Origin of the sequence: Chitinophaga eiseniae (assembly GCF_012641265.1) — a bacterium.
In the GTDB taxonomy this organism is placed as follows: domain Bacteria; phylum Bacteroidota; class Bacteroidia; order Chitinophagales; family Chitinophagaceae; genus Chitinophaga; species Chitinophaga eiseniae_A.
This window is the reverse complement of sequence record NZ_JABAHZ010000001.1, coordinates 634388-692058: the sequence shown is the minus strand read 5'-3', so window position 1 is coordinate 692058 and position 57671 is coordinate 634388. Positions and strand designations below refer to the sequence as shown.

The 57671-nt window shown below is 48.4% G+C and carries 52 protein-coding genes (2 of these 52 running past the window's edge); 26 read left to right on the top strand and 26 right to left on the bottom strand.

Features of this window, described 5'->3' with window-relative positions; translation table 11 throughout:
• Window positions 1–168: the 3' end of a hypothetical protein gene (locus HGH91_RS02700; RefSeq protein ID WP_168736911.1), read on the top strand. It extends 249 nt beyond the left edge of the window; the window shows 168 of its 417 coding nt (coding positions 250–417); the start codon falls outside the window, past its left edge; its stop codon occupies window positions 166–168.
• Here HGH91_RS02700 and HGH91_RS02695 read toward each other — a convergent pair whose 3' ends face one another.
• The 3 genes from HGH91_RS02695 to HGH91_RS02685 are packed head-to-tail and all read right to left on the bottom strand — an operon-like array spanning window position 169 to window position 6840.
• Window positions 169–2058 (bottom strand): CocE/NonD family hydrolase, encoded by a 1890-nt coding sequence (locus HGH91_RS02695; protein ID WP_168736910.1) that lies wholly within the window; start codon window positions 2056–2058, stop codon window positions 169–171. It lies immediately after the preceding gene.
• Between the two features lie 30 nt (window positions 2059–2088).
• On the bottom strand, window positions 2089–3561 hold the full coding sequence (locus HGH91_RS02690; protein ID WP_168736909.1) for a RagB/SusD family nutrient uptake outer membrane protein: 1473 nt from the start codon (window positions 3559–3561) through the stop codon (window positions 2089–2091).
• A 12-nt stretch (window positions 3562–3573) separates the two neighbouring features.
• On the bottom strand, window positions 3574–6840 hold the full coding sequence (locus HGH91_RS02685; protein WP_168736908.1) for a SusC/RagA family TonB-linked outer membrane protein: 3267 nt from the start codon (window positions 6838–6840) through the stop codon (window positions 3574–3576).
• A gap of 416 nt (window positions 6841–7256) precedes the next feature.
• Here HGH91_RS02685 and HGH91_RS02680 point away from each other — a divergent pair, with 416 nt between their 5' ends.
• Window positions 7257–9656 carry an FtsX-like permease family protein gene (locus HGH91_RS02680; RefSeq protein WP_168736907.1) on the top strand — a complete coding sequence of 800 codons (2400 nt, stop codon included), beginning with the start codon at window positions 7257–7259 and terminating at the stop codon, window positions 9654–9656.
• A gap of 59 nt (window positions 9657–9715) precedes the next feature.
• On the opposite strand, the gene HGH91_RS02675 is transcribed toward HGH91_RS02680, so the two are convergent.
• Complete coding sequence (locus tag HGH91_RS02675; RefSeq protein WP_168736906.1) at window positions 9716–10018, bottom strand: hypothetical protein; 303 nt, start codon at window positions 10016–10018, stop codon at window positions 9716–9718.
• A 33-nt stretch (window positions 10019–10051) separates the two neighbouring features.
• Window positions 10052–10828, bottom strand: coding sequence for a GDSL-type esterase/lipase family protein (locus HGH91_RS02670; RefSeq protein ID WP_168736905.1), 777 nt, complete (start codon window positions 10826–10828; stop codon window positions 10052–10054).
• A 145-nt stretch (window positions 10829–10973) separates the two neighbouring features.
• Between HGH91_RS02670 and HGH91_RS02665 the strand changes: the two genes are divergently transcribed.
• Both HGH91_RS02665 and HGH91_RS02660 read left to right on the top strand, forming a co-directional pair.
• Window positions 10974–11303, top strand: coding sequence for an ArsR/SmtB family transcription factor (locus HGH91_RS02665; RefSeq protein WP_168736904.1), 330 nt, complete (start codon window positions 10974–10976; stop codon window positions 11301–11303).
• A gap of 34 nt (window positions 11304–11337) precedes the next feature.
• Window positions 11338–11781 carry an SRPBCC domain-containing protein gene (locus tag HGH91_RS02660; protein ID WP_168736903.1) on the top strand — a complete coding sequence of 148 codons (444 nt, stop codon included), beginning with the start codon at window positions 11338–11340 and terminating at the stop codon, window positions 11779–11781.
• Between the two features lie 89 nt (window positions 11782–11870).
• Here the strand turns inward: HGH91_RS02660 and HGH91_RS02655 are convergent, their stop codons facing one another.
• Entirely contained in the window at window positions 11871–12503 is a 633-nt protein-coding gene (locus tag HGH91_RS02655; protein WP_168736902.1) for a YiiX family permuted papain-like enzyme, read from the bottom strand.
• 49 nt (window positions 12504–12552) lie between these two features.
• Between HGH91_RS02655 and HGH91_RS02650 the strand changes: the two genes are divergently transcribed.
• Entirely contained in the window at window positions 12553–13083 is a 531-nt protein-coding gene (locus tag HGH91_RS02650) for a GNAT family N-acetyltransferase (protein ID WP_168736901.1), read from the top strand.
• 10 nt (window positions 13084–13093) lie between these two features.
• Here HGH91_RS02650 and HGH91_RS02645 read toward each other — a convergent pair whose 3' ends face one another.
• From HGH91_RS02645 to HGH91_RS02630, 4 genes are all read right to left on the bottom strand, one after another.
• Window positions 13094–13735: a murein L,D-transpeptidase catalytic domain-containing protein gene (locus HGH91_RS02645; protein WP_168736900.1), complete on the bottom strand. Its 642-nt coding sequence runs from the start codon at window positions 13733–13735 to the stop codon at window positions 13094–13096.
• A gap of 45 nt (window positions 13736–13780) precedes the next feature.
• A complete protein-coding gene (locus HGH91_RS02640) occupies window positions 13781–14143 on the bottom strand; it encodes a hypothetical protein (protein ID WP_168736899.1) in 363 nt (120 codons plus the stop codon).
• Window positions 14144–14200: 57 nt separating this feature from the next.
• A complete protein-coding gene (locus HGH91_RS02635; protein WP_168736898.1) occupies window positions 14201–15106 on the bottom strand; it encodes an SMP-30/gluconolactonase/LRE family protein in 906 nt (301 codons plus the stop codon).
• 588 nt (window positions 15107–15694) lie between these two features.
• The gene (locus tag HGH91_RS02630) at window positions 15695–16522 is read right to left on the bottom strand and encodes an AraC family transcriptional regulator (protein WP_168736897.1); all 828 of its coding nucleotides are present in this window, start codon (window positions 16520–16522) and stop codon (window positions 15695–15697) included.
• Between the two features lie 112 nt (window positions 16523–16634).
• On the opposite strand from HGH91_RS02630, the gene HGH91_RS02625 reads away from it, so the two are divergent.
• The 6 genes from HGH91_RS02625 (at window position 16635) to HGH91_RS02600 (ending at window position 25682) form a co-directional block, all read left to right on the top strand.
• Entirely contained in the window at window positions 16635–17612 is a 978-nt protein-coding gene (locus HGH91_RS02625) for an NAD-dependent epimerase/dehydratase family protein (protein ID WP_168736896.1), read from the top strand.
• Window positions 17609–18376: a DUF1295 domain-containing protein gene (locus tag HGH91_RS02620; RefSeq protein WP_168736895.1), complete on the top strand. Its 768-nt coding sequence runs from the start codon at window positions 17609–17611 to the stop codon at window positions 18374–18376. Before HGH91_RS02625 ends, HGH91_RS02620 begins: the two co-directional genes overlap by 4 nt.
• Window positions 18377–18384: 8 nt before the next feature.
• A complete protein-coding gene (locus tag HGH91_RS02615) occupies window positions 18385–19491 on the top strand; it encodes an ABC transporter permease (protein ID WP_168736894.1) in 1107 nt (368 codons plus the stop codon).
• A 457-nt stretch (window positions 19492–19948) separates the two neighbouring features.
• Entirely contained in the window at window positions 19949–21088 is a 1140-nt protein-coding gene (locus tag HGH91_RS02610) for an efflux RND transporter periplasmic adaptor subunit (protein WP_168736893.1), read from the top strand.
• Window positions 21089–21118: 30 nt separating this feature from the next.
• Window positions 21119–24250, top strand: coding sequence for an efflux RND transporter permease subunit (locus HGH91_RS02605; protein ID WP_168736892.1), 3132 nt, complete (start codon window positions 21119–21121; stop codon window positions 24248–24250).
• Window positions 24251–24296: 46 nt separating this feature from the next.
• Window positions 24297–25682: an efflux transporter outer membrane subunit gene (locus HGH91_RS02600; RefSeq protein WP_168736891.1), complete on the top strand. Its 1386-nt coding sequence runs from the start codon at window positions 24297–24299 to the stop codon at window positions 25680–25682.
• Here the strand turns inward: HGH91_RS02600 and HGH91_RS02595 are convergent, their stop codons facing one another.
• Entirely contained in the window at window positions 25683–26054 is a 372-nt protein-coding gene (locus tag HGH91_RS02595; protein WP_168736890.1) for a VOC family protein, read from the bottom strand.
• A gap of 542 nt (window positions 26055–26596) precedes the next feature.
• Here HGH91_RS02595 and HGH91_RS02590 point away from each other — a divergent pair.
• Window positions 26597–28216 carry an ABC-F family ATP-binding cassette domain-containing protein gene (locus tag HGH91_RS02590; RefSeq protein WP_168736889.1) on the top strand — a complete coding sequence of 540 codons (1620 nt, stop codon included), beginning with the start codon at window positions 26597–26599 and terminating at the stop codon, window positions 28214–28216.
• A 1-nt stretch (window position 28217) separates the two neighbouring features.
• On the opposite strand, the gene HGH91_RS31375 is transcribed toward HGH91_RS02590, so the two are convergent.
• From HGH91_RS31375 to HGH91_RS02575, 4 genes are read right to left on the bottom strand one after another with little or no spacing between them, the layout of a single operon-like run.
• Complete coding sequence (locus HGH91_RS31375; protein WP_262888285.1) at window positions 28218–28349, bottom strand: hypothetical protein; 132 nt, start codon at window positions 28347–28349, stop codon at window positions 28218–28220.
• Between the two features lie 34 nt (window positions 28350–28383).
• Window positions 28384–30639 carry a WG repeat-containing protein gene (locus HGH91_RS02585; protein WP_168736888.1) on the bottom strand — a complete coding sequence of 752 codons (2256 nt, stop codon included), beginning with the start codon at window positions 30637–30639 and terminating at the stop codon, window positions 28384–28386.
• A 1-nt stretch (window position 30640) separates the two neighbouring features.
• Window positions 30641–32935 carry a WG repeat-containing protein gene (locus tag HGH91_RS02580; protein WP_168736887.1) on the bottom strand — a complete coding sequence of 765 codons (2295 nt, stop codon included), beginning with the start codon at window positions 32933–32935 and terminating at the stop codon, window positions 30641–30643.
• Window positions 32932–34152 (bottom strand): WG repeat-containing protein, encoded by a 1221-nt coding sequence (locus HGH91_RS02575; RefSeq protein WP_168736886.1) that lies wholly within the window; start codon window positions 34150–34152, stop codon window positions 32932–32934. The genes HGH91_RS02580 and HGH91_RS02575 overlap by 4 nt, the downstream gene beginning before the upstream one ends.
• A 276-nt stretch (window positions 34153–34428) precedes the next feature.
• Here HGH91_RS02575 and pafA point away from each other — a divergent pair, with 276 nt between their 5' ends.
• Entirely contained in the window at window positions 34429–36069 is a 1641-nt protein-coding gene (gene pafA / locus HGH91_RS02570) for an alkaline phosphatase PafA (RefSeq protein WP_247651638.1), read from the top strand.
• A 75-nt stretch (window positions 36070–36144) separates the two neighbouring features.
• Here the strand turns inward: pafA and HGH91_RS02565 are convergent, their stop codons facing one another.
• The 8 genes from HGH91_RS02565 to HGH91_RS02530 all read right to left on the bottom strand — a co-directional run bounded on the left by HGH91_RS02565 (window position 36145) and on the right by HGH91_RS02530 (window position 43302).
• Window positions 36145–36993, bottom strand: a complete 849-nt coding sequence (locus HGH91_RS02565) for a helix-turn-helix domain-containing protein (protein WP_168736885.1) — start codon at window positions 36991–36993, stop codon at window positions 36145–36147.
• 2 nt (window positions 36994–36995) lie between these two features.
• Window positions 36996–37922, bottom strand: coding sequence for a transporter (locus tag HGH91_RS02560; RefSeq protein ID WP_168736884.1), 927 nt, complete (start codon window positions 37920–37922; stop codon window positions 36996–36998).
• An 11-nt stretch (window positions 37923–37933) separates the two neighbouring features.
• On the bottom strand, window positions 37934–38974 hold the full coding sequence (locus HGH91_RS02555) for a cytochrome-c peroxidase (protein ID WP_168736883.1): 1041 nt from the start codon (window positions 38972–38974) through the stop codon (window positions 37934–37936).
• Between the two features lie 5 nt (window positions 38975–38979).
• Window positions 38980–39798, bottom strand: coding sequence for an MbnP family protein (locus HGH91_RS02550; protein ID WP_168736882.1), 819 nt, complete (start codon window positions 39796–39798; stop codon window positions 38980–38982).
• A gap of 146 nt (window positions 39799–39944) precedes the next feature.
• A complete protein-coding gene (locus HGH91_RS02545; RefSeq protein WP_168736881.1) occupies window positions 39945–40319 on the bottom strand; it encodes a hypothetical protein in 375 nt (124 codons plus the stop codon).
• A 116-nt stretch (window positions 40320–40435) separates the two neighbouring features.
• Complete coding sequence (locus tag HGH91_RS02540; RefSeq protein WP_168736880.1) at window positions 40436–41149, bottom strand: DUF2071 domain-containing protein; 714 nt, start codon at window positions 41147–41149, stop codon at window positions 40436–40438.
• 340 nt (window positions 41150–41489) lie between these two features.
• Window positions 41490–42296 (bottom strand): helix-turn-helix domain-containing protein, encoded by an 807-nt coding sequence (locus tag HGH91_RS02535; RefSeq protein ID WP_168736879.1) that lies wholly within the window; start codon window positions 42294–42296, stop codon window positions 41490–41492.
• Window positions 42297–42336: 40 nt separating this feature from the next.
• On the bottom strand, window positions 42337–43302 hold the full coding sequence (locus tag HGH91_RS02530; protein WP_247651637.1) for an aldo/keto reductase: 966 nt from the start codon (window positions 43300–43302) through the stop codon (window positions 42337–42339).
• Window positions 43303–43464: 162 nt separating this feature from the next.
• Here HGH91_RS02530 and HGH91_RS02525 point away from each other — a divergent pair, with 162 nt between their 5' ends.
• From HGH91_RS02525 to HGH91_RS02465, 13 genes are all read left to right on the top strand, one after another.
• The gene (locus tag HGH91_RS02525; protein WP_168736878.1) at window positions 43465–44085 is read left to right on the top strand and encodes a TetR/AcrR family transcriptional regulator; all 621 of its coding nucleotides are present in this window, start codon (window positions 43465–43467) and stop codon (window positions 44083–44085) included.
• Window positions 44086–44146: 61 nt separating this feature from the next.
• Window positions 44147–45424, top strand: a complete 1278-nt coding sequence (locus HGH91_RS02520) for a TolC family protein (RefSeq protein WP_247651636.1) — start codon at window positions 44147–44149, stop codon at window positions 45422–45424.
• Window positions 45425–45438: 14 nt separating this feature from the next.
• Entirely contained in the window at window positions 45439–46389 is a 951-nt protein-coding gene (locus HGH91_RS02515) for an HlyD family secretion protein (RefSeq protein ID WP_168736877.1), read from the top strand.
• Window positions 46386–47330, top strand: coding sequence for an ABC transporter ATP-binding protein (locus tag HGH91_RS02510; protein WP_168736876.1), 945 nt, complete (start codon window positions 46386–46388; stop codon window positions 47328–47330). The genes HGH91_RS02515 and HGH91_RS02510 overlap by 4 nt, the downstream gene beginning before the upstream one ends.
• A complete protein-coding gene (locus tag HGH91_RS02505; protein WP_168736875.1) occupies window positions 47315–48058 on the top strand; it encodes an ABC transporter ATP-binding protein in 744 nt (247 codons plus the stop codon). The genes HGH91_RS02510 and HGH91_RS02505 overlap by 16 nt, the downstream gene beginning before the upstream one ends.
• A 10-nt stretch (window positions 48059–48068) precedes the next feature.
• A complete protein-coding gene (locus HGH91_RS02500; protein ID WP_168736874.1) occupies window positions 48069–49175 on the top strand; it encodes an ABC transporter permease in 1107 nt (368 codons plus the stop codon).
• Window positions 49172–50287: an ABC transporter permease gene (locus HGH91_RS02495; RefSeq protein ID WP_168736873.1), complete on the top strand. Its 1116-nt coding sequence runs from the start codon at window positions 49172–49174 to the stop codon at window positions 50285–50287. Before HGH91_RS02500 ends, HGH91_RS02495 begins: the two co-directional genes overlap by 4 nt.
• A 140-nt stretch (window positions 50288–50427) precedes the next feature.
• Window positions 50428–50901: a hypothetical protein gene (locus HGH91_RS02490; RefSeq protein WP_168736872.1), complete on the top strand. Its 474-nt coding sequence runs from the start codon at window positions 50428–50430 to the stop codon at window positions 50899–50901.
• A gap of 303 nt (window positions 50902–51204) precedes the next feature.
• A complete protein-coding gene (leuC, locus tag HGH91_RS02485; RefSeq protein ID WP_168736871.1) occupies window positions 51205–52608 on the top strand; it encodes a 3-isopropylmalate dehydratase large subunit in 1404 nt (467 codons plus the stop codon).
• A gap of 48 nt (window positions 52609–52656) precedes the next feature.
• Window positions 52657–53253, top strand: a complete 597-nt coding sequence (gene leuD / locus HGH91_RS02480; protein ID WP_168736870.1) for a 3-isopropylmalate dehydratase small subunit — start codon at window positions 52657–52659, stop codon at window positions 53251–53253.
• A 14-nt stretch (window positions 53254–53267) separates the two neighbouring features.
• Window positions 53268–54794 (top strand): alpha-isopropylmalate synthase regulatory domain-containing protein, encoded by a 1527-nt coding sequence (locus HGH91_RS02475; protein ID WP_247651635.1) that lies wholly within the window; start codon window positions 53268–53270, stop codon window positions 54792–54794.
• 18 nt (window positions 54795–54812) lie between these two features.
• The gene (gene leuB, locus HGH91_RS02470; RefSeq protein WP_168736869.1) at window positions 54813–55886 is read left to right on the top strand and encodes a 3-isopropylmalate dehydrogenase; all 1074 of its coding nucleotides are present in this window, start codon (window positions 54813–54815) and stop codon (window positions 55884–55886) included.
• A gap of 232 nt (window positions 55887–56118) precedes the next feature.
• Window positions 56119–56688, top strand: a complete 570-nt coding sequence (locus HGH91_RS02465) for a dihydrofolate reductase family protein (protein WP_168736868.1) — start codon at window positions 56119–56121, stop codon at window positions 56686–56688.
• Window positions 56689–56719: 31 nt separating this feature from the next.
• Here the strand turns inward: HGH91_RS02465 and HGH91_RS02460 are convergent, their stop codons facing one another.
• From HGH91_RS02460 to HGH91_RS02450, 3 genes are all read right to left on the bottom strand, one after another.
• Window positions 56720–57052 (bottom strand): hypothetical protein, encoded by a 333-nt coding sequence (locus HGH91_RS02460; protein WP_168736867.1) that lies wholly within the window; start codon window positions 57050–57052, stop codon window positions 56720–56722.
• A 211-nt stretch (window positions 57053–57263) separates the two neighbouring features.
• Window positions 57264–57461, bottom strand: a complete 198-nt coding sequence (locus HGH91_RS02455) for a hypothetical protein (RefSeq protein WP_168736866.1) — start codon at window positions 57459–57461, stop codon at window positions 57264–57266.
• 32 nt (window positions 57462–57493) lie between these two features.
• Window positions 57494–57671: the end of a DUF6934 family protein gene (locus tag HGH91_RS02450; protein ID WP_168736865.1), read on the bottom strand. Its footprint extends 362 nt past the window's final position; 178 of the gene's 540 nt are visible here — the last part of the coding sequence; its start codon lies beyond the right edge, outside the window; the stop codon is at window positions 57494–57496.

Here is a 57671-nt window from a genome sequence, read left to right as displayed (position 1 = left end):
TATCCCGACTCAAAAGAATTAACCTTGCTGGAACCTACCGGTGATGCGGTCACTTTTAAAGTTCATACCCTCAATCCCAAACAACTGATCCTGGTGCGGGAAGATGACGAAGACTATCGTAACAACCGCCGGCATATGCGGCTGGAAATCCATTTTAAAAGGCTCTGATCATTTCAGCACAGGCAATACAATACCGGAAGGATGCGTGGGATCATGATAAATACGAACAGTAGCCTTGATAAAGTCTTTTTCATCGGCTTCATAAATATTCACGAACTGCTGGGGGTTGCGATCCGCCAGGGGAAACCAGCTGCTCTGCACCTGTACCATGAGCCGATGCCCTTTCTTAAAAGTATGGGCTACATCGGGTAGGTGAAAGGTCACCTGTTCAATTTTACCGGGAACAAAGGCTGCCGGCCGCTCAAAGCTATGGCGGAAGCGGCCCCGGAAAATATCGCCCCTTACCAGCATCTGGTAACCACCCAACGGATAAGGACCACCCGCATCGCGGGTTTTGTTGGGCGGCGGCGTATTCGGGTACCGGAAGTCGTCCGGGAAAACATCGACCACCTTTACCACAAAATCGGCATCGCTGCCGGTTACGCTTACATGCAGATCGGCTGTAATAGTACCGCCTATGGTCAGATCTTCCTGCAGTAGCGCTGTTTCAAAAGTCAACACATCCGCCCGCCGGGCTGCAAAACGCTGGTCATCGGTCATATAATCCCTCGTACGGATGTAGTGCACATCCCCGGTATAAGGCACCGGGTGTGCCGGATCACTTACATATTCGCTGAAGCCCGTCGCTGTTGGCTGCCACAGCAGTAGCCCATTTTCCGCCAGGAAAATTTCCTTTTCCTGCGCTGCGGGTGGCCAGGCGGCATATTGGCGCCACTTATTTTCCCCGGTAAAAAATACATTAGCTTCTGCAATGGCGGACAGGTCCCCTTTTCCCTGGAGATAATAATTGAAAAAAGGGACTTCTATATGTTCCTGGTACCAGGCGGCTGTATTATCGCCGAACCAGATATTACCCAGGTGCGTCCCGTCGTTGGATGCCCATTGACCATGATACCAGGGCCCCATTACCAGGCGGTTGAAATGCGTGGCCGGGTTGCTCTTTTCTATGGCTTTATATAAGTTCCATGCGCCATAACAATCTTCCGCGTCAAAGAGGCCCCCTACTACCAGCACCGCCGGTTGCAGGTTACTTACATGATAACGCGGATCCCGTGCTTTCCACCAATCGTCGTACTGCGGATGGGCAATGATCTCCCTCCAGAAAGCGAGACTGTCGCCCGTTAGCCGGGTAAAATTTTTAATCGTACCAATTTGCAGGAAGGTCTGATAGTTATCGTTACAGGGCAATTGTAACGCCTGCACCGGCGCTACCGACACCGGCCCGGGATGCAGATAGCCAAAGCCTTTGGTATAAAATCCAAAACAATCCATCAGGAAAAAAGCGCCGTTGTGGTGGAAGTCGTCCCCATGAAACCAGTCTGTTACCGGCGCCTGCGGACTTACAGCCTTCAACGCCGGATGTCCGCTCAAAGCAGCCATGGTGGTATAAAACCCTGGATATGAAATACCGAAAACGCCTACATGTCCGTTGTTGCCGGGAATATTTTTCACTAACCAGTCTATCGTATCATAAGTATCGCTGGCTTCATCGATCTCCTTTCCTTTCTTCTGTGGATTGAAAGGGCGTATATCCATAAACGTTCCTTCGCTCATCCAGCGGCCCCGCACATCCTGTACCACGATGATATAATGTTCGCGTGCATACCGGTTCCAGTAAGTATTCCAGAGGTTGGGCGATAGTTGTCCTGCACCGTAGGGTGCAGCGGAATAGGGCGTGCGGGTCAATAATACCGGGTGTTGGGCACTGCTGTTCCTGGGCAGATACACGGTAGTAAATAAACTAACGCCATCGCGCATACGAATCCGTTGCTCCTGCTTATAATAATTTTCGTGTACCCATATCGAATCCAGGGCATGCTGCGCCCGTGCCGGGAGCATGTACCATGCTGCCAGCAATAAAAAAACCAATCGTTTCATACTGCACGCTTTATATCAAACCACCTGCCGTCAAGGATTCTGCGGGAAATTGGTGGGATCGTTGTGAATATCTATTTCGCTTTGAGGAATATAAAATAATAAGCGGGAAGGCGTGAGCACCGGCGCAGTGAGATTGTACTCATTTTTCAGGTGCGCCTGCATAATGGCCAGTCCCTTGCTATACCTGATAAGGTCGAACCAGCGGTTGTTTTCAAAAGCCAGTTCTATCCTTCTTTCTGCAAATACAGCATCACGGAAACTGGCCTGGTCGGGCAGGTCAGCAGCCGTTCTGGCTTTGAGCCCGGCTCTTTGCCGTACCTGGTTGAGGTAACCGAAAGCGGTACCTGCACCGGTGGCCGCACTATACGCCTGCTCGTTCAGCGCCTCGGCCTGCAGCAACAGGATGTCGGCGTAACGTAATACCGGGAAACTGCTGCCGCCGTCGCCGGTAGCGCCGGGCGGATCCAGGAACTTCTTCACATAGTTGCCCGACTGTTTGGTGGTAGCATTGCTATAAGACACCGTATCGAGGGAAGCCGCAAAACGCAGATCACCCGGCTCATACGCCGCTACGATATCGTGTGTGGGACGGTTGTTATTAGATCCTCCGTAAGCCACGCCGTTATAAAAGAAGGAAAAAGGCACCATGTCGGAAAAGAATGTATTCCCTTCGGACGGACTTAATCCCTTTTTAAAACGGATGGTAAACAATACTTCGCTGTTCACCGCATTGGCAGGTGTAAACAATGCCGCATAATCGTTCAGTAACGTATAACCATTTACGTTTTTTAAGACATTTGCAGCTGCCGGCCACTTCTTTTCTGTAACATATACCTTACCCAGCAAGCCATTAGCGCTGCCGGCCGTTGCCCGGCCATAATCGTTGGGGTTGGTATACACGGCAGGCAGCAAGGTGGCGGCCTGTTGCAGGTCTTTTTCTATCTGCGCATATACTTCCGTTACGTCATTCCGCTTATCATTCTGCGCTTCTGAAGTGGTTTCTGTTTTGATCACCAGGGGTACTTTGCCATACAACCTCACCAGGTCGAAATATACAAATGCCCGCAGGAACAAGGCTTCTCCCTTGAATTGTTTTTTAGATGAATCGGGTATGGCGGCAGCATCTACCTGGTCCAGCACGGAGTTGGCCCGGGAAATCACGATATACGAGCCGGCATATACATCTGTGAGAAAAGGATTGGTAGTGGTTTCTCCAAAAAGATCGATCTGGGAGGCCACTCCCGCCAATGCGCCACGGTCCAGGATATCGGTATTGTCGCTTCGTACTTCCATCAGGTAATAGCTGGATTTACCATAGGTGCGCGTACTCTGTAACCCATCGTAAATACCATTTACCCCCTGCTGAAAATCACTGGCCGTTTTGAAAAAGGTAGCGGTAGTTTGATTGGATACCGGGGGCCGGTTAATAAAATCTTTGCTGCAGGAAGATATAATCGTTACCAGCGACAAGCCTGCTATTGCTATAGTGATATTTAACTTCATATACTCCTGTTTTTAAAATAAAAGATTGATACCTGCGGTGAATGTTTTCGGCAAAGGATAGGTACCATAGTCCTCTCCCTGCGACAATGGGTTGTCGGGCCGGGCGTTCACTTCCGGGTTGTAGCCGGTGTATTTGGTCCAGGTATAGATATTCTGCCCGGAGAGATATACCCGCAGCTGCTGTACTTTGTTATGCAACAGGCGTTGATTAAAACTGTAGCCAATGGTTACATTACGTAAACGCACATACGAACCGTCTTCTACGAAAAAGGAACTGGGCTGTGTGCTATTCCCGGTAGCTACGCGGTTAGGACGCATGGTGTTGCCATCGCCCGGATCGGCAGCTGATTTCCAATACCCCAGCTCTTCTACCATCTGGTTGGCATTGCCTTCGCTGTTGTAAAGGAAGCGGCGTTGCAGGTTCATAATTTTGTTGCCGTGTACCGCCTGCAGGGCGATGTTCAGGTCAAATCCCTTATAACGGAATTCATTGCTGAGGCCCCAGATAAACTTGGGAAAGTAGCTGCCTATATCGGTTCTGTCGCTCGCATCAATTTTCTTATCGTTATTAAAATCTATAAACTTACGATCTCCCGGCTTTGTACTGCTGTAATGAGGATAGGCATCAATTTCCGCCTGGTTTTTAAATACGCCACCGTTGATATAACCATAATAGCTACCTATTGGCGATCCTACTTTGGTGATGTATAACTGGGAGATGGTGCCGTTGCCGCCATCAGAAATGATGGGGGCATTGTTGGCGCCCAGTTGCAATACTTCATTTTTATTGGAGGCAATATTAAAGCTGGTATTCCATATGAAGGCGCCGGTGAGATTGCGGGTATTCAGTCCAAATTCCACCCCGCTGTTACGCACCTTGCCAATATTTTTCAAGGCGGTACCGAATCCTGAACTCAGGGCTACCGGTACATTCAATAGCAGGTTGGAAGTGGTAGCGCGATAGTAGTCGGCACTGAGGTAAATCCTGTTGGTAAACAGGCCTATATCCAGACCTGCATTCAGTTGCAGCGTTTTTTCCCAGGTCAGGTCCGGGTTAGCAGGCTGTGATAATCCCGCGCCATTCGCGGCGTTACCTGTACCTGGCCCCAGCACATATCCGTTGGATGACAACAGGTCATAAGCTGCATAGTTGGCAATCTGGAAGTTACCGGAAGTACCGTAGCTCACCCTTGCTTTTAACTCAGAAACCGGTTTTACTTTAAAGAAGGATTCATTGCTGATCAGCCAGCCGCCGGAAACGGCCGGGAAATAGCCCCATTTGTTGTTGGCCCCGAAGCGGGAGGATCCATCACTACGAATGCTGGCCGACACAAAGTATTTATCGTCGTAGTTATAGTTGACCCTGCCCAGGTAAGAGATCAGCGACCATTGCGATTCCGTGGAAGTACCGCTGGTAATGGTAGCGGCATTCAGCGTTTGTACGGCATCGTTAGGAAAGCCGGTACCATCGGTTTCGCTGGCTTTGGTCACATTCTTCTGAGAGGTATAACCAGCCAGGACATCGAGCTTATGTTTATCGTGTATGTTAAACTGGTAGGTCAGTGTATTTTCCCAGAGCCAGTTGGTAGACAAAGCCGTTTGCGCAGATCCTTTGGGAATCGTGGGTGCACCTTGTTGTATAGGCTTATAGGTACCCAACGTGGAAGGCCGGAAATAGTTGCGGCTGAAATGGTTAATATCTGCGCCAAAGAAGGTTTTAAACTTCAATCCCCTGATAATTTCATATTCTCCCCACGCGCTTCCCAGGTTGCGGATATGATCCATTTTATCCTTGATCTGGGTGGCCAGTGCGACGGGGTTTTCTCCTCCTGAATAGCCAAACGCCCATATATTCTGGCGATTGGTGGCCAGCGAGCCATCCGCATTATACACCGGGAAAATGGGAGAAGCCTTCAGGGCATTACTCAGTACCCCGTCAAATGTCCAGGGTCCCTCGCTGTTGATCAGGTCGTAGTGATCAAATGTAGGGTTGAGGCTAACGCCTACCCTTAAACGTGAGGTGAGGTCGGCAGTGAGATTAGCCCGCACACCATATCTTTTATACCCTGATCCCAGGATGATACCTGTTTGATCAAGATAATTACCGGAGATATAGTACTGGAATTTGTCACTGCCGCCGGAAGCGGACAAGGTATGGTTTTGAATCGGCGCTGTTCTGAACAGGGCATTCTGCCAGTCGGTATTCACCAGCCCCTGCTGCCCTGCCAGGTAAGGCAGTGTTTCCGGTGCTATCTGGTAGTTGGAGCTGCCCCGGGTAGCGTTGTCGTCGGTGATTTTACCGGAGGGCCTGAAATCGAGATAAGCGTTGTTTTTAGCATCGTAGCTATATTTGGCCCACTCGTAGGCATCCATCAGTTTTATTTTCCTGCTTACCTGCTGAAAGCCTGCATACATGCTGTAGCCGAATACAGGCGGGCCTGCCGGCTTTCCTTTCCTGGTGGTAATCAATACCACGCCGTTAGATGCCCGGGAGCCATAGATAGCTGCGGAAGATGCATCTTTCAGTATATCGATGGAGGCAATATCATCGCTGTTCAAGGTGCTGAGCGGGTCTGGCGATTTCTGGAAAGAGGCCTGCCCGGCAATGTTTACAACATCAGTGGAGCCCTGCAGGTTTTTAAGATCGTTGGAAAGCGGGATACCATCTACTACATAGAGTGGGTCGATGCCGGCTGAGATGGAGTTGAGCCCGCGGATACGCACGCTCATGCTGCCTCCGGGCGCGCCGGTATTCTGCAACACCTGTACACCGGCTACCTTGCCGGCAATGGCTTGCTCGAAGGTGGTTACCGGTTGATCTTTCAGATCGGCTGACCGTACAGAAGCTACGGCGCCTGTGATTTCTTTGCGGCGTTGTACCCCATACCCCACTACTACGACCTGGTTGAGCGAGGAGGTGGACTCTTTCAGCACAATCGTCAGTTGCCGGGTGGCCCCTTCTGTTAATGTAATGCCACTTTGCAGCGTAGGCTCGTAGCCGATAGAACTGAATTGCACGGTGTAAGGACCGCCAGCAGCCAGGATTGGAAAGCTAAATACGCCACTGGCATTGGTTTGCGTAGATGCAATGCCGCCATTGACTGCATTTTTTATCGTCACAGATACGCCGGGAATAGCTTCCTGCCGTTCATTGCGGACAATACCGGTAACGCCTGTACGTTTTTCCTGCGCCAGCAGGAACAAGGGAGCCAATAAAATAACGAGCAATAGTAAGCTCCTCCATCTCCCTGGGAAAGACTGATAGTAAAAAGAGTCCATAGGTAACATTTTGGGCCCCCTGCAGGCTGTTGCCGTAGCCGCAGCTGGTAAAGCGTTTGCTCACCAATGTTTAAGGCCAATTTTTAAAAAAACTGTTTATATTGATTCGGGTTGCGTTAAGCGATCTTTAGATTTTTATCAAGGTTAAAAGTACCAACAAGTTTTTAGTCTACCAAATCAATAGACTAATACGAAGAAAATTTTTGTGGTAGATAAATTTACTTTTCTGTTTATAAACAGTTGGTATCAATTACATAACCGGTAAAAAGAACTGGGTGCCTGATATGTTCAGAAATGAACATCCTGTCATAAAAACGGACAACCTGAGAGATATATACGGTATATTACCTATTGATAATCAATTCATACAAGCCTGGCACTTCCTTCGCCTTCCTGTTTTCACAAGTTGTACTGCCATGATCAGAAGTCAATTAAAAATTGCGTTCAGAAATTTTCGCAAAAACATTACCCATAGCTTATTAAATCTCGTTGGTTTAACGCTTGGGTTGACCGCCTGTTTTTTCATTGCCATTTATGTGCGGGATGAATATAGTTACGACCGCTGGATACCGCAAGAGGAGCAGGTATACAGGATAGGGATGGATGTGAAAACCCAAACGAACGATAATATCCGGTTTGCCGCTACCTCCGGCAACCTCGCTAAGGCGCTGATGGAATACCCACAGGTAAACAATACGGTACGGATATTTAATTATGGCAACAACGGGGTAATAAGTACTTCTCTCCAAAAACAAATACCAGAACAAGGCATTTTTTTTGCCGACAGTTCTTTCTTCGAAGTACTCCCCTACCCGCTCCTGGCTGGTGACAGCCGCACCGCGCTAAACGACGCAGACGGTATTTTACTGACGGCAGAAAAAGCCACCAAATATTTCGGACATCAAAGCAATGCCAGCAACTGGCTAAATCAATCGCTCAACATCAATGGTACCCATTACAGGGTAACGGGCGTGTTGAAAGATATCCCGTTTAACACGTACTTCCGGCCCGACTTCATTATCTCTACCGTTTCGGTAGAGCACCAACAGTGGTTCCAACAGAATACCGATAACTGGCACGGCACGATGGTGCAGACTTTCGTCCGGTTGAAGCCCAATGTATCTGTGGCTGCTTTTGAACCACAGATCCGGTTTATCGCCTACAAGTATGTAGGTGATGAAATCAAAGCTAACGGGCAGGTATATACGCATTTCATGCAACCACTGGCTTCGATTCATCTTCATTCCAATTTGCGCTATGAGCTCAGTAAAAACAGGGATGCGCTTTACATACGCATTCTTTCTTTCATTGCCTTGTTTATCCTGTTAATAGCCGGGATCAACTTTGTGAACCTCGCTACCGCAAGGGCTACTACCCGGGCTAAAGAAGTGGGTGTACGGAAGGTAATTGGAGCACAGCGTGCGCAACTGATCTTCCAATTTATGCTGGAATCCTGCATGATGAGCAGCCTGGCGTTCATCGCCTCCCTGTTCCTGATGCTATTATTGTTACCCGCCTTCAATCATGTTGCTGACAAAAATTTTACGTTTGCTACCCTACTGGCACCGGGTATTATTAGTGCCGGGCTGGGTATTAGCCTGTTAATCGGCTTATTATCGGGCATCTATCCTGCCATTGTACTTTCAGGGTTCAGTCCATCGCGGATTATACAACGCTATGCCTGGCAGCGAAAAACCAATGTACTTAGGAACTCGCTGGTGGTCACCCAGTTTTCCATATCCATACTGCTGATCATTGCCACCATTGTGGTGTATAAACAGTTGCAGTTTATGAAACACCAGGATCTCGGCTTTAACCAGTCGCAGGTATTGGTAATCCCTACTGCCGGAAATGAAGCCAGGAAACAATTACCGCTGTTGGCAGAAAAACTGCGGGGACAGGCGGATGTATTATCGGTAAGTGCCTCCAGCAGTATTCCCGGCCGGGATTTTGGCAACAACCTGTTGCAATTGAAAAACGACCACACTAAAAAAACAGATGCCCGTTTGCTGACTGCCGATGACCAATTTTTCCGTACTTATGATATTAAATTATTGGCGGGACGCCTATGTAACATGGTGGTAGATACCACCGGTCATCCGGATATTATGATCAATGAATCCGCGCTTCCCTTCTTCGGATGGAAGAAGCCAGAAGAGGCACTGGGGCAGGAGTTTGACTGGGGTTGGGGAAGGATATGCGGGGTATACAAAGATTTTCATTTTAGCTCGTTGCAGCAGGGTGTAACGCCCATGGCTATATTTTACAGGCCCTGGTCGCTGGCCTATATCAGCGTAAAAATGAATACGGGCAATGCAGCCACTACCATCGCGGGCATTGAAAAGACCTGGCATACTTTGATACCAGGCGCTATGTTCAGTTACTTCTTCCTGGATGAAGATTATAACAAGCAATACCTGGCGGAACAGCGGCTGGGCGAGTTGTTTATGATATTTTCTATTCTGGCCATCGTAATTGCCTCGCTGGGATTGTTTGGATTGGCCTCTTTTACCATAGAACAGCGTACCAAGGAAATCGGTATCCGGAAAGTGCTGGGCGCCAGTATCAGTGGTATTGTGCGGTTGATGTCGACCGACTTCCTGCGGCTTGTCATCATTGCCGCGGCGATAGCGTTCCCGCTGGCCTGGTGGGCCATGAAAAGCTGGCTACAGGATTTTGCCTACCGCGTGCCGCTCAATGCCTGGATCTTTATTATAGCCGGCACCGGCGCCTTGCTGATAGCTGCGGTGATTGTTAGTGCCCAGGCAGTTAAAGCAGCTTTAGATAACCCTGTGAATAGTTTACGCGCTGAATAAACAGCGAAACGCCCATCGTAGATCCACTACGATGGGCGTTTATATCTTCTCCCCATTTATTATTTTGTAAACAGGGTAATATCTTCTCCTCCGGGCTCACAGTCTGCTAACTCCTCTTCCCAATTGGATGATAGCTTGAAAATATTATGCAAACCTCCTACCAGTTCCAGCCAGCCACTCATTTCGTCCGACACCTCCAGGATTTCGCCATCCGATGTTTCGAAGGCCAGGAAGGTCAGCTCTCCCGGGTATGCATATACTTTGTAACCTGATATGCGTATCACATCCTCCCAGGCCAGGGTATCATCAATGTCTTCATCATATTTTACAGCCAGCGACTGTTCATCAAATGCTATATCCATGACGCAAAGATATTTGATTTTGGCTTATCGGGTTTACAGTTTACCAGACAATACCCGCTTGATGGCCTTTGCCCACAAAATGCCCAGCTCTTCTGCTCCTTTTTCATTGGGATGCAGCTGAAAGGTGCCGGCTTTACCATGTTCCTGAACATACCATTCGGGATGTTTTTTAAAATAGTCAAAACCACTGGTATTGCCGATGAATACCTGCTTAGGATGAGTAATATGGTATTCGGCGGCAATAGTATTTAACACCGGGAAATAAGATTGCAGCCTGGCGAGTCCTGCTGCCAGGTAGCGGGAACTATTCTGGGTAGTGGGGCTATACCAGATCGGATGATGGAGGATAACGATACAACCGGGATAGTCGGCCAGGAGCCGGTCTACAATTGTTTTCACATTGGCTTTATAGTTAGCCGGCGATACCGGAGAGCCATTGGGGCCTTCTTCTGCGCTGTCGTTTGTGCCCAATACCATGGAAAATACCAGGGTAGCATCCTTATCCGCCTTAAAAGCATCGGCAACCTTTACCACGTTATTGAATAAACGATTAGTGGCGGGCAGGAAATCAACTGTCGTAGAACCACTAACGCCCTGGTTGCTGATATGCACTGCGGCGGCAGGCATTATTTTCTGCAGCCACTCCAGGGCTTTTACGGGCGGAGCTTCTTTATCGGCATGCGGTAACCCGGCGCCCTGGGTAATGCTGTTACCAATAAAAACGATGTTCACTTTTTTAGATTGCGCGATGGCCGAAAAGCCCAGCAGCAGCGCCAGGAGGCAAAGAAGCGTGGAATGTTTGTATAGCATGTCATTTACTGTTGAATGGCGTAAAATAATACCTTCCCCTGATAATCCGGTATTTTTCATCTACTGCTTCTCTAAAAAAATTTTTATGTAACCATTCGGTTCCCTATATTTGTAACCGAATGGTTACACAATAAAAACAGATTCCTTGAGACGAGATGTATTTCAGGCAATAGCAGATCCAACCCGTAGGCAGATCATTGGCTTGCTGGCCAACACTACGTTGAATCTGAATGCCATCGCCGACAACTTTGATATCAGCCGGCCTGCAATTTCCAAACATATCCGGATCTTAACAGAATGCGGGTTGGTTACTATCCGCCAGGATGGCCGGGAGCGTTATTGCAGCGCCGATTTGCGGCAATTGAAAGCGGTGGCGGACTGGACGGCGCAATACCACGCTTTCTGGACACAAAAACTGGATGCCCTGGAAAACTTCCTGGCGGCCACGGAAAAGCCTTCCCGTAAGAAAAAGTAACTACCTCATTTTTCATCTATTTAAACAAGTCACCATGAGTAACACACCTTTAGTCATTGAGCGTATCCTGGATGCACCTGTAAATGCTGTATGGGAAGCCATTACAGACAAAGACAAAATGAAACAATGGTATTTCGATCTCTCCGCTTTCAGTCCCACCGTAGGCTTTGAATTCAGCTTCAGCGGCGGCAGCGAAACGAAACAATACCTGCATCATTGTAAAATCACGGAGGTAATACCTGGTAAGAAACTCAGTTATACCTGGAGGTATGAAGGGTACCCTGGCAATTCAGAAGTTACCTGGGAACTGACGGCAGAAGGAAAAAAAACAAAGCTCACTTTGACGCATACTGGTTTACATACTTTCCCTTCCGGAGAGGATTCCAACTTCGGGGTGGCCAGTTTCACGCAAGGCTGGACTTATATTATCGGTACCAGTTTGCCGGAATACCTGGCAAAACAAGCCGTTGCACAATAGGGTGCACGCAAAGACACAAAGGAGCAAAGCAGCAAAGATTTTTACACTTTCTTATGCTGCTTTGCTCCTTTGTGTCTTTGCGTGATATCTTATTTGCTGGCCACTGTGATTAACAGTGGTGAATTGAACATACTGACGGGAGAGATAATTTTTTCATCCAGGGGAATATGTCCCCGGTAAATTTGTTCCATCTGCTGTTTTACCGCAGTACTGTGCAGATCAAAATCCTTTAAGGCCTGTAATGTTCCTATCTCCAGCCCGGTAGCGCCTTTATAGATTTTCCAGACAAGTTCGGAACAATACATTCTTTCATCCGACCAGGCAAAATAGATGTCATAATCCTTTCCATCATACTGCGATCCTATTGCTTTCATTTTACCGACTACGCCGGGAGTCAGCAGTGTGGCGGCATCTTTGAGGCGTTTTTGAACAAAGTGTTTTCCTTTCCCCCTGGCGATCCATTCCTGTAATGGCGTATATCTCACTGGTTGTAAAGCTTCGTACACATACCAGGCATCTCCTCTTTTAAAAATTATCCCGCAATGACTATATTTGGAATGTGTAGCCAACTGGATAGCCGTACTCAGATCTGATTGGGATACCTGGAAAATAATATCCCCTTCCTGTATATCTGTGTTAACAGGTGCTACTTTTTGAGCCAGTGTGCCGGTAGCGAGTACCAGTATCAATATCGTTGTAAATGCTTTTCGTATCATTGCCATAAGTCACAAATTAACCAACAATATATTCTATTATTATAACCCAGCAAAAATGAAAGAAATCCTTATTGTACCTGCTATCACCGCGGAGGTGGAATTATTGCAACAGGTAGCCCGGCAAACGTTCCTGGAAAGTTTTGCCGATGTAAATACGGCTGAAAATATGGCGCAGTATCTCCGGGAAAACATGAACCTCCCCAAACTAACGACTGAAATGAGCCACCCTGATTCCGAATTTTATTTTGCTATGCTGAACAATAACCCACTCGGCTATATGAAAATTAACTACCGGACGGCGCAATCTGAATTATTTAACAGCCGCGCGGTGGAACTAGAACGGATATACGTACTTAAGTCGCATCAGGGCCAGCGGATTGGCCAGCTGTTACTGAACCGTGCCCTGGAACTGGCAGACGCAGTAAAAGCCCCTTTTCTCTGGCTGGGCGTTTGGGAGCATAATACCAATGCTATCGGTTTCTACGACAAACACGGATTTGCGCCGTTCGACAAACACAAATTTATGCTGGGCAGCGAGGAACAAACTGATATCCTCATGCGGCTCGATTTGCCTGTACGCCGCTAACATTGGTTTGTCATCGGTAAATCCATAGCAGGATACGACGATTGGCCCGATCGATGTAAGGCCCGAGCGACGCTAAATAGGCAGGATTTAACATGGGGCAGCCGTCGCTGCGACAAATGCCCTGCTCCTGCTCTACTGCGGGCACAGCGCGGTAACTGTGCAATACCACAAACCTGTTGAATGCATTACTGTTTGTACTGTCCAGTCCATGGAGCTTATATGCCGTACCAAATTGCCCACTATACCTGGCGCCTATACGATATTTACCCAAAGAAGAACAGCGACTTCCCGGCACATTGGAAAACACCACTTTCTCTGCCCGGAAGTCAGGACCCTGTCCATGGGATACCAGCGCGGAACTGAGTACCCGCTGGTGTTCCAGGTCGTAGCAAATAAATCGTTTGCTGCCGGAGAAAACACTGAAATCGACCAGGAAAGCCAGTTTCGTATTATAGCCGTGGGTTTGCGCGTATTGCCGCAGCAACCGGGCCTGCTTCCGTAGCTTAACAGTATCGGGCGACAGTAAATAGGGCGGTGGAGATAATGTAATGACACCGCCTTTAGATGAGGTATGCTTTTCTTTACAAGCTGCTATGCCTATTATCAGCCATAGCAGCAACAGATGGTGTATATGTGGATATTTACGGGGCATGTGGTAGAGATGCAACACCGGGAAATTTCCATAAGCATACCCGGCTTATTCCCAGATATCTTTAATATGGATCAGGATAGAATAGCGTCCGTTGGGTGGGTATTGGTCAATATTGAGACGGGCTTCGTCAAAAGGCTGGGGCAATTTATCAGCATATTGCAGGTATAGCTCCTGTACTACTGCAATCGCCTCCGCCTTGCTTTCCACCACCCAGGATTTGGCGGTGCGGTTATTGTCGAAGAGTTGATTGAATGCTTTCCTGGCATCGGTAGTCTGCTCAAAGGGCACCACTTTCAGTGTCCATACTTCTCCTATCTTTTCCGGTTGTTCCGGCTTATCGAGGTTGATTTTAAACCGTTCCAATCCCGCGGGGTCCAATGCTCGCATAATGTCCATCGCCACTGACATAAATAGTAATTTTAGTTTCAGCCGCAATATTACAATTTCCGGGAGAATAAACCCCGACTATTCCCCTCCTATCACTTTCATGCGTAATTTATAAAATCCGGCACCGGCGGTAATAAATAGTACATTTTTATTTTTTCCACCGAAACAGGCGTTGGCTGTCCAGTCTTCCGGCACGGTAATCACCCCTATTTCCTTTCCTTCTTTGTCTATTACGGTGATGCCGTTTCCGCACATGTATACATTTCCATGGGCATCTATTGCAAATCCATCGACAGTTTTACCGGATACCAGTGTTTGATTAGACAGGCTCCCGTTTTTTTCAATATGGTAACGATACACCTTACTGGCACCAATATCGGCGATATATAAAGTTTTGCCGTCGTGGGTGCCGATCACGCCATTGGGCTTTGTAACATTGGTCTGCAACGCCACCGGCTTTTTAGCGCCGGGCGCCAGGTAGTATACCCTTTCCTCCTTTATATCCGGTTGGGTGCGGGTCCAGTAGTCGCGCTGATAATAGGGATCTGTAAAGTAAATCCCGCCATTAGGCGCTATCCAAACGTCGTTGGGGCCATTGAGCCGATGTCCTTCAAAATCGCTGACCAATACCGTTACTTTTCCCTGGGGAGAAATGGACCAGAGTTGGTTTTTCTCGTCGGCGCAGGTAACCAGGTTGCCCTGCCGGTCGAAATACATGCCATTGGAACGCCCGCAGGGGCCCATAAAAATGGATAGGTTGCCGGCAGTATCATATTTCCATATTGTATTATCCGGCTGGTCGGTAAAATAAACATTGCCTTTTCTATCAGCTGCCGGACCTTCTGTAAACGCAAATTGCCTGGATACCAGCTCCAGTCCTGTATTATCGGCCACCGTGGCGGGGATAGAATCGACGGTATTGGCGGTTACGGACATGGTATAGCAAACACAGAACAATCCTGCAGGAAAAAACTTGCCTAACATAATGGCCTATCAATTTTTGCAAGTGTAATAATTATCGGTGATATTTTCTGCTAAAAGTAGAATATATACTTATGGATAGACGCCTTTTGACATCTATCCATAAGTATATAAGCCATGAAATGCGGCCATGGATGTGGGTAGCACATACAGGGATAAATAAATAACTTACCCGGGTAAAGCTGTAGAAAATTTGGTTGATAAGCTGGTAAACATTTTACAGTACAGCATACAGTGTAGGTAATACCAGTGCTTTTCACCTTGGTCGCCGGCTGGCTGCCAATACCAGCAGGTAAACCGGTTGGATAAGGTTTGGGGCAACCTACTATGGATGATGCTTCTACCCGATTTTAGAATGGCGTTCCTTTTTCAGGTGCAGATGGTATGTTAACACAATTTTTAAGACTGTTTTAAGACAACATGATCCCTCTCCATTTCTTTCAAATGAATATCTTTCTGGCATGGTACTCCTGCAAACATAGCCGCTGTTTGCTGTAAGGTAGCTGGCGAAGACAAGTCATGTACTGATTACGGCTACAAAATTATCGTGAGAAGCAGCCTCTTCATAGTACAAAAACGACATTTTCGCTTTTACTTCATGATGGTATGTAATCGAATAGTGGTTTGAAGTTCTTCTTCATTGATAAAAGAGGGCGTAATGCCAGCAAATTTTTTAAAGTCCCTGATAAAGTGCATCTGGTCGTAGTAACCACTTTTATACGCTATTTCCGTCCATGTTTTGTCGGGGAACATTTCTTTCAGCTGGTAGGCCTTACAGAACCGTATCAGGCGGGAATACTGTTTAGGCGGCATGCCCAGGCGTTCCGTACATTTTCGTTCGAACTGGCGCAGGCTAAGGCAGGCTTCCGATGCCAGCTTATCCATAGACAGGGCGCCGCCGCTGCTTACCAGGGCTTCCATGGCCAAATCTACCGGTAACAGGGGTTTCAGTTTTTCCACCTTTCTCAGGAGATAAAACTCGATAATACTGATCATGTGATCCCAGTCATCGGCCTCTTTCAACCTTTCTGTAATCTCCCCGATCTCATTTCCCAATAAGAGGCTGGTATCGAAATCCTGTTCGTACATCTCGGACATGGGGATTTTCAACAGCCGGTGCAAACCGCCGGGTTGAAAGGCTACACAAAGGGCCAGGTGTTTTTGTCCCATGTCGAGGGTAACGGCCTGCTCCTGCGGACCGATGGTAACGCAGGCGGCTTTGGCCACGAATCCCTCGTTACCGGGTTTTAATACCTTGATAGGATCTTCCAGGTAAAAAATAATATAACGTTGATAAGCAGGGACAAACCGGTAAGTGTTGGTTAAGGAGGTGCTTTCAGTAAAATCCACCTCGTAAATACTAATACAATTCACCAGGGCCTGCAACGCCGGATGTGGCTTATAAGCTTTTGATTTCATGGATTCTTCGGCTATAGGAGCTCAGTACATTCTCAATTCCAAACAAATATATACAAATTGTCATTGCTATCAATTTCGCTTATCTTTTACAGGTGAATTATATTTTTACAAGATGAGAATTGCGATCACAGGCGCATCCGGATACATCGGCTCGGCATTGATCCCCCTATTACGTTCCCGCAACCATACCCTGCGGTTACTCACCCGTAAACCTCCCACGGCGTCGGCTGATCCGGGCATCACCTTCGTACATGGACATCTGTTAGATGACGCGGCGATCAACCAATTGGTTGCCGGCGTCGACGCTGTGATACACCTGGCTGCCATGATATCGGTCGATGACCAGCCCGATGAAACACTGGTTCATACCAATACGGAGGGCACCCGCCTGCTGGCGGCTGCTGCCCGGGCTGCGGGCGTAAAGCGTTTTATTCACCTTAGTTCCGTTACCGCCTTTCAACAGGCTCCCTACAACGAGCCCATGAATGAGCAGCGCGGCGCTACCACTGCCCGGCATGGCTACGACTATTCCAAGGCCCTGTCGCAAGCCATTGCCCTGGAACATCATGGCCGGGACATGGAAGTAACGGTGCTGGCGCCTACGGCAGTAATGGGCCCCTACGACCGGCAGCCCTCCCTGATTGGCAAGGCCGTTGTTAATATGTACCGGGGCAGGATCCCGGCGTTGTTTCCCGGCGGGGTGGACTTTGTGGACGTACGCGATGTTGCCGGTGCTGTTGTCAATGCCCTTACCATGGGCGCTACCGGCAGGGTGTACCTGTTGAGCGGACAATGGGTATCGTTGGTAACCCTGCAACAGGAAACCTCCCGGATCAGGGGCCGTTCCATTTCCCGGCCGGTATTGCCGCTATGGCTGATATTCGGCATGCTGCCGCTGGTGCGCCTGCTGGCTACCATCAGTGGTGGACCGCCTTTTTATACGCGGCAGTCGGTCTACAATCTCATTTACAGTAACCGGAAGATTGATCATGCGGCGGCCACTGCGGAGCTGCAATTTACGCCCCGCGCATTTATTACTACTTTACAAGACACAATTGATTGGTTCAAACAAACCGGTATACTCCCATGATAGACTACTTATCATTCCATTACTACCAGCTATTTATCCTTTGCTGGGCTATCACCGGGATTGGCTCGGGCCTGTACCTGCTGCGCCGGGAGGCGCCCTATGGCCGGTATAGTAATGAACAATGGGGCCCGATGATCGACAATAAAACCGGCTGGATGCTGATGGAGGCAACGGTATTGGTATCTTTCCTGGCCTGGCTTCCCTACGGTACTCTCCACTGGCGTAGTCCCGCCGGTGTAATGGTGGGGCTGTTCCTGCTGCATTACCTGCATCGCAGTTTCGTATATCCGTTGATGATACGTACCCGCGGGAAAAAAATGCCGGTCATTATTATGCTGTCAGCCATGCTGTTTAATGCGATCAACGGCTCTCTGTTAGGCATCTGGTTTGCGGCGTTTGGACATTATGCGGACAGCTGGTACAGCAGCCCCGCATTTATTGCAGGGTTGATATTATTCTTCACCGGGATGTTTATCAACTGGCGATCAGACTATTACCTGATTCACCTGCGGCAAAAGTACGACACCGGCTATAAGCTGCCACAGGTAGGGCTTTTCAAATATATTTCTTCGCCTAACCTGGCAGGTGAAATCCTGGAATGGGGTGGTTATGCCCTGCTCACCTGGAGTTTGCCGGGGTTGGCATTTTTTACCTGGACGCTGGCCAACCTGGTGCCCCGGGCGCTGTCGAACCATCGCTGGTACCAGGCACAGTTTCCTGGTTATCCGGCTAACCGCAAAGCTTTATTACCTTTTATCTGGTAAACTCGTGTATGTCTAAAAAATATAGTCAGTTAAAAGCGGCGCTGGTACTGTCCAGGGCCAGTTTGATCGCCACCTTGCGCAGCCCTACCTCTGTAGTGTTTGCCCTGTTATTCCCTATCATTTTCGTGACAGTATTCGGCGCCATGGTCGACAATACAGCGGTAAAAGTGAAGATAGTATTGTCGCCACACAGCGATACCAGCAATCCCATGTATACCGCCATCCGGCAGGTAAAAATATTTGACCTCAGCCAGGGAAAAGACTCCGCTGCCATGCTGGCGGATTTAAAAAAGGGAAGGATCGCCGGCATTTTATACCTGCATCCACCGGTGGTCATAAACGGCGCTCCCCAGTTTCATACCGACCTGCTGGGAAGCAGCGCTGTGGCCGACAAACTGCCGCTGGTACAGGCAGCCCTACAGGAAGTGGCGACCCGGGTAAACCGTGAAACGTTACCGGATCAGCCGGTAGCTGCCAGCGTACGTATGGTACATGTTCCGGGAAGGGTGTACCGGCAGATCGATTTTATTTTGCCCGGACAACTCGGCTTCTCGCTATTGATGGCCGGTGTGTTTGGATCGGCCTTCCTGCTATTTAATTTACGGCACACATTGGTGCTAAAACGTATTTATGTGACCCCTATCAAAGGTTCTTTTTTACTGTTGGGAGAGATGATCAGCCGCCTGTTGTTCCAGGTGATCTGTTTTATTATTATCACTGCCCTGGGATATTTCGCTTTTCACTTTACCCTGGTAAATGGCATTTTTACGTTCCTGGAAATGTTGTTGTTGTCGGTATTTGGACTTGTGATCTTTATGGGCATTGGTTTTATGATCAGTGGGCTGATCCGCAATGAGAGCTCTATAGCGCCGGTAGCCAATACGCTGACTGTACCGCAAATATTGTTGTGCGGATTATTTTTCCCTATTGATAACTACCCCGTTTGGTTGCGGTCTTTTTGCGAAATGCTGCCCTTAACTTTTTTTGTAGACGGGTTACGCAAAATTGCCTTCGAAGGATTGCATATCTGGCAAATACCGGTACAGTTGGCCGGCTTGCTCGTATGGGCTATTATTATCGCGGTGCTTTCGGTGAAGCTGTTTAAATGGGAATAAACGGATGTCGCAATTTGCCCCTGTAAATGTCTTGCCGGCCCTCCCCGTAATGCGGGAATACAGGTATCTTTACGCGGTCGGTTAGGGTCGTCCAGTATCCTAACCTTTTTACAACGTATACGGATATATCAGCCATCTATTTTTCTCTTCTCTCCCACTACCCTTCCCACTTTAACAGTGTTTAACGGTTGGTACAATAAACTCCCCCTGGTTACGCCGGTCTAACTAACTCCAGTTTTGCGACAGAAAGCCGTTACATTTTTGTACTGGAAAGCAGGTGACCAATGCTGCCATCGCCGTATAACGAATAATTATTGATTGTTTTTGAACAATACGATAAAACAGATAGTTACTCTTAATACCTGTCGGGTGTCTGTATTGCCGGATACTTTCCCGGTAGCCGGTCCTCACTGTCGCTGTAAAATATAAACGAATGGATTTCATTAAACGAACCGTCATGCGTAAGTCTGTAACCGCCTTCATTCTCCTCCTGATATTAGGCGCCTGTAAAAACAACAAAGGTGGCAGTAAAAATGCGGTCATCAAGCCCTACCCGGTCATTACCCTAGCACCGCAAAATGCGGTCATCAACTCCGATTACCCGGCTACCATTATGGGGATACAGAATATTGAAATCCGGCCGAAAATAGATGGATACGTAGAGGCTATTTATATTGATGAAGGAGCTACCGTTAAAAAGGGACAGCTCTTATTTAAAATCAATGCACCCCAGTATGAACAAAACGTGAATACAGCCGAAGCGAATATCAAAATAGCGGTGGCCGACGTAAACGCTGCCCAGATGCAGGTTAACAAGGTAAAGCCGCTGGTGGAAAAAGATATTGTGAGTGCGTATGAACTGGAATCCGCCGCCTATACCCTCCAATCCAAACAGGCCGCACTGGCCCAGGCCCAGGCGGCGCTCAACAACGCGAAAACCAATTTAAGCTATACCCTGATCACCAGTCCCGCCGATGGCGTAGTAGGTTTATTGCCTTATAAAATAGGAAGCCTGGTAAGCAGCACCACGGCCAACCCGCTGACGACTGTTTCCGATATCACCCAGATCTACGCTTATTTTTCCATCAATGAAAGACAGGGACTCGACTTCTTCCTGGCTTCCAAAGGGGCCACCATGCAGGAAAAGCTGGCTACCCTGCCACCGGTGACCCTGGTGCTGGCCAACGGCATTATACTCCCCCGTAAGGGCCGGGTAGAAACTGCCAGCGGCTTAATTAACCCGCAAACCGGCGCCATCAATATGAGGGCCACTTTTGATAATCCCGATGGACTGGTACGCAGTGGTAGCAGCGCCATTGTACGGGTACCGCGCACCATAGATACCGCCTTGCTGGTACCGCAAAAAGCCACCTACCAGATACAGGGTAAATTATTTGTATATGTGGTAGATGCAGACAACAAAGTCAGATCGGTTGACATAGGATCCAATGCCAGCGCTGCCGGGCAATCCTTTGTGGTACAACAGGGCGTAAAAGCCGGCGATAAAATAGTGGTAGATGGTATCAGCAACCTCCGGGAAGACCTGGTGATCCAACCACGGATGGTAAATGCAGACAGCCTGTATAAGAGCTTGTGAGTGCCCTGATTGATCCATTAAAACAATGTCATGTTAAGAAGATTTATAGAACGGCCGGTATTATCCACTGTGGTATCCATTATCATTGTCACTCTCGGTATCCTGGGATTGGTATCGCTGCCTATTTCCCAGTACCCTGATATTGCGCCACCTACCATACAGGTGCAAACGAGCTATAGTGGCGCCAATGCAGATGTAGTACTTAAAAGTGTGGTAGTACCGCTGGAACAACAGATCAATGGCGTAGAGAATATGGACTATATCACGTCTACCGCCGGGAATGATGGTTCCGCCAATATAACCGTTAGTTTCAAAATAGGCAGCGACCCCAACATGGCCGCAGTGAACGTACAGAATGCGGTGGCCCGCGCCACGCCGTTGCTGCCACAGGAGGTGACCCGTGCCGGCGTTACCGTACAGAAAAAACAAACCAGTAACCTGCTCATCTTCTCGGTATATAGTACCAACCCTTCGTTTGACCAGACCTTCCTGCAAAATTATGTCGACATCAACATTGTGCCGGTTATCAAACGTATCCAGGGAGTGGGCGATGCGTCTGCCTCCGGTTCTATGGACTATTCCATGCGTATCTGGCTCAACACCCAGGCCATGGCTTCTTACGGACTGGTGCCGGCCGACATCACAGCCGCGCTGGCGGAACAAAATATCCAGGCAGCGCCCGGGCAGTTCGGGGAGCGCGGTGGCCAGGCGTTCCAGTATGTTATCAAATATCCCGGTACCCTGGTAGATACCACCCAGTTTGGTAACATCGTGTTGCGGTCTAACCTGCGCAGCCGCTTACTACGGCTAAAAGACGTGGCCCGCATTGAGCTGGGCGCGCTTAGTTATTTCAACAGCACCCGTACCAACGGCTATCCCGCCGTGTCTATCAGCGTAGCGCAGGTAGCCGGTTCCAACGCCCGTGATGTGATCGAACAAACGCTGAAAGTGATGGACGACGCCTCTAAATCATTCCCGAAAGGCGTTAAATATGTGGTGCTGCAAAACGTAGACGACTTTTTAACGGCATCGATCGACAAAGTGATCCATACGCTGTTTGAAGCGTTTATACTGGTATTCCTCGTCGTTTTTCTTTTCCTCCAGGATTTCCGTTCCACGCTGATACCCGCTATCTCCGTACCGGTAGCCATTGTAGGCACCTTCTTTTTTCTCAAACTGTTTGGTTTCACCATTAACCTGTTAACCCTTTTTGCCCTGATCCTGGCGATCGGTATCGTGGTAGATGACGCCATTGTAATTGTAGAAGCCGTACATGCCAGGCTGGACACGGGTTATAAATCGGCCCGCAAAGCCAGTATCGACGCACTCAACGAAATATCCGGCGCTATCATTTCCATTACCCTGGTAATGTCTGCCGTATTTATCCCGGTGAGCTTCATCGGCGGCTCGTCCGGTGTTTTCTACCGGCAGTTCGGGCTTACGCTGGCTATCGCTATCGTGTTGTCGGCTATCAACGCATTGACGCTGAGCCCTGTGTTATGTGCGCTGTTTCTGCGTCCTCACCACGACGCCCCTACGAAATTGAATTTCCTGCAACGGTTTTACCGGTCATTCAACGTGGCCTTTGAGAAAATGACCAACCGCTATACGCATATCCTGCGCTTCTTTGGCAAGCGTATCTGGATCCCTATGTCGGTGCTGGCATTGTTTTGCGTAGGCTTATTTGTGATTGCCAGTGTAACGCCTACGTCTTTTGTACCGGAGGAAGACCTGGGTACTATCAATTGTAATATTACCCTGCCGCCGGATGCATCGCTGCAACGTACCGACGTGGTAGCCCGGAAGGTGGAGAAACTGGCCGGCACCATCCCGGAAATCAATAATGTGCTGGCGGTGACCGGCCGCGGTCAGCTATCCGGCAGTGGCAGCAACTATGCGATGGTGGTTATGCGGCTAATTCCCTGGAGTCAACGCACCCGCACCATACAGCAGATCATCAAAGAGTTGAATCGTAAGTCGACCGATATTACGGAAGCGGAAGTGAAATACTTTGCGCCCGCCACCATACAGGGCTTTGGCGCCTCCAGCGGTTTTACTTTCCAGTTGCAGGATAAAACAGGCGGTGATATTGCCCACTTCTATAAAGTGAGCCAGGACTTCCTGAGCGTACTCACACAGCGCCCGGAAATACAGTTTGCCACCACCTCCTTCAATCCTAACTTCCCGCAATACCTGATGAATGTGAACGTGCCCAAGATAAAGGATGCAGGGCTCAATGTAACCGACATCACCAATGCCATGCAAGGGTATTTCGGAGGTGTGTATGCGTCTAATTTCAATGAATTTGGGCAGCAATACCGGGTGATGGTGCAGGCTTCACCAGAATACCGTATGACGCCGGAGAGCTTAAATGCCGTGTTTGTGCGCACACCGGATGGCGCGATGGTGCCGGTCACCGAGTTTGTAACACTGACGCAAACCTACGGTCCGCAGGCGATTACCCGTTTCAACCTTTTCAACTCTATCAGCATCACGGGCACGCCCAATATTGGTTACAGCTCAGGGCAGGCTATTGCGGCGGTAGACCAGTCAGCCGCAGAAACACTGCCGCCCGGCTTTGGTTTCGAGTTTTCCGGTATTACGCGGGAGGAACTTGCCAGCGGCAGTCAAACGATTTACATCTTTTTACTGTCGCTCATATTCGTGTACCTGTTGCTGAGTGCCCAGTATGAAAGTTACCTGTTGCCTTTTGCGATCCTGCTGGCCGTACCGGTGGGTATTTTCGGGGCTTTCCTGTTTGCCTACCTCTTTGGTATCAGTAATAATATTTACGTGCAGATCACGCTGATTATGCTGATTGGGTTGCTGGCCAAAAATGCGATCCTGATCGTGGAATATGCCGTTGAACGAAGGCGTCAGGGGATGAGCATTGCCGAAGCTGCTGCAGATGGGGCCAAAGCACGGCTACGCCCCATCCTGATGACCTCTTTTGCCTTCATCCTGGGCCTGGTGCCCCTGATGGTGGCCAGCGGTGCGGGCGCCAATGGCAACCGCTCCATTGGAACGGGCGCTGTAGGCGGGATGCTGGTCGGTACCCTGTTCGGGGTATTTATTACCCCCGCTTTGTTTATCATCTTCCAAACCTTACAGGAAAAGGTAAAACGTGCGCCCAAAGAAGATGAGGGCGCCCTGGGAGAATAGTTCTTTTAACATTATGCCCGCTGTATGCGGATCAAAATATCAGCTCATGAATTGGCGTGTCAGACAAATTATTATTATCATCAGCTTATTGGCCGGAGGACTGGCCTCCTGTCATATTACCAAACCTTACCGGTCGCCGGGTATCAATGATACCCAGCTATACCGCGATATAAATACCACCGATACCAACACCATTGCGACGCTGCATTGGAAAGAGATTTTTACCGATACCCTGTTACAGCAACTGCTGGAAGAAGGCATTCAACACAACCTGGACTTACAGGTAGCCTGGTCGCGGGTACGCCAGGCGCAGGCCAGTTATTCGCAAAGCCGGCAGGCGCTCTATCCTGCCATAAATGGCGATGCCAGCGCTATACTGGCGGGAGCTTCCAATCAAGCCAATACTGGTAGAAGTGTAATCCCCAGGCAGCTGGGCGCTGAGCTCACCGCCAACTGGGAAGCTGATATCTGGGGCAAATTGCGCAGTACCAAACGTGCTTACCTCGCATCGTGGTTACAGGCCAACGCCAATGCGCAGGCGGTGCAAACAGCCCTGATAGCAAATATTGCCAACAACTACTACAACCTGCTGGCACTGGATCAGCAACTCCATATTACCCAGCAAACCGTTGTCAACTGGCAGGCCACCGTGGAAGTGATGAAGGAACTGAAAAAAGCAGATGTGGTAACGGGAGCAGCAGTGGTGCAAAGTGAGGCCAGTCGCTATGCTGCTGAGGTGACCATCCCAGATTTGAAACAATCTATCCGGCAAACCGAAAACGAGATTAACTTGTTGCTGGGCCGTATATCTGGTCCTATTGCCCGCAGTACCCTTGATGCACAGCAACCCATTATGCTGCTGAAAACAGGAGTACCAACGCAATTGCTGGCCAACCGCCCGGATGTACAGGCGGCCGAATATAACCTGCGGTATTACTTTGAACAAACCAATGTTGCCCGGACCTATTTTTACCCGGCACTCAATATCTCCGCATCGGGTGGATATACCACCTATCTTTCGCTGACCGGACCAGGGTCCTGGCTCAGCAACCTGACGGCCGGACTTACCCAGCCCATTTTTAACCGAGGACTCAATAAAGCGAGGTTGAAGATAGCGCAGGAGCAACAGGAACAGGCCGTACTAGGATTCCGCACAGCGGTACTCGGCGCCGGCCAGGAAGTATCCAATGCGCTTTACTCCTACCAGACCGCCCAGGAAAAATCAAATTCCCGCCGGCTGCAGCTCCAGAACCTGCAGTTGTCGGTAGAATATACGCAGGAACTGGTAAGGTATGGCTTTGCCAACTATACAGAAGTGTTAAATGCCCAGCAAAGCCTGCTGGGGGCACAATTAGGTAAAATCAATGACCACCTGCAGCAGTTGCAGGCCATCGTATTTCTATACCGGGCTTTGGGAGGCGGCTGGAAATAGCTAGTGTACCATCACCAGTACCACGCGGAACCCATCGGGGTCAATGATAGTAATACCATGTTTATTCCAGTAGGGGTTTTTGGCTTTCACTTCCTCCGCCCCTGCTTTCCTGGCCTTGCTCAGCATTTTGGTAAAAACCTCTTTGCTTTCGGGGTACAACACCAGCAGGTCGTCTTCATCGGGATGGTGCTGGGGATGATCGGGAGATACGGTAAATTCCAGGTGCCAGTTTTCGCCCGGAAGTCCCAGGAATACGCCATTATAGGAGCTATGGTCCTGGAAGGCGCCCAGTTGCCGGAAACCCAGTACATCCTGGTAAAAAGCAATCATTTTATTTAAATCAGTCGTATGCCTGGCTACTCTTAGTCTCATAACAATACGGATCTTTAGTTGCTGCGTATAATAATTCAATGGTAGTTTCCACTATTGAATTTACTAAATCTCCGGCATTCATGCTAGCCAGGATACAGGAAGATAACAGTAACCCCGGTTTTACTCATCTCCGATGAATAAAACCGGGGTTACTGTTATCTCTTAAACTGTTAACGGGAAGGTATATACGCTATGGGGTGCGACCTGCATGGCGGGCTGGTGGTGCATAGCAGGTGTTTTATATACTAGTGTCTGTAAACCGGTAAAAATCACCCTAAAATTTAAGATTTTTTTTTACCTTTGCGTTCTCATGTGATCATAACCCACATACACACACCAGGTTTCACCTGTTAACATGCCATCCGGCGTGTTCTTTTTGTTTCCATTTATTTATCGATTTAGACATACGGCATGTACCCACATGCGCTGCATTTTTTCACTAAAATTTACTGACATGAAACTTCAACATTTTCCGCAGCATTGCTACGCTGCCTGGCCACAGGACATTTATTTTACCGACCTATTCAACATGACTACTTCACATGCTTATCCACGCACAAAATATCAGCTATACACTGCCTACGGGCCAACCCTTATTCCAGGACATTCACTTTTCACTGCATAAAAACGAAAAGGCAGCGATTGTTGGGAATAATGGCGCAGGGAAATCGACTTTACTACGCATTATTGCCGGGCAGGAAACCGCCTACAGCGGCACTATCCATGTTAGTAAGCGCCTGTATTATGTACCGCAGCATTTTGGTCACTTCGATCATCTGTCTGTAGCGGCTGCCTGTGGCATTGCCCCTCTACTGGAAGCATTGCAGGCCATTGAAAATGGCGATACCCGCCAGGAGCTGTATGATTTATTGGAAAACGACTGGGACATTGTAGCCCGCTATCAAACAGCTTTTGAGAAATGGGGCATTGGGGCGCTCAGTCCCGATCAGCTGCTGTCAACCTTGAGCGGGGGACAGAAAACGCGACTGTTTCTTTCGGGCATTGATATCTTTCAACCGCAGGTGGTGTTGCTGGATGAGCCTACTAACCACCTGGACCGTGCCGCCCGGGAACAACTGTACGACTGGGTTAGCACCACCAATTGCACCCTGTTGCTGGTGAGCCACGACCGGGAACTGCTGCGCTTATGTAATCCTATCTGGGAGCTGCAAGTCAGTGGTATTAACGTATATGGCGGCAACTATGATTTTTACGCCGAACAAAAGGCCATCGCAGCCGCCGCCAAAGAGCAGCAGCTGGCACACCAGGAAAAGACGCTGAAAGAAGCAAAGAAGCAACAGCAGATTGCCCTGGAACGCAAGCAACATGCCGATGCCCGCGCCCGGAAAAACAGCCAACAGGGAGGTTTACCGAAAATATTGCTGAATGCCCGGAGAAATGCCGGCGAAACCTCCGCCGCCAAATTGCAGCAAGTACATGCCGAAAAAGTGAGCGAGCTGCATGATGCCAGGAAAGAGGCTGCAGCACTGCTACAGGTACAACGGATGCTGAAAGGATACTTCGAAAATTCCTCGCTGCATCGCGGGAAAGTACTGCTGACCGCCACCTCGCTCAACTATGCCTGGGCGCCGGATAAAATGCTCTGGCAGCCGCCGCTTAGTTTCACTATCAGAAGCGGCGAGCGATGGTCCATTACCGGGCCTAATGGCAGCGGTAAGTCCACGCTAATGCGGCTGTTACTAGGGCATCTCGTTGTTCCAGCAACACAGCTGTACAGGGCAGATACCAGGAGCCTGCTGCTGGACCAGGACTATTCCCTGGTAGATCGTAGTAAAAGCCTGCTGGACCAGGCGCTTGCTTTCAATGAGCGCAAGCTGGACACACCCGTGGTCAAAGCTACGCTGGTCAACTTCCTGTTTGGCCCGGATACCTGGGATAAATCCTGCGCTGTACTGAGTGGAGGTGAAATGTTGCGGTTATCGCTCTGTTGTATGACACTGCAAAACCGCGCTCCAGACCTGATTATGCTGGATGAGCCCACCAACAACCTGGATCTTAATAATATCCAGGTGTTGACGCAAATTTTTGCGGATTACAAGGGTACATTGATCGTGATATCACATGATAACATGTTCATCAAAGAAACCGGTATGACGCATCACCTGGAACTACGGGCTTCGGGGGAATGGGCGATGGTCTGAATTAACCGGCTGGCATGGCTTCCATGATCACCCGGTAAACGGCGCTTTCAACGAAAATACCTGCCAGCATTTTCCACAGACACCGTAATATGCCGCAAGTCCGCTGCCCGGAGGCATCGGAGATTTGCGGCATATTATTATCAAGTAGACATTTTATTCTTCCGGTATCAAAGCGCCGGTATACCGTACGCAGAATCCGCTTCAAATGGAATCACTTCTTTTATTATCAAAGGCAGGAAGGTGCCATCGGCCAGCAGGTACCGGTAGGTATCTCCTTTACGGCATAACAGGGGACCATCGTAGGTAATAGCGGTAGCTGTATATGCCATGGTGGGGTCTATCATGACGTCATCAAAAGTTTGGATAGTGACTGGCTGGGCGTGGGCATTTAATACCGTAAACTGGCGATTGACCTCCACCAGGAATCCCCGGCCGTTTTCTTCCCTTAATATGCGGTCGTAGATAGCTGGCAGCACTTCCCTTCCCTGGAAATCGACCAGGCCAAACCTCATTTGTCCATCTTCCTTTCCCCGTTTAGTGATGGGGAGATACAATGAATCTTCCACCCCGGGATAGCCTCCGCCATAATACGCATACACCGGCGGTACAATGATCTTACCGGTACTGTCAGCATAACCATACGCCATGGTCTGATCCTCACCCACTGTTTGGAGGTTGAAGACCTGGTTCTTCAGGTAAAGAATGTCTTCATAGTTGGCTGGCAGTATTACCTGGCCGGTGGCATGAATCAGTCCTTTTTTGTTCCCCTTCGTCACAATCAGTAGGTCCTGCTGACCTGTTATGTCTACATCATCATAGGCCAGTGGTGTTTGCTGCAGCGTACGGCTGTTGAATATCGCATAACTCCTTTTGTTATTGGCGTCGCTGACCAACAGGTATAAGTTCTTGCCTGTTTCCGTGATGCTGGAGTACCGCAACGGCAATACTACCTGGCCCTTCCCGTTGTATAATCCTTTCGAATATACGTCGCGTTTGGTGGCCAATAGCAGGGTGCTATCTCCCGGCAACAGATCTACGTTATAGAAGGTGGCTGGTACCAGTTCCCGTTGCTGCATGACATCCCAGATACCTACGCCGGACGATTTTTGCACAGTCCACCACCTGGATGTTAAGGCGTTTAGAGATTGATAAACCATAGGGATCAACATCCGCCCATCGGCGCTATATACGCCTTTCTTCTCCTGGTAAGATACTGTGAGGCAGCCCTGCCACGGCGCATCATCGATCTCGAAAAATGCTGGTGGTACCAGCTTGCGGAGAGCCGGGTTATAAAATCCATATACGGCTTTCTGCTTTAACTTAAAAAGCTGTTCCCGGGAAGGATTTTCGAAGTCTGTAATTTCATTGTAATTAACAGCCAGCAATTTCTTACCGGTAGTATCCAGGAGGTTATAATCGCCATTCACCGGTGCTACGAAGTAATTACCGTAACAAATGATATCACCATCATATATCAGCGGTAATACTGGCTGACCATTTTCCCTGATGATACCTGACTTTTTATTTTTTGTTACCTGGAGATAAGGACCATTGTTCCATTCGGGGTAAGGACTGGAAATATCGTCGTAGTTAAAATCGGCTACAACATTGCCTTCCGGGTTGATGAGCCCATAGTGTCCATTCTTTTCTGCCTTCAGCATGCCGTTGCCGATAACATCCATTTGTGTGTACTCCGGAGCGGCATATTCCTTTTTGGTAGCGAGGTTAAGTACTACCTCCTGCCGGTTCTTTTTGAAACACAATACCCAGTTGTCGCTGCGCATCATATAATGGTCATGCTCGTATTGGAAGGGCGCCAGCACCTCATTTTTTAAATTAAGCACTCCCCATTTACCATTCTTTTCGGCAAAAACGTAATCACTTTTACTGCCACAACCGCCACAGTAATCGAAGGCGTCGTATGTTGCCGGGATGACGAGCTGCTTTTCGGCTACGCCGTACACGCCCCATTTACCCTTTTCCTTCACATCGAAGTGATGATCATCGAGAATGCCTACAGAGTCAAAGGCCATGGGTAGCAATAGCTTTCCACGGGTATCGGCATAGGTCATTTTACCATCTTTATAAAGGCCAAGGTAGACTTTCCACTCCAACGCTATTGTGTCATATACCGGCGGCAGCAGCCATTCGCCCTGGTCTGTTACGGCGCCGGTTTTTCCATTCTGCCGTACCAGCAACATTTGTTCTTTTTCATTGGTTTGCAGGTTTCCTTCTGCTGTAACGCTTACCGGGTGCCAATACCCGATGATCTCATCAAAGGCTTTTGCGCCTTTGCGATCGATATACCAGGTTTTATTGTTGTCGGTAACGCGGGCAAAACCATGCTGGAAAATAGAAGCCTGTTGTGCCCTGGCCTGACAGGTGAGCAGCAGGCAGCTAATCAACCATAGATTAATCTTCATATCACTGTCTCTTTAATGATTTATAACGAAAAGCCTGTCCATTTGCATCGAGGTAGAAATACCATTTCCCTTCTTTTACCAGGATAGGAAACAGGCTATCATCGCCCCGGCGGTTGGTGTATAGCTCATCATACTTAGCGGGAATGCGCATTTTGCCACTGGTGTCCGCGACACCTTTCTTGCCATCTTTAGATACCTCCAACAAGCCGGTTCTCTCCCGGTAACTGATATAATCAAATACGGGCGGCAGTATCACCTTACCGTTGGCATCTACCAGGCCTTCTTTTTCTTTGCTGGTTACTTTAAACAATGGTTCCTGGTAAATGGCGCTGATGGTTTCGTAGACCGACGGTAAAAAGGTACTGCCATCTTTCCGGATCAGGCCTACCTGCTTGCCTTTGGTAACTATCAGCAGGCTGTCGTTAAAAGCAGCCATATCATCTAACGTCATCGGGTAAACGATTTCCCGGTTCCGGTTAATAATGCCGAACAGCTCCTGGTCTGGCGTCCCCTCTCTTCCCGCCAGCGCCAGGCCATTGTGAAAATCGCCCACGAAACTGTAACCTTCAAACACCACTTCTTTTCCGTTGGTATCTACAAAGAGATTTTTACGGGAAGCGTTCCATATTTTCAGCAGACCACTATCAAAATGCGGATGATCGCTTTTGGCGTTGACCGGCATTAGTAGCCGGGTAACCTGGTCATCTCTAAATTCCCAATAGGTGTTGGTATACAAGACATTCCCGGCCATATCGGTGAGTACGGAGACTGATTCATTGTTGTCGTAACGCCTTTCCACAATGCGGTTGGTATCTACTGCAGTAAAGAAGCCATACTGCCTGCCACCGCGGATAATGGCGCCGTTGCGGGTAGCCAGTGAAGCTGTGTCGCCATTTCTCAGGGACATCAGCTGGCTGTTTTGCCATTCTATCCCTTCATATTTGGGCGGCAATATTTCCTTGCGGGTAGCGATATTAAATAAACCAATACGTCCATCGTTCGCCACGGGCAGGAAATCATCCTTATCGGTTCCTGCATTGGCGTCGTTGTAGAGATAGGTAGTGGTGGACAACACCGGTATATCTTCATAAGCCACAGGTATCACAGTCTGGCCCCTGCTGTCCAGTAAGCCTGTTTTACCCGCTTGTTGCACAGCAATGTAGGCCTGGTTATGATAAATAACTACATTGATATCGGTGTAGGCAACCGGTAATATTTGTTTACCCTTGCTGTCAAACAAGCCCATTGTTGTGCCCCTGGTAACAGCAAAGTATGGCGCCATACCGTGGTCATTATACGCATTTCTCACTGGTCCAACACCGGCAATCAATCCACCTCCATCAAAAGATTTAATGTCGTCATATTGCGCAGGAATAATTTCCTGGCCGGCGGCGTTCACCACTCCCTTTTTATTTCCCATTGTTACCTTCACAAAATTGCCCAGCGATTCAACATTGGTATATTGCAGGGGAAGCAGGAGTTTGCCGGCCGCATTCACAAAGCCGGTTTTATCCTGTTGGGTAACGGCAAAAATATCCGGACCAGGGCCATGGCTGCATTTATCATAGATAGCCGGGATTACCGGTGTTCCATTTTTGTGCATGATACCGGTTTTCCCCTGTTTCGTATAGCCGAAGAAGGGACTTCCTTCGTAGCCCAGGTAATCGAAGCCTTCATATTCCAGTGGTACAATGATAGGGCCATCAGCGGCCGCCAGTCCTACTTTGCGGCCTTTGCTGATTTGTACGGCGCCCTCCAGCACGTAACTTTGATCCACCTCGTCGTATTGCGGCGCCTGTAGTACTTGCCCGGTTTTCATGTCTGCCCAGCCCCATAACCCGTCTTTTTTTATTTTCAGGAGATGGGGGTCCAGTACAGCGATCTCGTTATATACAGTCGGACAAATCACTTTTCCCAGGGAGTCTACTGCCCCATATCTACCATGGTCCCGGACAATCACCACGGCGTAGTTTTGCTGTGGGTAGGCGTTGTCTTCTTCCGCCTCCAGGTTCACTTCATCGTATCTGAAAGGGGCGATCACTTTGCCGGCATCATTGAAAGCGCCGTAGGCATTATTTTTCACGCCGGCCACTAACCGGTAAAAACCGAAGTTTACCATTTTGTCTGTTACTACGGCGCCGGAGCTGTGCAGGTACTGTTTTTTGTGCTGGATCATGATGGGCGCTTCCTGGCCCTCAAACTCGCCGAGGTAATCGGCGATGACAGGCGCTTGCTGTGCATAGGCGTTGATGCCGTTCATACAGAGCGCCAGGGTTAACATTCCATAATTTCTCATTTCGTATCAGGCTTTTTTATCACTAACAAAGCTCCTTCCCGGTTGACCGCCACGGCCCTACCTTCGCTGAAAGGAGTTACATCTTCATATTGAGGCGCTATTACCATTTTCCCGGTAGCATCCATAAATCCCCATCCGGAAATCACGCCACCCCTTTTTACGGCGATCAGTCCATCCGAAAACGCTACATGTGAATCGTAGATACAGCTACCATTATTATCGCAGAGCGGTACTTTGGCCCGGATGGTACCGGTGGTATCGAGTATATACAGGTGTCCGTCACTGTTATCCCTGGCGGTACCATTTACCTGTACTGCGGACAGGCCACCGGAAAAGCGGTAGGGCTTTTCGTGGAACTGTGGCATGAATACTGGTCTGCCGGTTTTATTCATCAGGCCCCAGGCGCCATTTTTATAAAAAGGGGCCAGGCCATCTGCATAGTCGCCTACCTCTTCTGCATCGATGCTGAAAACGACCTTACCCAAAAGGTCTATCACCGACCAGTTCAGGTTCGGCGTTCCTTCCGGCAGGCTGTTATATAAAGCGGATAACTCATCATTGCCTTTCATGCTATCCCGGGGAGGGGCTGCGGTTGCCACCAGGGCTACACCATCGGAAAAGTCCCTCGCAGCAAGGTATACAGGAGGGATCACCCAAACGCCGCTGGTATCTGCATATCCAAACAAGCTGTCTTTCCTGACCAGCAAACGCCCGTTGTGAAAAGAGCGGGGATCAGCTACTACCCGGTCAAAAGCGCCATTGTAGGCCTGGTCGATAACGGTATCCATTCTCACAAACTCCTGGCCCAACGTCATCTTACCAGATGGGTCAATGTAATACCAGGTATTATCCTTTCTCACCGCGGCGCGGTTGCCGGAGAAATCTTTTGCCTCGTCGAACTGGTAAGGTACCTGGAGCTGGCCGGCACGATTGATATAGCCATACAGGATAGTGTCATTCGTTGTTTTACCTACAATTGCCAGGCCATCGTGAAAGCTTTCTGCTTCATCGAACTGTAGAGGAATAGCCAGTTTCCCAGTGGTGTCAATAAATCCGTACAGCTGATTGGCGTCGGTACGTACCCGGGCCAGGCCGCCGGAGAAATTGGCAATATTCGAATACTGCTGGTCTGAAACAAAGGCCAGCACCGGTTCCTGTGCCTGAGCGCCCAGGGGCAGGAACAACACCAGGAGACGTAAAATGGAGTTTCTCAGCATATGGGCTGTTTACGATGGATATGGTAAGTTTCCATTAGCAAAGATCAGATACTTTCCCCTCATTCCCCAATTTAAGCTGCCTACAAGCTATCTACGCCAGCATCTACAAAACAACTACAGCGACTGCAAGCCCGTTCCCAATATATCTTTTCAGCAACCTGCCCCGGATAGCGGAACTACCACTCCTCCCTAAAGTCCTGTACTTTACTATTTTTTTATTACGTTTGCCGATTCCCGTTTTGGGGCGTGAACCTAAAAAATGAAAAAATCAGTACTATGAATGGAATGACAAAAACAGTGGCTACTGTTGTCCTGGGCGCCTTCACTGCGTTACAGGGATTAACAGCCGTAGCGCAAGTCAATGAAAAGCCCAAGTTGATTGTAGGTATTGTAGTGGACCAAATGCGTTGGGATTATTTATACCGGTATTACGACCGTTACGAGGCCGGTGGTTTCAAACGTATGTTGGGCGAAGGTTTTTCCTGCGAGAACACATTTATCAGTCACCTTCCATCTTATACGGCCGTAGGGCACAGTACTGTATATACCGGTAGTGTTCCCGCCATCCATGGTATTACAGGCAATGACTGGCCTGATCAGTTGACCGGCAAAACCTGGTATTGCACCGAAGATACCATCGTAACAGGCGTAGGCAGCAACGGCAATGCCGGCAAAATGTCGCCGCGTAACCTGCTGGCCTCCACGATTACCGATGAACTGCGATTTGCCACCAACTTCCGCTCCAAGGTAGTAGGCGTATCCCTGAAAGACCGTGCCTCTATCCTGCCTGCGGGGCATACGCCCACCGGCGCCTTCTGGCTCGACGACAGCAATGGCAGCTTTATTACCAGCACCTATTATATGAACGAACTTCCGTCCTGGGTAAAGCGTTTCAACGACCGCAAAGAGCCACAGGACCTGATGTCTAAACCATGGAAGCCGCTCTATCCCATCAATACTTACGTACAAAGTTCAGCAGACGACGTTGCCTGGGAAGGAACTTTTCCGGGAGAAAAAGCGCCGGTATTTCCACACAGCCTGAAAGACGCCTACAAGGCAGATCCGGGTACCCTGAGATCCACTCCTTTCGGTAACACGCTTACCCTGGATTTCGCTAAGGCAGCCGTAGATGGATACGACCTGGGCAATGGGGAGGCGACCGACTTCCTGGCCATCAACTGCGCTTCTACCGACTACGTAGGCCATAAATATGGTCCCAACGCCATCGAGGTAGAAGATACTTACCTGCGCCTGGATAAAGACCTGTCGGCCTTCTTCAGTTATCTCGACAAAAAAGTCGGCAAAGGTAACTACCTGGTATTCCTCACCGCCGACCATGGCGCTGCACATGCTATTAAGTTTATGCAGGAGCACAACCTGCCCGCAGGACAAGTAGAGGAACCTAAACTACTGACCGGCCTGGATAGTGCGCTGACACAGCGTTTCGGCATCGGCAAACTGGCTACTTCCTTCATGAACTACCATGTGAGCTATGACAAAGTCAAGATCGCTGCCAACAAACTGGATTACAACGCCATCAAACAGGCTACCATTCAATATTTCGAAGCGCAGCCGGGTATCCAGTTTGCAGCCGACCTGGATAACGCCGGCGTAAACCCGTTGCCAGAGCCTATTCAATCTATGGCTATCAACGGTTATAACCGTAAACGTACCGGTCCCGTGATCGTAATCCCTGAGCCAGGATGGTTTGAAGGCTCGCTGAAAGGCACTACCCATGGTAACTGGAACCCTTTTGATATCCATATTCCGCTTGTATTTATGGGCTGGCATGTAAAACATGGCGCTACCAACGAAACGGTGCATATGACAGATATTGCCGCTACCCTGGCTGCCATGCTGCATATACAGATGCCCAGCGGATGCGTGGGTAAACCGGTGAAAGAAGTGTTGCAGTAAGCAGAGGATATTTTTCTCGCAGAGGCGCAAAGCAGCATGGTGCTTTGTGCCTCTGCGAGAATCTACCTATTATCTCTATTCACGTTTTCTGAAGCGTTCCGGTGGGATGCCGGTATTTTTTTTAAAGAAGGTGGCGAAGTAAGAAGCGCTCTCAAACCCCAGCGTATCCGCAATTTCAGCCACCGACAATCCAGTATGGTATAGCAATCGCTGCGCTTCTATTGTTACTCTTTTGCGTATCAGTTCTCCGCTGGAAGTATGTTTGCACTGCTGACATAATTTATTCAGGTAGTTGGTAGTGATATGTAATTGTGAAGCATAAAATGAAGGCGTTTTATGTACTTTATAATGTGCTTCCAGCAGCTGCTCAAACACCCTGATCTTTTCATCGCGGCTATTATTCTTCTCAGCAGGTGCCTCCGTACTGCAACATTGATCCAGCATACAGAGTAGAATATTCAGGTAAGAACGAAGTACCCTGTCGGCCCCTTTATACCGCGAATGAAATTCCTGTTGCATCAACCCCGTGAGCTGCTGCCATTTGGCCAGTGTTAGCCTATCCAGCGGAATAAAGCTACCCGGTTCTTTAGCCAGGAAAGAAAACTGGTACAATACATTGCTGTTATACCGCAGGGAGAAAAAGTCTTCCGTAAAACAGATCACGCTCCCGCTGTGCACGTGTATACTGGCCACACTATTGGGCTTGATACAAATAATGCCGGACTGGTCCAGGTGTACCTGGCTATTATCGATGGTAACCAGCCCTCCTGCCGGATCGGCACATAGTAACAGGTAGCACCCCAGCCGTTGCGGCTCCAGTGCCAGTGGATACAAGGCATGGAATGCGGCGGCATTGCCGGTCCAGAAAAAATGATTATCATTAATTATCAGCGTGGGGAGTCCATCCGTTTTCATATGCAGCATACTCAGAACAAATAAGTAAGGTGTACCATGGCCCGGCTACCTGCTTTTACGCGCAGGTCGGCCAGCTGTTGGGATATTACCGGCTGAAAGTTTATGCCGGCGGATATTTTCCCGACAGTGGCTTCCATACCGGCGGTGGCCAGCAACGAATATCCCCCGGACATATCTACCGTAAATTTCCCCGCTTCCTTATCTTTCGCAGCTGTTTCATACAGGATACCAGCATTGGGCGCCAGGCTCACCTTACCGGCTACACGAATTTTATAGTATGCCAGCACGTTGGCTGTAAACTTATTACCATAGCGGTAGTCGTACTTATTAGCTGTATTCAGCTTATAACTCACATTGGTATTGATGCCAATGTCCATCAGGCGGATATCATATGCGGCATTGAGCGTAAAATCGGTGCTGGCGGTACCCAGTTGAAAGTTGTTAGGCGCATCTTCATTTTCTTTGCGCTCTGCCGGCTCATAGCGGCCGGTAGGCAGCTTCACGCCTCCGCCTATCCAAAGCGATTGTACCAGCAGTTGCCCCTTGCCCGTGGTGTGCTGCTTATCCAGCAACTGGTAGTAACCTACAGCTGCCACATCGCCCCAACCAGACTTGCTGGTGGCAATGCCCTGATTTTCGCGGCTGTTGATGTTTACCGGTACAAATCCCAACACGCGGAAGCGACGGCCTATATTCCAGCCGCCCCATAATTCTGCCGTCTGGTAGGTTTCCTGTGTAGTAAGATAAGAAGTAGTGCCACCCGGCCCCAGGTGGGAGCGCATGGTTTTATGCTGGTAGCGCAGCCCGATAAAACGTTGTTTAAAATCGGGCAGCAATCCAATATAATAGCTGCCTACACCGCAGCCACAGATATCGCAGGCGTTGGCGGTATAGTAACTGACTAATATTATTATACAGAGTATACTGATCTTTTTCATGGTGTCATTATTTATGGCGCCTCTTCAGCAAATCGGGTATCATTCACAAATTTCTTATCGTTCAGGGTTTGGAGAAAGGCCAGCAATTGTTCCTGCTCCGTAGCGGTCAGTGAAAACCCGGTATGCCCACCTTGCTTCAGCAAAGGATCCAGGGTGGGCATGTCCTGTACTTCGGAGGTATAGTGGCGCAACACCGCCGGCAGCGTATAAAAGCGGCCATCGTGCATGTAAGGGGCCGTATAGGCCAGGTTACGCAAACTGGGCACTTTGAACTTGTATTGATCATCCGGGTTCAGGGTTACGTTGTAGCGCCCCCGATCGTTATTGGGACCTGCGCCCAGGCCGTTGTTACGGAAAGACTGATCTGTAAACAACGGTTCCTGGTGACAGCTGCTGCAATGACGACGATAAATGGCGTATCCCTGTTGCTCGGCATCGGTAAAAGTGACCCCTTGTTTGCGCATAACACTATCGTATTTGGACTGGTCGCTCACCAGCATCACCATAAACTGCGACAATGCCTTCATCATGCGGGCGGTGGTAATATCTGTACTGCCAAATGCCCGCTGGAACAGCGCCGGGTAAGGAGGCGTGTTGCGTAACTTTTGTAATACGTTTTCCATGGTTTCATCCATTTCCACCGGGTTGGTGATGGGAGCTATTGGTTGCAGGTCCAGGTCAAATACTCCTCCATCCCACATCAACGCGGTATTCCAGGCCAGGTTCATAATAGGCGGGGAATTGCGGCTGCCCAGGCGATCATCGATCCCGTGGCTCACATCATGCCCGTGATGGGTAAACGCAGACGCCTGGAGATGGCAAAAGCCACAGGAAATGGTATTATTCCGGGAGAGCCGCGGCTCATAAAATAGTTTCCTGCCCAGCTCAAATCCTTCTTTGGTAACCGGGTTATTGGCCAGCTTATAGGCCGGCGCCGGGAATCCCGCCGGCTGACGGAAACCTTGAAAGATGGCCACCAGCTGTTCACTTTTACTACAGGCAAAAAGAAATAACACGATGCCGGTTATCATCATCCATTGCAACTTACTCATACCAGTTAGTTTTCCGTATGATCGTGATGAAACAGTTGCGTATAGTTATTGGCGACCTGGGTGCTGAAATCGCTGAACATCACCGTAGGGTTGGCAGCGATGCTGATAGTCCGGGTACCGTTAAACACCTTCAGGATATCGGCCATGAGGTGCACATTGGCTTCGCGCCCTTGTCTTACTTTGGCGATGCCACCTGCGCGCAGATCTATCGTAATCCGTTTAATATTATTCAGCGTAGGCGCGCTATAGCCGCCAAATCCACCAATATGATACCGGAACTTATGCTGGCCGCTGGGATCTGCCGGCGCGGCGGCGGACTCTCCTTCCATTTTAAAGAAGATATAGCCACTGTTCCAGCCCCAGTACATGCCATCGCCCATGCCGCCGGAAGGATCCAGTACGCCTGTTCTGCGACTGATGTCCATGGTGCTCCGGAGGCTGTCTACCCCCAGCACAAAGGATAGGGTTTGATAGTCGCCTTCCGGCACTTTTACTTTTACAAACTGGGAAGCCACATTGGCTTCAGATACCAGGAAATAGCTGCTGTCGGCAGGTACGGTAAACTCCTGTCCACTGTTATTGGTGACTTTGATGTTGCTGACAAAATACTGTAACAGGGAGATGCTGAAGCTTTCGCCGGCAGCATTGGTATAGGCGCCGGTATTGAGTTGCAGGTTCCGGTCGCCCGCAATATTATCGAACTGTATCGACAAAACGGCTTTGGCTCCCGCGGGTGTTTCCGGCTTAACATCGTCTTTTTTACAGGCAGCAAAGCTAAGCAGCACCACGAGGGCGCTGTATATAGTATGTTTAAATGAATGCATAACAGGTTATTGCAGCAATAAGATTGCTGTGATGAATAAACAATAGGATGCCGCTTCCCGTACGTATACGCGAAGGATAAAGGCAATAACAATCAAGTTGGTACGGGTGTACCAGTTAAATTAAAGGATTAATAATAGTTGGATAATTATGTGGCGGGTGGATGGAATATAGTATCGGGCTGGTCAATAGGTGTGCCGATGCAATAGGGATGCGGATAGTGAGCGATGTTAGCGGTTACAGCGGCTGTCAGCGAAGCAGGTTCCAGCCAGGCCGCGTAAAAGATTTCGCTGCGATGATCTTTGCGCTCGGGATTATCCTGGTCGCGTTTATCTTCTTCCTTTAACTTTTTACTGAGATGACATTTACCATTACAATGCATAGCAGGCTTATTGCGGTTAACGCATAGGTTCTTTGCAATATATTCCTGGTTAAGGTAAAAGTCGAGCATCACAAAATAACGGCCGGAGAGCTGGCAAAGCCAGATCAGCATTAAAAAGACCGTTATGAGTTGTTTCCGCATGCTACGAGTAAATGAGTTAAAGTCAGCGCAAAGGTATTACTAAAATCCATTGCTGCGCAAAATTACATTTTGTGCGAGTGATGTACCTGCGATAAACGGGACAAATATTTAGATTATCAGGCTATTGTTTTCAGCGAGCGCCATTCATGTTCAATACCTGTCATGAGAAGCGCGTTATCGAAATGCACCGTTCCTTTTGGGAACATGGCTGTATTGTCGAAAAAGCTGGATGCTACTTGTTGTAACTGCAACGGTTTTACTTCCCATCGATACGCCTGCAAACAGAGGCCATCCAGTGTTTGGGAACGGCCGGGAGAATAGCCCATGCTGCCTTTTTCAAAAAAAGCCGATGCATTTTCCAGCGTATCAAATGTGGAGCTAGCAGGAAATTGCCCACAGAGACTGGCATCTATTGAGATGTACGTATTATCATCGCTGGTAAAGCCTACCTGGTAACGGCCGTTCCCTTCGACTACCCGGAACTTCGCCAGGTGATGCTTTCCGGGGAATATCCGACCGCCGGCCAGTGCATTCCATCGGGAAGAGGTATCCCTGCGGGGAATGTATACGCCTTCTTTTGTGATGCCGTCTTCGTCCCATTCCACGGCGATCCGGTGCGCGGCATTCTCAGATCTGATACCGATGGTATCGGGCCATCCTTTGGGCTTAATATGGGCAAGTCTTATCAGACAGATACCAGCTATTGCCTGGTCTTTATATAGTTTAGGCCGAAAAGGAGCCGGCAGTAAAGGTGTTAAGGTATGTGGCGCTACCGTAAAATTAATCAGTATGCGGCGATCGATGTAACCATGTATGACGGGGAGCTGCATGGGATAAAATATGAGAATTTTTATATCGAAATTATACTATTCTTTGCACATCTTTTATCTAATAATTGTGGTTATTTTTCGGTTGGCTTACATTTACTAGCTTTACTTTAACAATCGATTTTTCTGGGATAAAAAAATCATCTTATAAAAATGACTGATACTCCATCTCACATAAAGAAGCTGCAGCTAAAAATCTGGCTTTCCAAATCTCCAGCGGAAAGGCTAAAACAGATGATGGAAGATAATACTGCATTAAACCAATTTTGGGCAACTGCAAAAAGAACCAATAATAAAATACTAAATCGTGAGGTACAGCCCCGCACGTCAGAGGGAGAATAAATTAACCCGCCGTTGGCGCCTTCCCAAATTTTTTCTTAAACGAATGCGAGAAATGAGAGAGGCTTTCAAATCCCAGGTCGAGATAAATAGCCGATGGCTTTTTATTCTTTTTCTCAATAAGATGCCTGGCTTCTGCCAGTCTTTTTTCCAATAACCACTGCCGGGGCGGCATTCCAAATATTTTCTGAAAGTCGCGCTTAAAGCCGGCAAGGCTTCTCCCGGTAAGGTGGGCAAACTTCTCCACGGGGATGTTGTAGTGAAAGTTGCTCACCATGAATTTCTCCAGGTCTATCTTATAAGGCTCCGAAAAATCGAATAAGAACGCTTTGAGCGCTGGCATGGTATTTAGCAGGAGATATACTGCCTCTTTCACTTTTAACATGCCCACCGCATGGGTTATTTTTTCTCCCGGATGCTGCACATATGGCAGCAGTGATTGAAAGAAGGCTTCTAAAAACACGTTTCCGGGAATATGAATATTGGGAGCGCCAGTGTACTTCTCGTCTATTTCGATTTGCTCTTCCAGGGCGATCTTCCTGAGCAGGTCTTCCTGCAGGCGAATAACAATGGTTTGATATGGCTTTCCTTCGAGCGGAGTCTTAATAATTTCTCCCAATTGATTTTTTTGAATCAGCAGCATGCCCCCGCCTTCCATAGAAATGCTCTGGTGGGCAGTTTCCAATGTAAAACGCCCCGACACCTGCATCACCAGGGTTTTATGTTCCAGGAAGGCCACCTTTTCCTTTCTCTCGGCAGAGAGATAAGAGAAAAAGATGACTCCCGGAACGATATCAACTGGATTTATCATTACATAAAGATATAAAACAGCGCAGATTTATGAGCAGTCATTACCGCTGCAGGTAGGTACCACCCAGGATGGCGCCCTGCGAAAAGTGGATACTGAGTAGGTCCATCTCCTCTGGCGTAAATGTGATCTCCATCGCCTGTATATTCTCCGGCAACCTCGATCTCCTGCTCATGCTCACCAGCGGCATAATATGATCGCCCTGGGCATTTACCCAGGCGATGGCCAGTTGTGTAGGTGTATATCCTTTCTCGCTGGCCATTTGCCTTAACATTTCTACCTTTTCGAGGTTCTTTACCAGGTTCTCTCCCTGGAAACGGGAGAAATGAAGGTGGTAATCATTTGCCGGAAGCGGTGCTTTCATTTCTCCTGTCAATAACCCTTCGGCCGTATTGGCAAACGCTACCACACCTATGCCCAGTTCTTTGGCTGTGGGAAGCAGGTCGCTTTCAATCTGCCGGTCTGCCAGGGAATAACCTATTTCCAATGCTGATACCGGGTAAATACTGTTCGCCTGGCGCAGTTGATCCGACGTTATTTCAGAAACACCGAGATAGCGCACCTTCCCTTCTTTAATAAGGTCAGCCACCGTTCCTATCAGGTCTTCTATGGGAACGCTGCCATCAAGCCGGCAGGGCTGATAAAGATCAATGGTGTCTACTCCCAAACGTACCAGGGAGTAATTGATAAAATTCTTAATGGCTACCGGACGCAGGTCCAGGCCCAGTAATTTGCCCCCATAAAAGATGGCGCCAAACTTAACACTTATAAAAGCGTCGTCCCTTCTACCTTTGATGGCTTTGCCCACCAATAGTTCATTGTGACCGCTGCCATAAAAGTCGCCCGTATTTAAAAAATTAATACCGCTATCTAAGGCCATTTGAATAGTGGCAATGCTTTCGTTTTCATCATTTGTTGCGCCGCCCCAAATGGAGGACATCCGCATACAGCCTAATCCAAGTTTGGATACCAGCGGTCCATTGTTACCTAACGCTATGGTTGTCATCATCGTTATTTTATTGATTAATAATACAAAGGTGCGCTTTTGTAGCGGATGGCCACTTTCGTTGATGGCTCAATTTATTTGTCTCTACGGCTCACTTTTAAAAAATTGAACAACTTTTCAAAAAAGTTGTTCAATTTTGTATCTTTGGTAAACAAATACCGGATTATGCCCGTAAAAGAAAAGAAGGAAAAAATGGACGCCTCCACAGAAGACCGGATCAAGGCCGCTGCCAGGACGGTGTTTACCCGCAAAGGTTATCATGCCACCAAAATAAGGGACATCGCCGCAGAAGCCGATATCAACCTGTCGCTCGTCAATTATTACTTCCGGAGCAAAGAGAAATTGTTCCAGTTTGTAATGGCAGAAGTAATCGATAAGCTCCTCAACACCGTGGCCGGCGTATTAAACAATGAGCAGTTATCGCTGCAACAACAAGTAGAGCAAGTGGCGGATCAATATATTACGATGCTGTTAGCCAACCCTGATTTCCCGTTATTTATGGTCAACGAAATTTTTTCCGGCAGCGATGAGCTGTTAAAAGGCGAGCGGAAAAACGCCATCTTCCACTCCCACTTTTTCAAACAGCTGGCTGCATTACAAAAACAGGGTAAATTATCCATACAACCGCTGCACCTGCTCATGAATATCATCGGGTTTGTGGTAATGCCCTTCCTGGCCAGGCCACTGCTGGAAAGGCAGAAGATCGTGAAAGGCGGGGAGTTTAAAATCCTGATGGAAGAAAGGAAAAAGCTGATTCCTATCTGGATAAAGGGCATGATTAAATAAAATTTTTTGCCCTGAAATTGAACAACTTTTCAAAACAATTATTCAAACTGGATATAGCACCATGAACGTCTTTAAAACTCTCTGCTGCTGCCTTGTATTCGGTATCACTATGGTGAGTGGGAAAGCCCAAAGCAATACCCTTACCCTGGAGGAATGTTTTATAAGGGCCCGGCAAAACTATCCGCTGATCCGGCAATATGACCTGATCCGGCGAAGCAGCCGATATTCCATAGAAAACGCCGGTAAGTTATACCTGCCACAACTCACCATAAGCGGGCAGGCCAGCTACCAATCGCAAACCATCGATTTCTCGGAGGTACTTCCGGCTATTCCCGGCGTACATCCGCCTGAACTCAGCAAAGACCAATACAAAATACAAGCGGAAATCAGTCAGCAAATTTATGACGGCGGTGTCAGCAAATGGCAAAAGGAAAGCAGTAAAGCCAATGAGGCCGTTCAGCAACAACAGCTGGAGGTAAATCTGTACGCGGTCAGAGAACGGGTAACCCAGCTCTATTTTGGCATCCTGCTCATGGAGGCCCAGCTGCAACAAAACCGGCTGAAGAAAGCCAACCTCCAAACAGCAGCCGACAAAGCCAGTGCCGCCCTCGCCAATGGCACCGCCTACCGGAGCAATGTAGATGAACTGAAAGCCGAAATTGTGAATGCCGACATGACCGACACCGAATTCAGAGCTAACTGGAAAGCCTATATGAATATGCTGGGCGTGTTTATCCAGCAGCCCCTGGGCGACAGCTCTACGCTTAGCTGGCCCGCGCCTATGGCTTCTCCCGAAAATATTAACCGCCCGGAACTGGCTTACTACGATTTGCAAAAGAAAGCATTCGACATACAGGAAAAACAATTGTCCACCAACTACCTGCCCCGGCTCAACGCCTTCCTGCAAGGCGCTTACGGCCGCCCTACGCTCAATATTGTAGACAATAAATTCGGTCCCTGGTGGATAGGCGGCGTACGTCTCAGCTGGTCGCTCGGCAGCCTGTACTCCCTGAAGAATAACCGGCAGCTGCTGGACATCAACCGCCAAAACCTCGACGTCAGCAAGGCCACGTTCTTATTCAATACACAGCTCACGCTGCAACAACAAAACCAGGATATCAGCAAATACGCCGACCTCCTGCAACAAGACGATAAAGCCATTGCCCTTCGAACAGCGGTACTGCAATCCGCGCAGGCCCAGCTCGATAATGGCGTGATCACGGTACACGAATATATTACCCAGCTCAATTCGGAGCATCTCGCTAAACAGGCGCGCATTCTCCATAGCATTCAATTACTACAGGCTCAATACAATTATAAAAACACTTCGGGAAACTGATCAACTATTGCATTATGAAACTTCACATCCTACCAGGACTGGCGCTGCTACTTCTTCTGAATGCCTGCAACCCCAACAAAAATAATTTTGATGCAGCGGGCAATTTTGAAGCAGATGAAGTGATTGTATCGGCCCAGCAAAACGGCGTGATCCAGCAATACTCCCTGCGCGAAGGTGACCACCTCAGCGCGGGACAAGCCGTGGGGCAAATTGACGTGAGCATCCCTACCCTGCAAAAAGAACAAGTGCAGGCGTCGATAGATGCGTTGCATGACAAAACGTATAACACGCAGCCGCAAACGGAGCTGGTAAAACGTCAGCTGCTGGTACAGGAAGCCCAACTACAACAGCAATACCGCGAAAGAACCCGCACGGAGAACCTCGTAAGAAGTGATGCTGCCACCCGTAAACAACTGGATGATATTAACGCCGGGATTGAACAACTGGAACGGCAAATCAACGTCACCAAACAGCAACTGGCATTAAATAACGCCAACACGGCTACGCAAAACCGCAGCATCCTCAGCGAGAAAGCGCCTTTGGAAAAATCATTGGCACAGTATGCCGAGCAAATACACCGGGGACAAATTATCAGCCCCATTACCGGCATGGTACTTTCCAACTATACGCTGAAAGGAGAAATGGCTACCATAGGTAAACCCTTATTTAAAATTGCTAATACCGACACGCTTTACCTGAAGGCCTATGTTACCGGCACCCTCCTTTCTGATATCAAACTGGGGCAAACCGTGCAAACACGCATTGATCAAGGAAAAAATGATTATAAATATTACCCGGGGCAAATCACCTGGATATCAGATAAATCAGAGTTTACGCCCAAAACTATCCAGACAAAAAACGAGCGGGCCAACCTCGTATATGCCATTAAGATCAGTGTCAGGAATGATGGCTATCTGAAAATAGGCATGTATGGAGAAATGTTGATTAACAAGCCGAAGTCATGAGTACCGTAGTACTGGATCATATCACCAAACATTACGACCAGGGAAAAGTACTGGCCGTTAATGATGTGTCTCTGCAGGTAGGCGCCGGTGAATTATTTGGGCTGATTGGCCCCGACGGCGCCGGGAAAACCTCCCTGTTCCGTATCCTTACCACCTTGCTGTTGCCCGACAAAGGCCAGGCCAGCGTACTGGGTTACGACTGTGTGAAAGACTACCGGCAAATCCGTAACAGAATAGGGTATATGCCGGGGAAATTCTCCCTGTACCAGGATCTTACGGTAAAAGAAAACCTGGATTTCTTTGCCACCCTGTTCGGCAGCAGTATCAACGAAAACTATGCCCTCATCAAAGATATTTACGAACAGATCAAGCCTTTTAATGACCGGCGCGCCGGGAAATTGTCGGGCGGCATGAAACAAAAGCTGGCACTTTGCTGCGCCCTCATTCATAAGCCCGAAGTACTATTTCTCGACGAGCCGACTACCGGCGTAGATGTGGTGTCGCGGAAAGAATTCTGGCAGATGCTGAAAAACCTGAAGCAGCAGGGCATCACCATCCTGGTATCTACGCCTTATATGGACGAAGCCGTGCTTTGCGAAAAAATAGCGCTGATACAGGGCGGCAATATTTTATCGGTCGATACACCCGATGGCATCCGGTCAAAATTCCCGGTACCGTTGTACGCCATCCGGTCCGATAACATCTACCAGCTACTGACCGCGCTCAGGAAGGAACCGGGAGTTGACAGCAGTTATGCTTTCGGCGAAAGCATTCATATTACGCTGAATGAACAGCAAACCAATATGGCGGCCATTCAGCAAAGCATGGTGGCCAAAGGGCATACACAACTTAGCATGGAACAAATTCAACCGGGTATAGAAGATAGTTTTATCCGCCTGATGAACCAGGCACAACCAGCTATAGCATGGCAGAGAAAGTAATAGTATGTAAGGAGCTGACCAAGCGTTTTGGCGACTTTTATGCCGTCAACAAAATTTCCTTTGCCGTAAATAAGGGAGAGATATTTGGTTTCCTGGGCGCCAATGGCGCAGGCAAAACCACGGCCATGCGGATTTTATGCGGGTTATCCCATCCCAGTTCCGGGGAGGCGCAGGTGGCGGGATACGACGTATACCGGCAAGCCGAGTCCATCAAAAAAAATATCGGCTACATGAGCCAGAAATTTTCGCTCTACGAAAACCTGACAGTAGCCGAAAACATAGAATTCTTCGGAGGCGTGTACCGGGTGCCTGCCGCGGAGATACAGAAGCGCAGCGATGCCTTATTACAAAAACTGGGACTTACCGGCGAAGCTAAAAAGCTCGTAGGGGCTTTGCCGTTAGGCTGGAAACAAAAGCTCGCTTTTTCCGTGGCCATCTTTCACCGGCCCCGGATTGTATTTCTCGATGAGCCTACCGGTGGCGTGGACCCGGTTACCCGGCGACAGTTCTGGGATATGATCTATGAAGCCGCTGCATCAGGCATTACGGTATTTGTTACTACGCACTATATGGACGAAGCCGAGTACTGCGACCGGGTAACCATTATGGTAGATGGCAAAGTGGAAGCACTGGATGCCCCATCGCGGCTGAAAGCGCAATTCAACGCCAACAATATGGATGAAGTATTTTATCAGCTGGCCCGCGGCGCCAAAAGATCCGGCGATTAAAAAATCAGGTATGAAACAGTTTTTTGCATTCATCCGGAAAGAATTTTTCCATGTATTCCGCGACAGGCGCACCTTGCTGATCATGTTTGGCTTGCCGGTAGCGCAGATTGTGCTGTTTGGCTTTGCCCTCACCAGCGAGGTAAAGGATATTACGCTGACTGTGATTGATCAATCGCATGACGTGAATTCCCAACAGCTGGTCAGCAAAATAAAATCCTCTTCCTATTTCGTAGTCTCGGAGGCAGCTCCCGGCTTCAACGATATTGCCGGCGCGTTTAAAAATGGTACGGCCAAATGTGCGCTCATTTTCCCGGCTAATTTTGGCAGCGATCTGCAACACCGTGGCCGTGCGCCTTTGCAGATCATTACCGACGGTTCCGATCCCAATACCGCCAAAACGGTGGTCAACTATCTTACGGCCATCACTACTGCTTACCAACAGGAAATCAATCCCGGCAAGCCCCTGCCCTACCTGATTATACCGGAGCCGCGGATGCTGTATAATGAGGAAGGCAATGGCTCCCTGAATTTCATTCCCGGTGTGATGGCCCTGGTGCTCATGATCGTGTGCACGGCGCTTACCTCCGTTTCCGTTGTCAGGGAAAAAGAGCTGGGTACCATGGAAATATTGCTGGTATCGCCTTTCCGGCCGCTGATGGTGCTGATTGCCAAGGCAATTCCCTACCTTATCTTATCGCTGCTCAACTTTATCCTCATCCTGGTGCTGGCGGTGTTTGTGCTGAACGTAGGGATCAAAGGCAGTATCGTACTGCTTTTCCTGGAAAGCATGCTGTTTATTATTACCTGTCTTTCGTTTGGGTTAATGATCTCCAATACCACCAATTCCCAGCAAACAGCGTTGCTGCTGTCGATGATGGGGATGATGATTCCGACGATGATCTTTACAGGGTTTATGTTCCCGCTGGAAAATATGCCCGGGGTGTTCCAGGTCATTGCTAACCTGGTGCCGTCGCACTGGTATTTCCTCATTATAAAAGCGGTGATGCTGAAGGGGCTGGGATTTAAGTACATCTGGAAAGAAACGCTGGTGCTACTGGGGATGACCCTGTTGCTGCTCACTATTGCCCTCAAAAACTTTAAAACCCGGTTATCATGAGCGTACTGCGTTATTTACTGAAGAAGGAGTTCCGCCAGATTTTCAGGGATAAAACGATCCTGGCCATGATGTTTGCCATGCCTACCGTGCAGCTGATCATCCTGCCGCTGGCTATGAACTTTGATGTAAAACAGGTAAACCTGGCCGTGGTGGACAATGACCATAGCAGTTACTCCAGGCAAATGGTCAATACCATCGGGGCTTCCGGCTACTTCCGGATGGTGGCTGCCGCCCCATCCTTTCCGGCGGCGTTGCAGTATATAGAGCGGGAAAAGGCCGACCTGGTACTGGAAATCCCTGCGGGTTTCGAGCGAAACCTGGTCAGGGAAGGCCAACAAAAAGTAGGGATTTCCATCGATGCCATTAACGGCACCAAGGCCGCTATTGGCGGCAACTACCTGCTTACCGCCATCACCGATTTCAATAAAGACCTGCCGGTCAATACCGCTGCCAGGCTGTCGCCTGCTGCAGGGGGTATAGATCTTACCTGGTCAAACTGGTACAACCCGCTGGCTATCTACAAGTTTTACGTGGTACCGGCTGTACTGGTATTGCTGCTCACATTGATCGGTGGATTTATGTCGGCGCTCAATATTGTTCGGGAAAAGGAAGTGGGCACTATAGAGCAGATCAATGTAACGCCTATACGAAAGTGGGAATTTATCCTGGGCAAGCTGATACCCTTCTGGCTGATGGGGTTGATTGTATTTACGCTGGGTTTATTGGTAGCCTGGGGAGTGTATGGCATTTGGCCGGTGGGCAGTTTTGCTTTGCTTTACCTGTTTGCCGCCATTTACCTGGTAGCGTTGCTGGGATTTGGTTTGCTGGTATCTACCTATACCAGCAACCAGTTGCAGGCCATGTTTGTGGCATTTTTCTTTATGATGATCTTTATGCTGATGAGTGGCCTCTTTACGTCGGTAGACAGTATGCCGCCCTGGGCCCGGCTTATTGCTCACCTAACCCCTATTACCCATTTTATCAAAGTAATGCGGATGATTGTACTCAAAGGCAGCGGCTTCGCGGATGTGCAGCGGGAGTTTGGGTACCTGGTCGTGTTTGCACTGATTTTAAACGGTTGGGCGATTCTTAACTACCGGAAAACCAGTTAAGCTGGTGGTGTTAAAAATAATCTGCATAAAAAATTTTTATATTGAACTTTTATCTATCTTCACGTACGAAAATATTCGTAGACAGGTAAAAGGCTTTTCTGACGGACCTTACAAACATTTTATCTATACTCCCCAGCACAATGAAAAAAGTTCGTGTATTCATTCCCGTATCATTATTTTTAATCTTGCTGGCCTGTGGCCATTCAGCTCAACCCCCTTCTTCCGCTACAACTCCCGTTACACAACTGGATAATGTAAATGTAGGGGGTGCGGTGACATCCTTCATCAGGGATTCGGCTGACTTTAACCGGGAGTTCGGCAAAGAGGTGGCGTTTTGCCAGTTTAATTTCACCGGTGCCAATCATTCCGGTAAAGACATGGCCAAAGCGACGGCGGCTTCTCCCAATATTGTTGACATGATCGCCAATGTAGAAAAGCATGACATTCGTTTTACAATACTAACCACGCCGGTTATCACTGATTCAACCCAACTTCATGGCGTTGCAGACCGATTTATTGCCTATGTAAAAAGGGATCCGCTGTTTACCGGCTTTAAAAAATACGAGGTGAACATAGGTATCGATGGCGCCCCAGTGCAACATTTCAATTATTAAGCATTCCGATATCACTTTAAATAGCGGATAAGGTATACCATTAGCCTGTGAATCAGCTGTTTTGCAGGAACACGCTATAAAAAAGAGGGAGCGGTGCTCCCTCTTTTTTTCTTTCCAACTATTTTTTCCAGAATTTACAATTATCTGACTATCAACAAAATATAGGACAGAACGGGCTCAAGCGCCCGTTCACAGCCGTTATTTGTCGCTTTTTATGGGCAATCCTTAGAAAAAACATTGAAATAAAACAGATTTTATGAATAAATTTGAACAATCAAGTAGCTACTTTTAAAATTTTAAAAAATGAGCAATAAACCCGCTACCTTATTTGACAAAGTATGGGATTCACATGTTGTGAGGAAAATTGAAGATGGTCCGGATGTATTTTTTATCGACCGCCACTTTATTCATGAAGTAACCAGTCCGGTGGCTTTCCTGGGAATGGAAGGCCGGGGTTTAAAGGTAATGTTTCCTGAAAAGACCTTTGCTACAGCTGATCACAATACGCCAACGATCAACCAGCATTTGCCGGTTCAGGATCCGCTTTCTGCCAACCAGCTGAAGGCATTGGAAACCAATTCCAATAAATATGGTATTTCCCACTGGGGCCTGGGTAATCCCAAGAACGGTATTGTGCACGTAGTAGGCCCGGAAAACGGGATCACCTTACCGGGTATGACCATCGTTTGCGGTGATTCTCACACCTCCACCCATGGCGCTTTTGGCGCAATTGCCTTTGGTATTGGTACCTCTGAAGTAGAGATGGTATTATCTTCCCAATGCATTATGCAGCCGAAGCCTAAAAAAATGCGTATCAACGTAACAGGTAAGCTGGGTAAGGGTATTACTCCTAAAGATGTTACACTCTATATTATATCTAAACTCACTGCAGCCGGTGCTACCGGTTACTTTGTAGAATATGCCGGTGAAGTATTCGAAAACATGAGCATGGAAGGCCGTATGACCGTGTGCAACATGAGTATTGAAATGGGCGCCCGTGGTGGTATGATTGCACCGGACGAAACCACTTTCAACTACATCAAAGGCCGTGAAAAAGCGCCACAGGGGGCCGCCTGGGACAAAGCCCTGGCTTACTGGAAAACGCTGAAAACAGATGAAGGCGCCACCTTCGATGTAGAGCATACTTATGCCGCTGCTGATATTGAACCCATGATCACTTATGGTACCAACCCGGGTATGGGTATGGGGATCACACATCATATTCCTTCCGCACTGGCAGGCGACAGCAAAGCCAGCTACGAGAAGTCGCTGCAGTACATGGGCTTCCATGAAGAAGACGCCATGCTGGGCAAAAAAGTGGACTATGTATTTATAGGTAGCTGTACCAATGGCCGTATTGAAGATTTCCGTGCCTTTGCCTCTATCGTAAAAGGAAGAAAGAAAGCGGAGCATGTTACCGCCTGGATCGTACCGGGTTCTCATATCGTAGAACAACAGATCAAAGACGAAGGTATCCTGGACATCCTCACCGAAGCTGGCTTCCAGCTGCGTCAGCCCGGATGCTCCGCGTGCCTTGCCATGAACGATGATAAGGTACCTGCCGGCAAATATGCCGTGAGCACCAGTAACCGGAACTTTGAAGGCAGACAGGGACCCGGCTCCCGCACGATGCTGGCCAGCCCACTGGTAGCAGCAGCTGCTGCTGTAACCGGCGTAGTCACCGACCCGAGAGAGCTGATGGCTTAATGATGCCGGCACCTTTTTTCCAATCATTCAACAAACGACAACTTAACAATGGCTTACGATAAATTCACTATACTGAAAAGTTCTGCAGTACCCATGCCTATTGAAAATGTGGACACTGACCAGATCATTCCTGCACGTTTCTTAAAAGCCACCGAGCGCAAAGGCTTTGGTGACAACCTGTTTCGCGACTGGCGCTATGAAACAGACGGCACCCCTAAAAAGGATTTCGTTTTAAACAATCCTATCTACTCCGGTAAGATACTGGTGGCCGGCAAAAACTTCGGTAGCGGTAGTAGCCGCGAGCACGCTGCCTGGGCGATCTACGACTATGGATTCCGTTGCGTAGTGTCCAGCTTCTTTGCCGATATCTTCAAAAACAACTCCCTCAACATCGGCATATTACCGGTACAGGTAAGTCCCGAATTCCTGGATAAGATATTTACCGCCATCGAGGCTGATCCCAAAGCGGAAATAGCAGTAGACCTCGCCACACAAACCATCACCATTGCAGCCACCGGCGCCAGCGAGTCTTTTGCCATCAACGGTTATAAAAAACATAACATGATGAACGGCTTCGATGATATTGATTACTTACAGGCCATGAAAGAAGATATCAAAGTCTTCACAGAAAAGAGCCTGTACTAAAACATTGCAAAACGATGATGCCAGCGAAACAGCGCCATGTTGAAATAATGGATACTACCCTGCGTGATGGGGAACAAACCAATGGCGTATCTTTTTCACCCTCGGAGAAGTTAACCATTGCACAGCTTTTACTGACAGAAGTAAAGGTAGACCGGATTGAAATTGCTTCGGCCCGTGTTTCCGAAGGCGAATTTGCAGCCGTAAAAGCCATTACCAAATGGGCAAAGGCAAACGGCTTCATTCAGAAAGTAGAAGTATTAACTTTTGTTGACGGCGATGTATCGGTAGAATGGATGCTAAAAGCCGGCGCCAAAGTCATGAACCTGCTCACCAAAGGTTCCCTGAATCATTTAACGCACCAGTTAAAGAAAAAACCAGCGGAACACTTTGCAGAAGTAGCCGCTGTAATTGCACTCGCCAGGAAAAAAGGATTGGATTGCAATATCTATCTCGAAGACTGGAGCAATGGCATGCGTAATTCGCGGGAGTACGTTTTTCAATACCTCGACTTCTTACAAAAGCAGCCGGTAAAGCGAATCATGCTACCCGACACCCTTGGCGTACTGACGCCCGATGAAGTGAAGGAGTTTATAACGGCTATCGTTACACGCTACCCGGATATTCATTTCGATTTTCATGCGCACAACGATTACGACCTGGGTACCGCCAACGTACTCGAAGGCGTAAAAGCAGGCGCCCATGGTATCCACCTAACTATCAACGGTATGGGGGAAAGAGCGGGAAATGCTTCGCTGGCCAGCGCCATCGCCGTGTTGCATGACTTCCTACCGGAAGTAAAAACCAGCGTAGCCGAAACATCGCTTTATACCGTCAGTAAGCTGGTGGAAACATTTTCCGGCTTCCGCATACCGGTCAACAAACCGATTGTGGGCGAAAATGTGTTTACCCAAACAGCCGGTATTCATGCCGACGGTGATAAAAAGAATAAGCTCTACTTCAGCGACCTGATGCCCGAACGTTTTGGTCGTCAGCGTAAATACGCCCTGGGTAAGACCAGCGGCAAAGCCAATATCGAAAACAACCTCCAGCAACTGGGCATCAAGCTGTCGGATCCCGATCTGAAAAAAGTAACACAGCGTATCATTGAGCTGGGCGACCGCAAGGAGATGCTGACACAGGCCGACCTGCCCTACATCATTTCGGATGTACTGGACAGCAACCGGATACAGGAAAAGGTGAATATAGAAAGCTATGTACTCACCCATGCGAAGAACCTCAACCCTTCTGCCACCGTGAAAATATCCATACAGGGAGAAGTATTTGAAGAACATGCGCAGGGTGACGGACAATACGATGCCTTTATGAATGCCCTTAAAAAGGTATACAAAAAGCTGAAGCTGGAACTCCCTACCCTGGCCGACTACGCCGTACGTATCCCTCCCGGCGGGAAAACAGATGCGCTCTGTGAAACCGTAATTACCTGGAGCCACCGTAACAAAGAATTCAAAACACGGGGACTGGACAGCGACCAGACGGTATCCGCTATTAAAGCGACCCAGAAAATGCTGAACTTAATTTAAACTTTCAATAACAACTGAATGGCAACCAAGCATATTTTAATTGTTCCTGGTGATGGAATCGGACAGGAAGTAACTGCAGTCGGAAAAAAAGTATTGGATAAAATCGCCGCAAAGTTCGGGCATACCTTTACTTATGATGAAGCGCTGATAGGCCATGTGGCGATAGAAGCTACCGGCAACCCGTTGCCGGATGAATCGCTGGAGAAGATGAGGAAATCAGACGCCGTATTATTCGGTGCGGTGGGTCACCCGAAATACGACAACGATCCATCTGCCAAAGTAAGACCTGAGCAGGGTTTGCTGAAGATGCGCAAGGAACTTGGATTATATGCCAACCTCCGTCCTATTAAGCTGTTTGATGAGCTGCTGGGCGCTTCCAGTATCAAGCCTGAAATATTAAAGGGTGCCGATATCCTGTTTTTCCGTGAACTCACCGGTGATATATATTTTGGGGAGAAGGGAAGAAAAAATGATGGTGATACTGCTTACGACATTGCCGAATACAGTCGCTATGAAGTAGAACGTATTGCCCGTAAGGCTTTTGAAGCTGCCCGTACCCGTCGTAAAAAGCTCTGCTCCGTAGATAAAGCCAACGTTATTGAAACCTCCCGCCTGTGGAGAGAAGTGATCCAGAAGATTGCGCCTGAATATCCTGACGTAGAAGTAGAACACCAGTTTGTAGATGCCACGGCGATGCTGCTGATCAAAGATCCGCGCCGCTTTGACGTGGTAGTTACCGCCAACCTGTTTGGCGACATCCTCACCGATGAAGCTTCCCAGATAGCAGGTTCTATGGGCATGCTGGCTTCCGCCTCCGTAGGTGATGGCACCGGCGTATACGAACCTATTCACGGTTCCGCGCACGACATCACCGGTAAAGGCGTGGCTAATCCGCTGGCCTCTATCTTATCGGCCGCCTTGCTGCTCGATATTTCTTTTGGAATGAAAGCAGAATCCGAGGCAGTGATCAACGCGGTTGACCAGGTGCTGAAAGCAGGTTTCCGTACCCGGGATATTGCAGATCAGCAAATCCCGGCCGACAAAATACTGGGCACCGAAGCCATTGGCGCGGAAGTACTGAAACATCTCTAAGCAATACTGACATATGCGCAAAAGCCCTTCGCCTTCAGCGAGGGGCTTTTGTTATTTTACAGTTGACGCAATTACCCCTATAAATGTCTTAATCGCACCTCTCGCATGTAACTTTTCCGGAGTAAGTTTGTTTTGTCGTAATAGCCATCCTTACCAAAGGATTGACGGCAGATGATAAACAATTGGAAACATGGTTAAAAAAAGCCAGTAAATCACTCTAAAAAACAAGTATATGAGAAAGATAGTTTCTTTCATGCACATCACCCTGGATGGCCTTATCGCTGGTCCTAACGGAGAAATGGACTGGATCCGCGTGGACAATGAAATATTCGATTATGCAGGAGATCGTACCAACAACTCCGACACTGCCCTATACGGCCGGGTTACCTACGATATGATGGAAGCCTACTGGCCTACCGCTGCTGATAAGCCTAATCCCAGCAAACATGATGTTGAACACAGTACCTGGTACAAGCAGGTGAACAAAGTGGTGCTATCGCGTACCATGAATGGTCAGCAACGGGATAAAACCACCATCATTCACGACGATGTTGAAAAACAGATCCAGGCCATTAAAGAAAAACCCGGAAAAGAAATCATCATATTCGGTAGTCCCCGCGCTACGCAAACTTTGATGCAATATGGCCTGGTAGATGAATTCTGGCTCTTTGTAAACCCTGTCCTACTGGGTAAAGGAATTGCACTGTTCAAAGATGTCCCGGAAAAAGTATCATTAAAATTGCTGAACAGCCACGCATTTTCTTCCGGCGTGGTATGCCTTCACTACGAAACTGTAAAATAAAAAAAGGCGGCAATTTTTCTTGCCGCCTTTTTTATTTTATATCTGCAATGTCTGTACTTCCCTTATATATATATATCTTAACCGGTCGTGCACTTTTCCGGGCATGTTTCAAAAAACTCATGTACATATTACTGGATACCCGTGCCAGGATGAATTTAAACATCCCCTTGCAATTCTTGAAACTGATAACAACCACATTCTCTTTTTCCAGCGCGATCGTATCTGGTACAAAGCTACCCAGGAAAATCACTTCCCTCGTTTCCTTGGCCGGTGCCGGATCATTCTTTTTCCTGCATGACACACCGAGTAATATCATTACTGATAACAATGACCATAGCCACAGGTGGATGTGTAATTTTTTCATCGTCAGTATATAGGTAATAATTGACAGTACCTGGTTCGATTTAGCCAACCTGACTGACTAACTAAGTCAGCCACCGTCTACCAATTATTAAAAATATATAAAACCTTTGTAAAATGAGGAAAAAGTTTGTGGTGACAAAACGGGAAACAAAACGAGGGTTTAACAAAAGAAACAGAGCGGTTTATAATAGCTTCCGAAGTAACAGGGGGACTTATTTAGGCCGTTCACTCTTTATTAACCTGTTCAGCTCAGCCATAAAAGCGGCCGCCTCTTCTTCGTTTCTGATACCCAGCATCAAGCCTTCAGCGCCGTATCTATAGGTACTGGGAGGATCTTGCTTACCACTCTTAGCAGATTGTTCTGCAATCCGGGTCATTTCATCTAATTTTTCTCGTACTTCTTTTTCCATAGAACAAAATTATGTTTTTTTTGAATAATCGATTATGACAACCGAAACAGATAATATTGATACAAATCTCTTATGGGCCTTTGACAATCAATAAATTCTGGCTTGGGCTTAAAAAACGGTAACCCATGCTGATCACGCTCAAAATCACCTTGTCTTAATAACCGTACAAACCAATCTACACCATATGTCGTAAAATATCCCTCAAGGTAT

Excerpts from the sequence above, each read along its gene's own strand:
- HGH91_RS02540 (WP_168736880.1), bottom strand. The coding sequence starts at position 41,149 with ATGCAGCTCCCCGTCATACATGGTTACATCGATCGCCGCATACTGATT.
- HGH91_RS02495 (WP_168736873.1), top strand. The coding sequence starts at position 49,172 with ATGAGCGTACTGCGTTATTTACTGAAGAAGGAGTTCCGCCAGATTTTC.
- HGH91_RS02475 (WP_247651635.1), top strand. The coding sequence starts at position 53,268 with ATGATGCCAGCGAAACAGCGCCATGTTGAAATAATGGATACTACCCTG.
- HGH91_RS02630 (WP_168736897.1), bottom strand. The coding sequence starts at position 16,522 with ATGAAATCAAAAGCTTATAAGCCACATCCGGCGTTGCAGGCCCTGGTG.
- HGH91_RS02655 (WP_168736902.1), bottom strand. The coding sequence starts at position 12,503 with ATGGCAATGATACGAAAAGCATTTACAACGATATTGATACTGGTACTC.
- HGH91_RS02640 (WP_168736899.1), bottom strand. The coding sequence starts at position 14,143 with ATGTCAGTGGCGATGGACATTATGCGAGCATTGGACCCCGCGGGATTG.
- HGH91_RS02625 (WP_168736896.1), top strand. The coding sequence starts at position 16,635 with ATGAGAATTGCGATCACAGGCGCATCCGGATACATCGGCTCGGCATTG.
- HGH91_RS02530 (WP_247651637.1), bottom strand. The coding sequence starts at position 43,302 with ATGATGACAACCATAGCGTTAGGTAACAATGGACCGCTGGTATCCAAA.
- HGH91_RS02615 (WP_168736894.1), top strand. The coding sequence starts at position 18,385 with ATGTCTAAAAAATATAGTCAGTTAAAAGCGGCGCTGGTACTGTCCAGG.
- HGH91_RS02645 (WP_168736900.1), bottom strand. The coding sequence starts at position 13,735 with ATGCCCCGTAAATATCCACATATACACCATCTGTTGCTGCTATGGCTG.
- HGH91_RS02680 (WP_168736907.1), top strand. The coding sequence starts at position 7,257 with ATGATCAGAAGTCAATTAAAAATTGCGTTCAGAAATTTTCGCAAAAAC.
- HGH91_RS02510 (WP_168736876.1), top strand. The coding sequence starts at position 46,386 with ATGAGTACCGTAGTACTGGATCATATCACCAAACATTACGACCAGGGA.
- HGH91_RS02580 (WP_168736887.1), bottom strand. The coding sequence starts at position 32,935 with ATGAGAAATTATGGAATGTTAACCCTGGCGCTCTGTATGAACGGCATC.
- HGH91_RS02515 (WP_168736877.1), top strand. The coding sequence starts at position 45,439 with ATGAAACTTCACATCCTACCAGGACTGGCGCTGCTACTTCTTCTGAAT.
- HGH91_RS02525 (WP_168736878.1), top strand. The coding sequence starts at position 43,465 with ATGCCCGTAAAAGAAAAGAAGGAAAAAATGGACGCCTCCACAGAAGAC.
- HGH91_RS02650 (WP_168736901.1), top strand. The coding sequence starts at position 12,553 with ATGAAAGAAATCCTTATTGTACCTGCTATCACCGCGGAGGTGGAATTA.
- HGH91_RS02675 (WP_168736906.1), bottom strand. The coding sequence starts at position 10,018 with ATGGATATAGCATTTGATGAACAGTCGCTGGCTGTAAAATATGATGAA.
- pafA (WP_247651638.1), top strand. The coding sequence starts at position 34,429 with ATGAATGGAATGACAAAAACAGTGGCTACTGTTGTCCTGGGCGCCTTC.
- HGH91_RS02695 (WP_168736910.1), bottom strand. The coding sequence starts at position 2,058 with ATGAAACGATTGGTTTTTTTATTGCTGGCAGCATGGTACATGCTCCCG.
- HGH91_RS02605 (WP_168736892.1), top strand. The coding sequence starts at position 21,119 with ATGTTAAGAAGATTTATAGAACGGCCGGTATTATCCACTGTGGTATCC.
- HGH91_RS02455 (WP_168736866.1), bottom strand. The coding sequence starts at position 57,461 with ATGGAAAAAGAAGTACGAGAAAAATTAGATGAAATGACCCGGATTGCA.
- HGH91_RS02460 (WP_168736867.1), bottom strand. The coding sequence starts at position 57,052 with ATGAAAAAATTACACATCCACCTGTGGCTATGGTCATTGTTATCAGTA.
- HGH91_RS02590 (WP_168736889.1), top strand. The coding sequence starts at position 26,597 with ATGCTTATCCACGCACAAAATATCAGCTATACACTGCCTACGGGCCAA.
- HGH91_RS02560 (WP_168736884.1), bottom strand. The coding sequence starts at position 37,922 with ATGAAAAAGATCAGTATACTCTGTATAATAATATTAGTCAGTTACTAT.
- HGH91_RS02500 (WP_168736874.1), top strand. The coding sequence starts at position 48,069 with ATGAAACAGTTTTTTGCATTCATCCGGAAAGAATTTTTCCATGTATTC.
- HGH91_RS02685 (WP_168736908.1), bottom strand. The coding sequence starts at position 6,840 with ATGGACTCTTTTTACTATCAGTCTTTCCCAGGGAGATGGAGGAGCTTA.
- HGH91_RS02465 (WP_168736868.1), top strand. The coding sequence starts at position 56,119 with ATGAGAAAGATAGTTTCTTTCATGCACATCACCCTGGATGGCCTTATC.
- leuC (WP_168736871.1), top strand. The coding sequence starts at position 51,205 with ATGAGCAATAAACCCGCTACCTTATTTGACAAAGTATGGGATTCACAT.
- HGH91_RS02555 (WP_168736883.1), bottom strand. The coding sequence starts at position 38,974 with ATGAGTAAGTTGCAATGGATGATGATAACCGGCATCGTGTTATTTCTT.
- leuB (WP_168736869.1), top strand. The coding sequence starts at position 54,813 with ATGGCAACCAAGCATATTTTAATTGTTCCTGGTGATGGAATCGGACAG.
- HGH91_RS02660 (WP_168736903.1), top strand. The coding sequence starts at position 11,338 with ATGAGTAACACACCTTTAGTCATTGAGCGTATCCTGGATGCACCTGTA.
- leuD (WP_168736870.1), top strand. The coding sequence starts at position 52,657 with ATGGCTTACGATAAATTCACTATACTGAAAAGTTCTGCAGTACCCATG.
- HGH91_RS02595 (WP_168736890.1), bottom strand. The coding sequence starts at position 26,054 with ATGAGACTAAGAGTAGCCAGGCATACGACTGATTTAAATAAAATGATT.
- HGH91_RS02535 (WP_168736879.1), bottom strand. The coding sequence starts at position 42,296 with ATGATAAATCCAGTTGATATCGTTCCGGGAGTCATCTTTTTCTCTTAT.
- HGH91_RS02635 (WP_168736898.1), bottom strand. The coding sequence starts at position 15,106 with ATGTTAGGCAAGTTTTTTCCTGCAGGATTGTTCTGTGTTTGCTATACC.
- HGH91_RS02670 (WP_168736905.1), bottom strand. The coding sequence starts at position 10,828 with ATGCTATACAAACATTCCACGCTTCTTTGCCTCCTGGCGCTGCTGCTG.
- HGH91_RS02600 (WP_168736891.1), top strand. The coding sequence starts at position 24,297 with ATGAATTGGCGTGTCAGACAAATTATTATTATCATCAGCTTATTGGCC.
- HGH91_RS02610 (WP_168736893.1), top strand. The coding sequence starts at position 19,949 with ATGCGTAAGTCTGTAACCGCCTTCATTCTCCTCCTGATATTAGGCGCC.
- HGH91_RS02690 (WP_168736909.1), bottom strand. The coding sequence starts at position 3,561 with ATGAAGTTAAATATCACTATAGCAATAGCAGGCTTGTCGCTGGTAACG.
- HGH91_RS31375 (WP_262888285.1), bottom strand. The coding sequence starts at position 28,349 with ATGCCGCAAATCTCCGATGCCTCCGGGCAGCGGACTTGCGGCATATTA.
- HGH91_RS02520 (WP_247651636.1), top strand. The coding sequence starts at position 44,147 with ATGAACGTCTTTAAAACTCTCTGCTGCTGCCTTGTATTCGGTATCACT.
- HGH91_RS02505 (WP_168736875.1), top strand. The coding sequence starts at position 47,315 with ATGGCAGAGAAAGTAATAGTATGTAAGGAGCTGACCAAGCGTTTTGGC.
- HGH91_RS02550 (WP_168736882.1), bottom strand. The coding sequence starts at position 39,798 with ATGCATTCATTTAAACATACTATATACAGCGCCCTCGTGGTGCTGCTT.
- HGH91_RS02585 (WP_168736888.1), bottom strand. The coding sequence starts at position 30,639 with ATGAAGATTAATCTATGGTTGATTAGCTGCCTGCTGCTCACCTGTCAG.
- HGH91_RS02490 (WP_168736872.1), top strand. The coding sequence starts at position 50,428 with ATGAAAAAAGTTCGTGTATTCATTCCCGTATCATTATTTTTAATCTTG.
- HGH91_RS02575 (WP_168736886.1), bottom strand. The coding sequence starts at position 34,152 with ATGCTGAGAAACTCCATTTTACGTCTCCTGGTGTTGTTCCTGCCCCTG.
- HGH91_RS02620 (WP_168736895.1), top strand. The coding sequence starts at position 17,609 with ATGATAGACTACTTATCATTCCATTACTACCAGCTATTTATCCTTTGC.
- HGH91_RS02545 (WP_168736881.1), bottom strand. The coding sequence starts at position 40,319 with ATGCGGAAACAACTCATAACGGTCTTTTTAATGCTGATCTGGCTTTGC.
- HGH91_RS02565 (WP_168736885.1), bottom strand. The coding sequence starts at position 36,993 with ATGCTGCATATGAAAACGGATGGACTCCCCACGCTGATAATTAATGAT.